Annotated in this window: 58 protein-coding genes, 1 tRNA gene and 1 pseudogene (1 of these 60 only partly in view); 31 read left to right on the top strand and 29 right to left on the bottom strand. The window is 54.2% G+C overall.

Features of this window, described 5'->3' with window-relative positions; genetic code table 11:
* Positions 1-263, top strand: the 3' end of a protein-coding gene (locus Q5Y71_RS04040; RefSeq protein ID WP_306040307.1) for a response regulator transcription factor. The gene continues 391 nt to the left of window position 1, outside the view; the window shows 263 of its 654 coding nt (coding positions 392-654); the start codon falls outside the window, past its left edge; the stop codon is at positions 261-263.
* Positions 264-280: 17 nt separating this feature from the next.
* Here Q5Y71_RS04040 and Q5Y71_RS04035 read toward each other — a convergent pair whose 3' ends face one another.
* From Q5Y71_RS04035 to Q5Y71_RS04025, 3 genes are all read right to left on the bottom strand, one after another.
* Positions 281-1,228: an alpha/beta hydrolase gene (locus Q5Y71_RS04035; protein ID WP_306040305.1), complete on the bottom strand. Its 948-nt coding sequence runs from the start codon at positions 1,226-1,228 to the stop codon at positions 281-283.
* Entirely contained in the window at positions 1,215-2,414 is a 1,200-nt protein-coding gene (locus Q5Y71_RS04030; RefSeq protein ID WP_306040304.1) for an MFS transporter, read from the bottom strand. The genes Q5Y71_RS04035 and Q5Y71_RS04030 overlap by 14 nt, the downstream gene beginning before the upstream one ends.
* Positions 2,415-2,505: 91 nt before the next feature.
* Positions 2,506-5,844, bottom strand: a complete 3,339-nt coding sequence (locus Q5Y71_RS04025) for a PAS-domain containing protein (protein WP_306040302.1) — start codon at positions 5,842-5,844, stop codon at positions 2,506-2,508.
* A 217-nt stretch (positions 5,845-6,061) separates the two neighbouring features.
* Here Q5Y71_RS04025 and Q5Y71_RS04020 point away from each other — a divergent pair, with 217 nt between their 5' ends.
* Positions 6,062-8,239, top strand: coding sequence for a TonB-dependent receptor (locus tag Q5Y71_RS04020; protein ID WP_306040300.1), 2,178 nt, complete (start codon positions 6,062-6,064; stop codon positions 8,237-8,239).
* 209 nt (positions 8,240-8,448) lie between these two features.
* Here the strand turns inward: Q5Y71_RS04020 and Q5Y71_RS04015 are convergent, their stop codons facing one another.
* Both Q5Y71_RS04015 and Q5Y71_RS04010 read right to left on the bottom strand, forming a co-directional pair.
* Positions 8,449-8,667: a hypothetical protein gene (locus Q5Y71_RS04015; RefSeq protein ID WP_306040298.1), complete on the bottom strand. Its 219-nt coding sequence runs from the start codon at positions 8,665-8,667 to the stop codon at positions 8,449-8,451.
* A gap of 18 nt (positions 8,668-8,685) precedes the next feature.
* Positions 8,686-11,595 (bottom strand): insulinase family protein, encoded by a 2,910-nt coding sequence (locus tag Q5Y71_RS04010; RefSeq protein ID WP_306040296.1) that lies wholly within the window; start codon positions 11,593-11,595, stop codon positions 8,686-8,688.
* A gap of 174 nt (positions 11,596-11,769) precedes the next feature.
* Here Q5Y71_RS04010 and Q5Y71_RS04005 point away from each other — a divergent pair, with 174 nt between their 5' ends.
* Complete coding sequence (locus tag Q5Y71_RS04005) at positions 11,770-12,471, top strand: DUF599 domain-containing protein (RefSeq protein WP_306040293.1); 702 nt, start codon at positions 11,770-11,772, stop codon at positions 12,469-12,471.
* Between the two features lie 280 nt (positions 12,472-12,751).
* Here Q5Y71_RS04005 and Q5Y71_RS04000 read toward each other — a convergent pair whose 3' ends face one another.
* Positions 12,752-13,258, bottom strand: coding sequence for a molecular chaperone DnaJ (locus tag Q5Y71_RS04000; RefSeq protein ID WP_306040291.1), 507 nt, complete (start codon positions 13,256-13,258; stop codon positions 12,752-12,754).
* 165 nt (positions 13,259-13,423) lie between these two features.
* Between Q5Y71_RS04000 and msrA the strand changes: the two genes are divergently transcribed.
* Complete coding sequence (gene msrA / locus Q5Y71_RS03995) at positions 13,424-14,047, top strand: peptide-methionine (S)-S-oxide reductase MsrA (RefSeq protein WP_306040289.1); 624 nt, start codon at positions 13,424-13,426, stop codon at positions 14,045-14,047.
* Between the two features lie 98 nt (positions 14,048-14,145).
* On the opposite strand, the gene Q5Y71_RS03990 is transcribed toward msrA, so the two are convergent.
* The 4 genes from Q5Y71_RS03990 to Q5Y71_RS03975 form a co-directional block, all read right to left on the bottom strand.
* Positions 14,146-14,988: a sulfurtransferase gene (locus tag Q5Y71_RS03990; protein WP_306040286.1), complete on the bottom strand. Its 843-nt coding sequence runs from the start codon at positions 14,986-14,988 to the stop codon at positions 14,146-14,148.
* A 45-nt stretch (positions 14,989-15,033) separates the two neighbouring features.
* On the bottom strand, positions 15,034-16,659 hold the full coding sequence (locus Q5Y71_RS03985) for an alpha/beta fold hydrolase (RefSeq protein ID WP_306040285.1): 1,626 nt from the start codon (positions 16,657-16,659) through the stop codon (positions 15,034-15,036).
* Between the two features lie 56 nt (positions 16,660-16,715).
* The gene (locus Q5Y71_RS03980; protein WP_306040283.1) at positions 16,716-17,333 is read right to left on the bottom strand and encodes a trimeric intracellular cation channel family protein; all 618 of its coding nucleotides are present in this window, start codon (positions 17,331-17,333) and stop codon (positions 16,716-16,718) included.
* A 132-nt stretch (positions 17,334-17,465) separates the two neighbouring features.
* Positions 17,466-18,650 carry an acyl-CoA dehydrogenase gene (locus Q5Y71_RS03975; protein WP_306040281.1) on the bottom strand — a complete coding sequence of 395 codons (1,185 nt, stop codon included), beginning with the start codon at positions 18,648-18,650 and terminating at the stop codon, positions 17,466-17,468.
* Between the two features lie 363 nt (positions 18,651-19,013).
* On the opposite strand from Q5Y71_RS03975, the gene Q5Y71_RS03970 reads away from it, so the two are divergent.
* Genes Q5Y71_RS03970 through Q5Y71_RS03960 form a run of 3 tightly spaced genes read left to right on the top strand, consistent with a single transcriptional unit; the run spans position 19,014 to position 24,746 of the window.
* Entirely contained in the window at positions 19,014-20,360 is a 1,347-nt protein-coding gene (locus tag Q5Y71_RS03970; RefSeq protein ID WP_306040280.1) for an efflux transporter outer membrane subunit, read from the top strand.
* A gap of 2 nt (positions 20,361-20,362) precedes the next feature.
* Positions 20,363-21,598, top strand: a complete 1,236-nt coding sequence (locus tag Q5Y71_RS03965; RefSeq protein ID WP_306040278.1) for an efflux RND transporter periplasmic adaptor subunit — start codon at positions 20,363-20,365, stop codon at positions 21,596-21,598.
* Positions 21,591-24,746, top strand: a complete 3,156-nt coding sequence (locus tag Q5Y71_RS03960) for an efflux RND transporter permease subunit (protein ID WP_306040276.1) — start codon at positions 21,591-21,593, stop codon at positions 24,744-24,746. The genes Q5Y71_RS03965 and Q5Y71_RS03960 overlap by 8 nt, the downstream gene beginning before the upstream one ends.
* Positions 24,747-24,762: 16 nt before the next feature.
* On the opposite strand, the gene Q5Y71_RS03955 is transcribed toward Q5Y71_RS03960, so the two are convergent.
* The 3 genes from Q5Y71_RS03955 to phhA form a co-directional block, all read right to left on the bottom strand.
* Positions 24,763-25,932 carry a cation:proton antiporter gene (locus tag Q5Y71_RS03955; protein ID WP_306040275.1) on the bottom strand — a complete coding sequence of 390 codons (1,170 nt, stop codon included), beginning with the start codon at positions 25,930-25,932 and terminating at the stop codon, positions 24,763-24,765.
* An 89-nt stretch (positions 25,933-26,021) separates the two neighbouring features.
* The gene (locus Q5Y71_RS03950) at positions 26,022-26,498 is read right to left on the bottom strand and encodes an Lrp/AsnC family transcriptional regulator (RefSeq protein ID WP_306040273.1); all 477 of its coding nucleotides are present in this window, start codon (positions 26,496-26,498) and stop codon (positions 26,022-26,024) included.
* 328 nt (positions 26,499-26,826) lie between these two features.
* The gene (gene phhA / locus Q5Y71_RS03945) at positions 26,827-27,633 is read right to left on the bottom strand and encodes a phenylalanine 4-monooxygenase (RefSeq protein WP_306040272.1); all 807 of its coding nucleotides are present in this window, start codon (positions 27,631-27,633) and stop codon (positions 26,827-26,829) included.
* A 238-nt stretch (positions 27,634-27,871) separates the two neighbouring features.
* Here phhA and Q5Y71_RS03940 point away from each other — a divergent pair, with 238 nt between their 5' ends.
* Positions 27,872-29,248, top strand: a complete 1,377-nt coding sequence (locus tag Q5Y71_RS03940; protein ID WP_306040271.1) for a TyrR/PhhR family helix-turn-helix DNA-binding protein — start codon at positions 27,872-27,874, stop codon at positions 29,246-29,248.
* A gap of 9 nt (positions 29,249-29,257) precedes the next feature.
* On the opposite strand, the gene Q5Y71_RS03935 is transcribed toward Q5Y71_RS03940, so the two are convergent.
* Positions 29,258-29,575, bottom strand: coding sequence for a DUF962 domain-containing protein (locus tag Q5Y71_RS03935; protein WP_306040270.1), 318 nt, complete (start codon positions 29,573-29,575; stop codon positions 29,258-29,260).
* Between the two features lie 138 nt (positions 29,576-29,713).
* On the opposite strand from Q5Y71_RS03935, the gene Q5Y71_RS03930 reads away from it, so the two are divergent.
* Together Q5Y71_RS03930 and Q5Y71_RS03925 are read left to right on the top strand one after the other, a co-directional pair.
* Positions 29,714-30,937 carry a CaiB/BaiF CoA-transferase family protein gene (locus tag Q5Y71_RS03930; RefSeq protein ID WP_306040268.1) on the top strand — a complete coding sequence of 408 codons (1,224 nt, stop codon included), beginning with the start codon at positions 29,714-29,716 and terminating at the stop codon, positions 30,935-30,937.
* A gap of 123 nt (positions 30,938-31,060) precedes the next feature.
* Positions 31,061-31,426 (top strand): VOC family protein, encoded by a 366-nt coding sequence (locus Q5Y71_RS03925; protein ID WP_306040266.1) that lies wholly within the window; start codon positions 31,061-31,063, stop codon positions 31,424-31,426.
* Between the two features lie 19 nt (positions 31,427-31,445).
* Here the strand turns inward: Q5Y71_RS03925 and Q5Y71_RS03920 are convergent.
* Positions 31,446-31,613 (bottom strand): annotated as a pseudogene (locus Q5Y71_RS03920) (IS3 family transposase); the annotation flags it as partial.
* Between the two features lie 377 nt (positions 31,614-31,990).
* Here Q5Y71_RS03920 and pheS point away from each other — a divergent pair.
* The 5 genes from pheS to Q5Y71_RS03895 all read left to right on the top strand — a co-directional run bounded on the left by pheS (position 31,991) and on the right by Q5Y71_RS03895 (position 36,486).
* Positions 31,991-33,013: a phenylalanine--tRNA ligase subunit alpha gene (gene pheS / locus Q5Y71_RS03915; protein ID WP_306040264.1), complete on the top strand. Its 1,023-nt coding sequence runs from the start codon at positions 31,991-31,993 to the stop codon at positions 33,011-33,013.
* 130 nt (positions 33,014-33,143) lie between these two features.
* A complete protein-coding gene (pheT, locus tag Q5Y71_RS03910) occupies positions 33,144-35,519 on the top strand; it encodes a phenylalanine--tRNA ligase subunit beta (protein WP_306040262.1) in 2,376 nt (791 codons plus the stop codon).
* A gap of 129 nt (positions 35,520-35,648) precedes the next feature.
* Positions 35,649-35,951: an integration host factor subunit alpha gene (ihfA, locus tag Q5Y71_RS03905; protein ID WP_306040261.1), complete on the top strand. Its 303-nt coding sequence runs from the start codon at positions 35,649-35,651 to the stop codon at positions 35,949-35,951.
* The gene (locus Q5Y71_RS03900) at positions 35,935-36,288 is read left to right on the top strand and encodes a MerR family transcriptional regulator (protein ID WP_306040259.1); all 354 of its coding nucleotides are present in this window, start codon (positions 35,935-35,937) and stop codon (positions 36,286-36,288) included. The genes ihfA and Q5Y71_RS03900 overlap by 17 nt, the downstream gene beginning before the upstream one ends.
* Before the next feature lie 121 nt (positions 36,289-36,409).
* A tRNA-Pro gene (locus Q5Y71_RS03895) sits at positions 36,410-36,486 on the top strand.
* Between the two features lie 99 nt (positions 36,487-36,585).
* Here Q5Y71_RS03895 and Q5Y71_RS03890 read toward each other — a convergent pair.
* The 11 genes from Q5Y71_RS03890 to Q5Y71_RS03840 all read right to left on the bottom strand — a co-directional run bounded on the left by Q5Y71_RS03890 (position 36,586) and on the right by Q5Y71_RS03840 (position 44,261).
* Positions 36,586-37,803: a tyrosine-type recombinase/integrase gene (locus Q5Y71_RS03890; RefSeq protein WP_306040257.1), complete on the bottom strand. Its 1,218-nt coding sequence runs from the start codon at positions 37,801-37,803 to the stop codon at positions 36,586-36,588.
* A gap of 308 nt (positions 37,804-38,111) precedes the next feature.
* Positions 38,112-39,134 carry a hypothetical protein gene (locus Q5Y71_RS03885; RefSeq protein WP_306040255.1) on the bottom strand — a complete coding sequence of 341 codons (1,023 nt, stop codon included), beginning with the start codon at positions 39,132-39,134 and terminating at the stop codon, positions 38,112-38,114.
* A 110-nt stretch (positions 39,135-39,244) separates the two neighbouring features.
* Entirely contained in the window at positions 39,245-40,111 is an 867-nt protein-coding gene (locus Q5Y71_RS03880) for a DNA adenine methylase (RefSeq protein ID WP_306040253.1), read from the bottom strand.
* Between the two features lie 50 nt (positions 40,112-40,161).
* Positions 40,162-40,692: a hypothetical protein gene (locus Q5Y71_RS03875; RefSeq protein WP_306040252.1), complete on the bottom strand. Its 531-nt coding sequence runs from the start codon at positions 40,690-40,692 to the stop codon at positions 40,162-40,164.
* 67 nt (positions 40,693-40,759) lie between these two features.
* Positions 40,760-41,587: a DUF2303 family protein gene (locus Q5Y71_RS03870; protein WP_306040251.1), complete on the bottom strand. Its 828-nt coding sequence runs from the start codon at positions 41,585-41,587 to the stop codon at positions 40,760-40,762.
* A 59-nt stretch (positions 41,588-41,646) separates the two neighbouring features.
* Positions 41,647-42,003 carry a hypothetical protein gene (locus tag Q5Y71_RS03865; protein ID WP_306040249.1) on the bottom strand — a complete coding sequence of 119 codons (357 nt, stop codon included), beginning with the start codon at positions 42,001-42,003 and terminating at the stop codon, positions 41,647-41,649.
* 91 nt (positions 42,004-42,094) lie between these two features.
* Complete coding sequence (locus Q5Y71_RS03860) at positions 42,095-42,400, bottom strand: DUF6378 domain-containing protein (protein ID WP_306040247.1); 306 nt, start codon at positions 42,398-42,400, stop codon at positions 42,095-42,097.
* A complete protein-coding gene (locus Q5Y71_RS03855; protein WP_306040245.1) occupies positions 42,397-42,726 on the bottom strand; it encodes a hypothetical protein in 330 nt (109 codons plus the stop codon). The genes Q5Y71_RS03860 and Q5Y71_RS03855 overlap by 4 nt, the downstream gene beginning before the upstream one ends.
* On the bottom strand, positions 42,723-43,082 hold the full coding sequence (locus Q5Y71_RS03850) for a response regulator transcription factor (protein WP_306040243.1): 360 nt from the start codon (positions 43,080-43,082) through the stop codon (positions 42,723-42,725). The genes Q5Y71_RS03855 and Q5Y71_RS03850 overlap by 4 nt, the downstream gene beginning before the upstream one ends.
* Before the next feature lie 69 nt (positions 43,083-43,151).
* Complete coding sequence (locus Q5Y71_RS03845) at positions 43,152-43,457, bottom strand: helix-turn-helix domain-containing protein (protein ID WP_306040241.1); 306 nt, start codon at positions 43,455-43,457, stop codon at positions 43,152-43,154.
* A 372-nt stretch (positions 43,458-43,829) separates the two neighbouring features.
* The gene (locus Q5Y71_RS03840) at positions 43,830-44,261 is read right to left on the bottom strand and encodes a hypothetical protein (RefSeq protein WP_306040239.1); all 432 of its coding nucleotides are present in this window, start codon (positions 44,259-44,261) and stop codon (positions 43,830-43,832) included.
* A gap of 146 nt (positions 44,262-44,407) precedes the next feature.
* On the opposite strand from Q5Y71_RS03840, the gene Q5Y71_RS03835 reads away from it, so the two are divergent.
* Together Q5Y71_RS03835 and Q5Y71_RS03830 are read left to right on the top strand one after the other, a co-directional pair.
* Positions 44,408-44,674 carry a hypothetical protein gene (locus Q5Y71_RS03835; RefSeq protein WP_306040237.1) on the top strand — a complete coding sequence of 89 codons (267 nt, stop codon included), beginning with the start codon at positions 44,408-44,410 and terminating at the stop codon, positions 44,672-44,674.
* A 31-nt stretch (positions 44,675-44,705) separates the two neighbouring features.
* Positions 44,706-44,924: a hypothetical protein gene (locus Q5Y71_RS03830; protein WP_306040236.1), complete on the top strand. Its 219-nt coding sequence runs from the start codon at positions 44,706-44,708 to the stop codon at positions 44,922-44,924.
* On the opposite strand, the gene Q5Y71_RS03825 is transcribed toward Q5Y71_RS03830, so the two are convergent.
* Positions 44,887-45,186 (bottom strand): hypothetical protein, encoded by a 300-nt coding sequence (locus tag Q5Y71_RS03825; protein ID WP_299948878.1) that lies wholly within the window; start codon positions 45,184-45,186, stop codon positions 44,887-44,889. The genes Q5Y71_RS03830 and Q5Y71_RS03825 overlap by 38 nt on opposite strands.
* 153 nt (positions 45,187-45,339) lie before the next feature.
* Here Q5Y71_RS03825 and Q5Y71_RS03820 point away from each other — a divergent pair, with 153 nt between their 5' ends.
* The 3 genes from Q5Y71_RS03820 (at position 45,340) to Q5Y71_RS03810 (ending at position 46,984) form a co-directional block, all read left to right on the top strand.
* Complete coding sequence (locus Q5Y71_RS03820) at positions 45,340-46,122, top strand: helix-turn-helix domain-containing protein (protein ID WP_306040234.1); 783 nt, start codon at positions 45,340-45,342, stop codon at positions 46,120-46,122.
* 12 nt (positions 46,123-46,134) lie between these two features.
* A complete protein-coding gene (locus Q5Y71_RS03815; RefSeq protein WP_306040232.1) occupies positions 46,135-46,533 on the top strand; it encodes a hypothetical protein in 399 nt (132 codons plus the stop codon).
* Positions 46,534-46,594: 61 nt separating this feature from the next.
* Positions 46,595-46,984 carry a hypothetical protein gene (locus Q5Y71_RS03810; protein WP_306040231.1) on the top strand — a complete coding sequence of 130 codons (390 nt, stop codon included), beginning with the start codon at positions 46,595-46,597 and terminating at the stop codon, positions 46,982-46,984.
* A gap of 217 nt (positions 46,985-47,201) precedes the next feature.
* On the opposite strand, the gene Q5Y71_RS03805 is transcribed toward Q5Y71_RS03810, so the two are convergent.
* Together Q5Y71_RS03805 and Q5Y71_RS03800 are read right to left on the bottom strand one after the other, a co-directional pair.
* On the bottom strand, positions 47,202-47,453 hold the full coding sequence (locus Q5Y71_RS03805; RefSeq protein ID WP_299948299.1) for a hexameric tyrosine-coordinated heme protein: 252 nt from the start codon (positions 47,451-47,453) through the stop codon (positions 47,202-47,204).
* Between the two features lie 696 nt (positions 47,454-48,149).
* Positions 48,150-48,539: a DUF6632 domain-containing protein gene (locus tag Q5Y71_RS03800; RefSeq protein WP_306040229.1), complete on the bottom strand. Its 390-nt coding sequence runs from the start codon at positions 48,537-48,539 to the stop codon at positions 48,150-48,152.
* Positions 48,540-48,723: 184 nt separating this feature from the next.
* Here Q5Y71_RS03800 and Q5Y71_RS03795 point away from each other — a divergent pair, with 184 nt between their 5' ends.
* From Q5Y71_RS03795 to Q5Y71_RS17505, 11 genes are all read left to right on the top strand, one after another.
* Positions 48,724-49,101, top strand: coding sequence for a D-Ala-D-Ala carboxypeptidase family metallohydrolase (locus tag Q5Y71_RS03795; protein ID WP_306040228.1), 378 nt, complete (start codon positions 48,724-48,726; stop codon positions 49,099-49,101).
* Positions 49,102-49,214: 113 nt separating this feature from the next.
* Complete coding sequence (locus Q5Y71_RS03790; RefSeq protein ID WP_306040226.1) at positions 49,215-49,640, top strand: hypothetical protein; 426 nt, start codon at positions 49,215-49,217, stop codon at positions 49,638-49,640.
* 367 nt (positions 49,641-50,007) lie between these two features.
* A complete protein-coding gene (locus Q5Y71_RS03785; RefSeq protein WP_306040225.1) occupies positions 50,008-50,157 on the top strand; it encodes a hypothetical protein in 150 nt (49 codons plus the stop codon).
* A gap of 105 nt (positions 50,158-50,262) precedes the next feature.
* Positions 50,263-50,592, top strand: coding sequence for a DUF3601 domain-containing protein (locus tag Q5Y71_RS03780; protein WP_306040223.1), 330 nt, complete (start codon positions 50,263-50,265; stop codon positions 50,590-50,592).
* Between the two features lie 140 nt (positions 50,593-50,732).
* Positions 50,733-51,263, top strand: coding sequence for a hypothetical protein (locus Q5Y71_RS03775; RefSeq protein ID WP_306040221.1), 531 nt, complete (start codon positions 50,733-50,735; stop codon positions 51,261-51,263).
* Between the two features lie 348 nt (positions 51,264-51,611).
* Positions 51,612-52,070, top strand: a complete 459-nt coding sequence (locus tag Q5Y71_RS03770; RefSeq protein WP_306040220.1) for a hypothetical protein — start codon at positions 51,612-51,614, stop codon at positions 52,068-52,070.
* Between the two features lie 100 nt (positions 52,071-52,170).
* Positions 52,171-53,979, top strand: coding sequence for an AAA family ATPase (locus Q5Y71_RS03765; protein WP_306040219.1), 1,809 nt, complete (start codon positions 52,171-52,173; stop codon positions 53,977-53,979).
* A gap of 129 nt (positions 53,980-54,108) precedes the next feature.
* Positions 54,109-54,450, top strand: a complete 342-nt coding sequence (locus Q5Y71_RS03760) for a hypothetical protein (RefSeq protein WP_306040218.1) — start codon at positions 54,109-54,111, stop codon at positions 54,448-54,450.
* 129 nt (positions 54,451-54,579) lie between these two features.
* Positions 54,580-55,089 (top strand): hypothetical protein, encoded by a 510-nt coding sequence (locus Q5Y71_RS03755; protein WP_306040217.1) that lies wholly within the window; start codon positions 54,580-54,582, stop codon positions 55,087-55,089.
* A complete protein-coding gene (locus Q5Y71_RS03750) occupies positions 55,086-55,313 on the top strand; it encodes a holin (protein ID WP_306040216.1) in 228 nt (75 codons plus the stop codon). Before Q5Y71_RS03755 ends, Q5Y71_RS03750 begins: the two co-directional genes overlap by 4 nt.
* On the top strand, positions 55,297-55,671 hold a 375-nt coding region (locus tag Q5Y71_RS17505), incomplete at its 3' end, for an HNH endonuclease (protein WP_371876992.1). The genes Q5Y71_RS03750 and Q5Y71_RS17505, both read left to right, overlap by 17 nt.

Genomic DNA, 55,671 nt, shown 5'->3' with positions numbered 1-55,671 from the left:
TGGCAGCGCAGCTACACAGTACACTGATTGAGCGACTGCAGGGACTAACGCCGCAACAGCTGCGTATCTTTCAGATGATCGCCCGGGGCATGTTGAACAAGCAAATTGCCTTTGAACTGGGGATTACCGAGCCCACGGTGAAGAGCCATGTCACCGCCATCCTGCGCAAGACGGGCCTGCGCGACCGCAAGCAACTTATCCGCGAGGCACAGAGCCTCGGTAAACCTTTACCTGGCAAGCAGACAGACGCCAACAGACAATGAAGGCCTACGGGAATCTGTTACTGGTCTGAGAGCAACTGGGTGATAAAATCGGCAGTACGCTGGTAGAGGGTACTGCACGCGCTGGGTGCCAGTTGCTCCAGATTTAGAAAAGCGTGAATCATGTCATCGAAGTTGTGCAGCCAGGCCTGCGCGCCGGCAGCCCGGAGCTTTTCCACATACGCATGCCCTTCGTCGCGCAGGGGGTCAAACTGTGCAGTGAATACCAGGGTGGGGGGCAGCCCCGTACTCACCGGCATAGACAGCGGTGATGCCTGCACCCGCTCTTCTCCCCGACTGAAATAGTTTTGGAAATACCAGCGGATCTTTTCCACTTCCAGCAGATGGCCACGGCCGTTTTCGGTGTAAGACTGGTGGCCCATGGTGTAGTCCAGGCTGGGATACACCAGGATCTGACCGAGGATCGGTGAGTCGGCGCGGTGCTGGTAGCGAGCACACAGGGTGGCACAGAGCGCACCGCCAGCGGAATCCCCCATTAAAATCACTTGGCTGTTGTGGGCAATGTCCCTGTTTGACAGTGTCGGAGCAAAGTTTTCCAGCACCTGATTCAGATCGGCGAGGCCTGCGGGGTAGGGGTTTTCTGGCGAGCGCCGATATTCAACGGAAACCACGCAGCGCTGGCAGATTTCGGCGATACGGCGGCAGATCGGGTCGTACACAGTCACGCTGCCCGCCATATGACCGCCACCGTGCACATAGACGATGGCAGGACCACCGCTGGCCTGCTGTGGTAAGAAGGTGCGCACCGGCACCTGATAGGCGCCACCGGGAATCACAAAGTCCTTGATTGTCATGTCGGGTCCAGCGTCGACAAACTGGCGCGTGAGGCTGGCGAGACCCTCGCGTGCACTGATTGGGGTCGGCTCTATTCCCGCTGCCTTTGCTTGCTCGGCCAGAGTGTGAATTTTTGGCAACCATTCTGCCAGGGTCGGATCAAGTGTTGGCATTGACGCTTCTCTCGGTGTTGGCGGCGGTTCTTGTCTCCGGCAGTTTGAAGGAGACAGCAAATAACGATGCTGAGCAGACTACGGCGATCCAGGCAGCGCTGGCGGCTATTCCGCTGACATCTGCAATAGTGGTCGCGCCCCACATCAACAAAGTTTCGATACCGTAAGCAATGGACCAGAACATCCCGAAGATGACAGTGATGCGCGCAGGAGTCATGCCCGGTAGCTCCTGGGGCAGGGTGACCAGAGCCGTCATCGGCAGAAACATAAAAAAGCCTGCCATTGCCGCGGCGCTATAGGCAATGGTGGGAGAGCTGGTGACAATCATTGCCGTTGCACTGAGCGTCAGTGCAGCGCCACTGGCGCGAATCACCGGCAGTCGCATCGGCAGACGCTTGGTGGTGACGATACCGGCCACAGTACCCACCATCCCTGTGGCTATCATTACCGCGGACAAGTGGGTGCTCTGTACCGCGAAGGTATCGAGCAGTGGAAAGAGCGCAAACACGGCGATATAGCAGAAAAGTACGCCACAGTAGGCCAGCGGCAGCCACCAGTTGAAAGGATCTGTCAGCCCTTCGCGCAGACGGTAGGGTCGCGTCTGTACGGAATCCGCGCTGTTGCCGGCCAGGGGAATGGACTCGGCGCAGAGCCACCAGAGGAGCGCGAGGCTGGCGACCATGGCACCGTAGAGCAGTATCAGGTTTTCCCAGCTGCCAAGCCATGGCAACAGGATGCTGGTTGTCAGCAACGCGAGCAAATTTCCGGTATTGAACGCAGCGGCGTTTATTCCGTTCACCACCGGGCGTTCGCTGGGCCTGAAGTAGTGCAGGACCACCGGATTAAAATACACAATCGCCAGGGCACCCCCGAGTCCAAGGGCCAATCGGGATAGTAACCAACCGTTGTAACTGTCCGCAAAGGCCCCCAGGCCGCCGGCGGCAATCAGCAAAATGGCGGTGGTGAACGCATAGCGAATGCCGAGTTTGACCAGCACCATGGCAGCGGCCAGGTTGCCGAGAATCTTTGCCAGAGTAATGGCATTGCTGCCCCAACTGGCGTTGGCGAGACCCTCCTGGGCAAACGACTGCTGAATTTCTGGTGTGAGGATGGCCCCGGCCACCCAACTCGCCGCAAACAGCGCGTAGGCGCTGAACATCAAGGCTTCTACAATAATTTTTCTCATAGGCTATTCACAGTGCAAAGCGTGCCGCGCTTGTGGTTATAGTGGTTGTTGTGGCCTCAGACCATACGCTAGCGCACCCGCTGTGCGCCCACTATTCGACCTTGGTAGGAATGCTTTGCTGGGCGATGCTACTCAGCAAAGCGCGCAGCGCGGCGGGCTGGATGGGTTTTTGCAGAAAGTAAAATCCAGCGTGCTGGGCGCGGGTACGCACCTGGTCGGTATTCTCAGCGGAGATCACGACACAAGGGCAGCCGCCTCCCCATTGCACGAACAACTGCCGGGCCAGGGCGATGCCGTTGGTGGCATCGTCGAGATGGTAGTCCATCAGCATAACATCTGGCAGGGTCAAGTCCCGGGTCTGTCGGCCCGTGCTGACCCGGATCGCGCAACCCCACCCCTGCAACAGCGCCTGCATGGCCTGCAGTACCCGCGGTTCGTTGTCGATACACAGCACCTGCAGGTGTATGGGTTGCGCCGCCCCCGGACCGGTCACTGCCAGCGCCGGGGGGCCGGGCAGCGCCCCGGTTCTCGTCAGGCTCAGCCTGAAGACACTGCCGTGGCCCACGCGCGAGCGCAGGGCCAGCGGGGTTTTGAGCAGGTGACACAGGCGCTTGACGGTGGCGAGACCCAGGCCGTAACCGTGCCCTTCACTGGCACCGCCCAGGCGGGTAAACTCTTCGAAGATAGCGTTTTGCTGCTCTGGCGCAATGCCCACGCCGGTATCCCAGATTTCCAGGCACAGGCGATCGCCACGGGTGCGGCAACCGATCAGAATACCGCCGTGGCGGGTATATTTGATTGCATTCTCCAACAGATTCTGCACCACCCGGCGCAACATGTTCGGGTCGCTGGCCACCCAGTACGAGCTGGGGCGATAGCGCAGCTGGAGCGTTGGCCCCGCTTTTTGGCGCAACTGCAAACGGGCCTCGGCCACTGCCACATCGAGAATACTGGAGAGGGCGAGCGGCTGCAGTTGTGGCTTGATATCTCCGGCGTCCATCCGCGCCAGTTGCAGCATGTCGGTAATCAGGCGTTCAGCTGCATGCAGGGCATCGTCGGTTCGGTGCACCAGGGTGCGGCTGTCACTGTCCAGGTCGTGTCCAGCCAGTGCGTCCAAGAACAACCGGCTGGCATTGAGCGGTTGTACCAGGTCGTGGCTCGCCGAAGCCAGGAAGCGGGTTTTACTGGCCATGGCCTCCTGTAAATCGCGGTTGACCCGTTCAATTTCTGCGGTGCGCTGAGACACTTTCTGTTCCAGGGAATTGCGGATGTCTTCCAGTTCCCGAACTGCGTGTGCGTAGTCGGAAATATCCGTGTAAGTGGTGACAAAGCCGCCCTCTGGCAATGGCATACCGCGAATCTCCAGCACCGTGCCATCCCGGCGATAGCGGCGCACCTTGTAGGCGGTGCCGCGGCGCAAATGCGCCACCCGCTTGCGCACGTGCTCTTCGACCGCGCCCGGGCCGCATTCACCGCGTTCGGCGTTGTAGCGCACCAACTCGGCGACGGGTTGGCCGACATAAATCAAAGGCCCCGGGTAGTGAAACAGTGCCAGGTAGCGGCCGTTCCAGGCCACCAGATTCAGGTTGCCGTCGATTACGCTGATACCCTGCTCAATATTGTCGATACTGCTCTGCAGCAGGCTGCGGCCAAATCGATAGACCTCCGACGCCGCATCGATACCCGGCGCTTTCGCGCTGCCCAGTTCCCGCAGCAGGCGCTGTGCACTGGAGGAGCCGACAATACCGGCGAGTACTTTTTCCGTTATGTCCCGGTACGGGGTGAAGGGGGCTTTGTCGCCAGTTTGCCGGTTTTTAACCCCTGCAAAGGTTTTATGCGCGGCATCGGCACCGATAAAGCGCGCCAGCAGGCGAAACAAGGCGTTTTTATCCAACTGGCCCGGTGATTCGTTACGGGCGGCTGTGGTCGTCGAATGGTGGTTGTACCACTGGGATACAAACCACAAAAGTAGGGTGTTCAGGCCCAGGCCCAGTACACAACCGATGGTGAGCGCGCTGAAACCGAGCGCCCTGCCCAAGAGGTCTGGGTATCCCAGGGCATTTGCCAGAGGAGAGACTGTCCACACAGCGGTACCGGCGAGTAGCCCTGCAACAACACCCTCTGCGCGCGCCCGGCGCCAATAGAGGCTCGCAATCATGGCCGGGGCCAATTGCGCTACCAGTGCCAGCGACAACAATCCAAAAGTGCCCAGGCGGACCTCTGCCCCCATGCTGGCATTCACCAACAGGGCACAGCCCATAATGCCGGCGATAATCACGCGGCGCACCCGGCGCAGGTTATGCCCCAAGGCCTGCTGCGGCGCCTGTTGCGGCGTTTGCTGGGCCCGCTGTAGCCACCAGGGGACCACCATGGTGTTGGCAATCATGGTGGACAGGGCGATGGTAGCGACAATAATCATGCTGGCGCCGGCCGACAGGCCACCGATAAACGCCAGGAGTGCCAGGCCTGGATTCCCGCTTTCGAGCGGCAGAGCCAGTACGAAGCGCTCAGGGTTATCGTAGTGAGCGGGCAGCCACAGGTAGCCAGCGTAGCCCACTGGAGCAATAAATAGGGTCAGTATACCTAGGTAGAATGGAATCAATTTGCGCAGCGTGTGGATATCCTTATCGCTGTCGCTTTCGATCATCAGAATATGGAACTGGCGCGGGAGACAGAACATGGCCGCCATACCCAGCACGATGGTGGCAAAAAAGCCAGTATCTGCCGGGCGGCTCGCTGCCAGCAGTTGCAATCGCTCACTGTTGAGTGCACTGCGGGCAAGATCCCAGGGGCCATCGAACAACAGGTGGGTGGCATAGTAGCCGACAGCGACAAAAGCGAGGATTTTTATCAGGGCCTCCAGCGCCACGGTCATCAGCATGCCGTTGCGGTGCGCTCCGCTGTCGATATTGCGGGTACCGAACATCAATGCGAACAGGCCCAGGGTAACTCCGATCACCAGTGTGATAGTGGGTGTGAAAGATACCGAGGCATCGGTCAGCAGCAGGAAACTGTCACTGATCGCACGCAATTGTAGTGCCAGATAGGGCAATACGGCCACCAGTGCGACTGCCGCCACCACCGCCGCCAGTAGTTGCGAGCCGCCGTACTGGGCGCTGATAAAGTCGGCGATAGAGGTGCAGCCCTGTTGCTTGGTCAGTTTGACAAAGCGGCGCAGCAAGGGCGCGCCGAAAGCGATCATTAGGGTAGCGCCAACAAACGTGGGGGGCAGCAACCAGCCGTCTTCAACAGCCTGCGCCGGGGTGCCGAAAAACATCCAGGCACTGGTATAGGTGCCGGCCAGGGCAAGCAGTAGGGGTTTGACGGAACCTATACGACGGACTGGTAGTCGGTCTCCCCAAAAGGCCACCGCGAAAAGCAGCAGCAGGTAAGCCAGACCCAAAACAGCCAGAGTCAACAAGCTAAACACAACGGCATCCGATTTGGTCATTATTTGAGCGCGTTGAGAGCCAATATACTACCTGTCGCCACCAAAGGCACCTGTTCACAGCAGTTTGAACTCATACCTTGGTCTAGCAGGCAGGGACGCTACAAGTCGGTAGAGTCGGAGTTCAGGATCGGTTGTATATTCTGCAGATCACAGCAATACCGAAATAAGAATTATTTAGATCTTTAGGGAGAGGATCATGGGCCCCAACAGCAAATTCAATCCGCTAGCTGCCGGCGTTCTGCTGGCCAGTGGTGTTAGTTTCGCTTCTGCCGAACCGGTACTGGAAGAAATTATCGTGACGGCACAAAAACGCCAACAGTCCCTGCAGGAGGTGCCCGTGGCCGTGAGTGCATTCGATGAGGATGCACTACAGCAAAATGGCGTCACCGATGTTACCGACCTGCAAAAACTTGCGCCCAACACCACTTTGCAGACCAGCCGAGGCACCAATTCTACGCTGACGGCATTTGTGCGCGGTATTGGCCAGCAGGACCCCCTATGGGGCTTCGAGCCGGGTGTTGGTATTTATGTCGACGACATTTATATCGCTCGCCCCCAGGGCGCCGTGATGGATTTGTATGACGTGGCTTCCATTGAAGTGCTGCGTGGTCCCCAGGGCACCCTGTACGGCAAAAATACCATCGGCGGTGCGGTCAAATATGTGACCAAGCGCCTCACCGGTGACAGTGAACTGAGCTTCAGCGCGGCCCTTGGCAGTTACAATCAGCGCGATCTGAAAGTGTCCGGGCAAACCGCGCTATCGGATACTGTCTATGTCAGTGGTGCTGTTGCCACATTTCAGCGCGATGGCTTTGGCGAAAATGTGATTACCGGTGAAGACCAGTACAACAAGGATATTGTGAGCGGTCGCATATCTGTGGAAATCAATCCGAGTGAGAGGCTGTGGGTGCGCCTGGCCGCGGATCACACCAAGGACAAGTCCGCCTCCAAGCACGGCCACCGCTTTGGTCCGGGCCTTGCCGGTGAGCCGGTCCTCGATAGTGTATATGATACCGAGACCAATTTGCCCAGCGATAACCTGGTCGAGACCTCCGGTGTATCCCTGGCCGTCGAGTATGAGGTTTCCAGCGCGATTACTGTGAAGTCCATCACTGCCAGGCGGGAGGGCAATACTGACACTGTGATCGATTTTGATAGCACCCAGGGTGCCTGGTTTGACGTCCCTGCGATCTACGACGACAAGCAGTTTACGCAGGAGTTCCAGTTCTTGTGGCAGGGGGATAACGCAGATCTGGTGGGTGGTATTTACTACTATGACGGTACCGCCTCCGGCGCTTTCGATGCAGTGCTGGGCTATCTTGCGGTGCCGGCCGGGTTTACCCAGAAAGTGGCCGGTAAGGTGGATACCCGGAGTATTTCCGCCTATGCGCACTACAATTGGCAGTTTGCAGACCAGTGGAACTTGAATCTGGGCGGCCGCTACACCAGAGACAAAAAAAAGGCAGCGGTATTTAAGGGTAACTACTTGGGACTCGGCAGTGATTTTTCCCATGCCCTTTACTATGCCGATACCCCCGATCCGGTTTTTCTGGCGGCTTTGACGGATTACACCGGTGAGAACGACTGGGGCCAGTTTTCTCCGCGTATGGGTATCGACTACCAGATCAGTGACAATGCCATGGTGTATCTGTCCTACAGCGCGGGCTTTAAATCCGGTGGTTTTGATATGCGCGGAGATGCGAGCGTAAACCCGGAAACTGTCGACGGCTATGACCCGGAAACGGTTGACAGTGCAGAATTGGGTTGGAAGCTGGATTTGCTGGGCAACCGCCTGCGCCTTAACGGCGCCCTGTTCCGGGCCGATTACACGGATATGCAGGTTACCACCCAGACGCTGGTTCCCGGTGGCGGTTTTGCCAGTGCGGTGCTGAATGCCGGCGAGGCCCGTATCCAGGGCCTCGAGCTGGAAGCTTCTTTGGCGGTGACGGACAACCTGACGGCCAATGCGGTCCTCGGTCTAATTGATGCGAAATTTATCGAGTTCCAGAGCGGCGGTGAAAATATCGCCGATACACTTGATATGCAGAATACGCCAGATACCACAGCGATGGTGCAGTTGAACTGGTCTGTCCCCATGGCCGACGGCGAACTGGTGTTCAATCCATCGGTATCCTACCGTGCGGATACGCAGATTTTTGAAGCGCCGGGTATTCTCGATCAGAAGGCTTATACCCTGGTGGATGCCACTGCAACCTATTACCCGGGATCAGGCAGCTGGAGTGCCAGCCTGATCGGTAAAAATCTCAGCGATAAAACCTACCGCATTGCCGGTTATGATTTTGGCGCGCCTTTCCAAACAGGTTTTTACGGCGCTCCGCGCACCCTGGCATTGGCGTTCAATTACGATTTCTAGCGCTTGACCCGACGCTCAGCTGACCGGGTTGGAGATAGATTCAGTTGAAAACCTGCGCATTTACTGCCGCTCTTCTGTGAGCGGCTTTTTTGTGTCCTAGAAACCAGTAAACTGCAAGTCAATTAGCTTTTAGCTGCTCCAGGTGTTCCCTGGCGCTTGTCCAATGGCGGGGAGGGGGGTGGTTGGTCGCCTCTACAACGTATTTCCTGTCAGGTGGTGGGGGCGAGTCCGGGCAAACCAAAGCTCTGCCCCAAACCACTCAAGGACATATCCCTCAGGGTAACGGACAAGCTGCCGGTTATTCCAGGGACAGGTTGGGCCGGGCAGTTCAACTTCAGAACCGGGGTCACCGGTTCCTGCTGGAGAAAATCCTCCGGGTTGAGCCCAATGCTATCGCAAGTGCGCTGGCCCTCAGCTAACACCAACACCAGTGAGGCAACCCTTTGCTAGAGTTGTTCTTCCAGCAGGCCCAGCTGTAGGCCTCCACTGCGGCCCTGGGGGCCGGTAACAACGGCGACGCTGGCTCTGTTCGGGTCCAGATAAGTGGCGGCTACCCGCTGCAGGTCTGCCAGGGTCACCTCCGTTACCTGCTTGCGAAACGCCTGGCGCACTGCGTGGCTGCGACCGTACAGGGCGGAGTGAAAATTCTTTTTGGCCTCTCCGGCGGGAGAGCCGGGCTTGTCCAGACCGCCGATGACGCCGAGAATCGCTTCTTCCACCTGTTCGGCTTTGTGCTTCCCCGCTGCCAGCCACTTCAGGGACGCATCAAAATCGTCCAGGGTTTCCCCCAGGCGTGGGTCGCGGTAAGAGAAAAAGCGGAATACACCAATATTGCTATCCTGGGCCGCACCACTGCCATAGGCACCCCCCCGTTCGCGGATAGCGCGGTGCAGGAAGCCATTGCGCAAAAAGCCACCCAATACGGAAAGCGGCGCTGCATCTGAATGGGATAGCGGAACAGTGGCATACGCCTTGGCACAGAAATTTACCTGGCTGTTGACGATCCAAAGGGCCTGTATGTGTTTGTATTCAAAAGGTGCCTCGGGATTGGCTGGCGTTTCAGTGGGGGTGGCAGTGAGTGGCGACAAGGCCTGGCTAAAGTCGTCGAGCTTTTCCGCCTCGCCAATCAACAGGAACTGGCGTGGTGCGGCAAGAATTTTCCGGTGGATCGCCTGGAACTGCATGGAGAGCTTCTGCAGCCCTGCTTTGTGCTCGAGATCGCGTACCAGCCCCTTGAGGTTGCGCAAACCGAGCAGACCGCCACTGGCGTGGCTCTCAAAAGCGGCGCGATTGTACCCCGCGCTGGCCGCGGCCATGGCGAGGGCGTGGCCACTGTCGACAACGCTCTGCTCGCGGCGGGCCAGGGTCTGTTGCAGTAATTCCCGGATGCGGGCGGACTCATCGAAACGCACTTGCTCCATGGTGGCCTGCATCAGGTTGGTCAGTGCACCCTGGTTGCGTGCCAGCGCTTTACCGGACAGGATAAAGTGACCGGATAGAGTATCGAGGTTGTCGATGGCCGTACGGCTGCTGGTGAAACCGTGCAGTGCACCGGCCACGCGGGTCTGCCACTGCTGGACTTGCAGGTAGTCTCTGTCCCCCAGGCCAACTTCACTCAGGATTTGACAGTAGTAGGGGAGCAGCTGGTGTTCCTCCTCACTGAGTTCCGGCAGGGCGCACACCATCTGCTGGTAGACAAGGCCGTTGGTACCAGCGCTGTAGCGGGTCAGTTTTTGCGCTCCCAAGGAGGTCTTTTCACCCTCTACGTCCGGCAGTTCCGCGGGAATATCCTCAACGCCAACTTTTGGCAGGATTGAGGCATCGTCCTCGCGGTTTTGCCGGTCTACCAGCGCCCTGGTGGTCTCGATAATATGGCTTCGGTCTCTTTCACTGAGGCGCGATTTGATCTGCGCAAGCTGGTCTTTTTCCGCCCGCGCGCGGCGTGTTGCCAGCTGGTCATCGGGGCTCAGCACCAGGCGCACACGGTGCTGGTTTTCCAGCAGCAGTGCACGGGCTTTGCCGGCAATAAAGGTCGGGTCCTTGATCTGTTCGCGCAGCCTCTCCAGGGTGGTGTCGATATTCAGCAGGCCGATGGCATCGCCGCGATGGGTGGCGCCGGTCAGGGCAGTCAGGATCAGCTGCAAACCATAGGGGTAGCCGTCGCCGCCAATCTCGCGCTGCTGTAATTCCAACTGGTGCAAGCTGGCAGCAACCTGTTCGTAGGGGATGCCGTTTTGCGCAACTTCTGTCAGTATTGCGAGTACCTGTTTCTCGAACTCGTCGGCGTGCTCCCGTTCACTGCCCTCAATACCGCAGACAAATACCAGTTCACGCTGGGAATCATCCAGCCCCACCAGCGGAGAGGGGGCAGTGCCCAGATCGGTGGTCTCCAGCAGTTTCATGAGGGGTGAGGCGCTATTGTCCAGCAGTACGCCGGCGAGCAGGTGCGCCGTCAGGGCCTCTTCCAGGTCGGTGACATCACCTAGCAGCCAGCTCAGGACGATATGGGTTTTGCCACTGGGTTCCTCGCCGTTCAGGGGGTAGTGTTCCTCCACTTTGAGCGGTGCCTGGTAGCGATCCTCGCGGCCGACAGCGATGGCTTTTTCCAGTTGCTCGAACTTGTGCAGGGCTCTTTCCTCGAATGCCGCCTGGTGCTCTGCGGCGGGAATATCGCCGAAGGTCATAAAGATAGCGTTGCTCGGGTGATAGTGGCTGCGATAAAAAGCGACCAGCTGTTCGTAACTGAGTTTGGGGATATCGGTCGGCTCACCACCAGAGTTGTAGTGGTAAGTGGTGGTGGGGAACAGATACTTGCTGAGGGTGTGCCAAAGCTGGGCGCTGACGGAACTCATGGCGCCTTTCATCTCATTAAAGACCACACCCTTGTACACCAGATCGCTGTCGGGGTTACCGGCTTCGGAGAATTCCAGTCGATGCCCTTCCTGGGCAAAATCCAGCGGGTCCAGTCGCGCAAAGAAAACCGCATCCAGATAAACGCTGAGCAGGTTGTCGAAATCCTTGCGATTCTGGCTGGCAAAGGGGTAGGCGGTCCAGTCGGAACTGGTGAAAGCGTTCATAAAGGTATTGAGAGAGCGGCGGATCATCATAAAGAAGGGATCCCGCACCGGATACTTGTCACTGCCACACAGTGCAGTGTGCTCAAGGATATGCGCCACTCCGGTGGAGTCCCCGGGCACTGTGCGCAGTGCCAAGAGGAAAACATTCTCCGGGTTGTCTGCGGCAATATGCAGGTGCTGGGCACCGGTGGTGACATGGCGATATTCCTCGACGCTCACGCCGAGAGAATCGATTTCTGCGTTGGTAACCAGTTCAAATGCGGGATGTGAGTTGCTCAAAGGACAGTTTCCTGGAGTTATTTGAATCTTGCCGCCGGCCTCCGCCGCCGTCGAAAGGGCGCTATTCTACCGCTTGCAGGCATCGGAAAGACAGTGTTGACAGGGGCGCCGGCATGGCGAAGGCTCGGCCCGCCAAGGCCTCGGCATAAATGTAGACGAACAGGGAGATCGCGGTTGTCCTGGTTGGATATTGCCAGTGTCTCAGGCTTTTTTATCACCTGGGTAGGCTACACCTTATTTGCGCGAAAAAAAGCCAGGGAAACCTGGTGCCTCTCCTCCTCTTTGCGATGGTTTCGGGTGGAGTGGATGCTGCGTATGCTGGATCGGGAACTGCGCATGGCGGATACTGCCATACTGGGCAACCTCGAGCGGGTAATCGGCTTTTTCGCCTCCACTAGTATTCTGATTCTGGCGGGTCTGGTCACTGCACTGACGGCCAACAAGGCCGCTATTGCAGTGCTGACCAGTCTGCCTTTCGCTGAGTCCACTACGGTTGAGCAGTTTGAACTCAAGGTGATGTTGCTAATCCTGATTTACATCTTTGCCTTCTTCAATTTCACCTGGTCTTTGCGTCAATACTCCTTTGCTAATGTGCTTATCGGCGCCACACCTGCACAAAATAGCACTCTTTCTGAAAAGGAGCGGCGCTGTTTTGCCATCAATGCCGCCAAAGTGATTGACCATGCGGGCCACAGTTACAACTATGGGCTGCGGTCCTATTACTTCTCCATGTCTGTATTGGGGTGGTTTATTCACCCTGTCCTGTTTATCGCCAGTTACCTTATAGTGGTCTATATACTCTACCGCCGCGAATTTCTGTCCCGCGCATTGAGATCAATCCTGGCGGCTAGGGAGGGCATTCTGAAAGGTAATTGAGTTTAAAAAATTAAGTAAAAACAGTGAGTTTCCGATGATTTTTAAAGTCTTTATCAAAGTGTGCGACCGGGTAGTTGCCCCCGCCCAAAGATCGGGTGAGGGGTGCTGGCGCTGGCGTAATCGCGTCGCTGTTTTGCCGACGGAACAACGGAGTAAATCACACCAGCAGGGAGGATGTGGAGGCGAACACTACAGCGTAACTAGCCTCTGTCCCGGCAGATTCCCAGTGACAGTGGAAGCGCTGCCGGCCCCTTTTATTCGCAAAGCCTGGCAGAGAAACCTAAAGTATACGCAGCAGAAACTCCTTGGCAGCGTTGACGCGCGATGCCAGGTAGTCGTTACCACCGCGATCCGGGTGCAGCTTTTGCATCAGCCTGCGGTGGGCACCTACAATCTCATCCCGTCCGGCATTGGCGCCAACGCCGAGGATACGCCGGGCCTCGCCCTCGGTGAGCGGGGGCCCCGCCTGGCGGTGCTCAGCTTTGCGCTGCTGTTGCCCGGGTGATTGGCGGCTTTGCGTATATTTTTGCAGCAGCGGTGACAGCCATGGTAGCAGGCGGGGGAGCTGGTTGAATAGACGTCCCAGCACCGGCAGTATCAGCAGGGCAGCCGCGCCAACCCAGTGCAGCCGCCCGCTCAAGGCCAGAATGACCACAATTACGGCCGCACCCAGTACAGCGGCAAGGAAGAGCTGTTTGCGCCGGTTCCCCGGTGCGCTGGACTTGATTTTCTGCCAGGCAATCCAGGCGGCGATCAAAATGAGAAACAGAAGAATTAAACGTGCCAATGACGGCTCCTTATATTGTTAATCGGCGAACATTTTAGAGTATGGATCAAATAGCTCTCTTATCTATTTGATAGTTGGGTGGATTTAGCCTAAGTATGGCTCTGGGCAGATAAGCGGCTTATGGCTATCCTGATGAAAGAAAATTTCAGCACTTGAGACAACAGTATGCAATACGACAAGTTCCAGATACCGGATGCGGATCAGATTTTGCCCGGCCGGCCACAACCGATGGAAATCAGTGGTGTCCACTTTGTCAATGGCAATCCCATCAAGGAGCCATTTCCAGAGGATACGGAAGTTGCCTTGTTTGGCATGGGCTGTTTCTGGGGCGCCGAGCGCTTATTCTGGGAAACTGAGGGTGTCTTTGCCACCGCTGTTGGTTATACCGATGGCGCTACCGAGAACCCCAATTACGACGAGGTATGCAGTGGGCGCACCGGACACGCCGAGGTGGTCAAAGTTGTTTACGATCCCACAGTTGTCAGCTATGCGGAGTTGCTGGGTCTTTTCTGGGACCGGCACGACCCCACCCAGGGAATGCGCCAGGGCAATGATATCGGCTCACAGTATCGCTCCTGTATCTTCTGTTATACCGAAACGCAGAAAAAAGCAGCCGAAGCCAGTAAAGCGGCAATCCAGGAAGCGCTGGATACAAAAAATCGCGGCAGGATCACTACCGAAATCAGTATGGCGCCGGAGTTCTACTACGCCGAGGAGTATCACCAGCAGTACATGGCGAAAAACAAAGAGGCGGTTTGTCCACTGCTGCGCAATCCCATGCATGACTGAAGCCAGGAGGGGTACCTCGGCGCCGCCGTCCTGGTGTGCTTTGCGAACTGCCGCCCCCCGGCTCCGCGCTTGCGCATTTTTCCAGTGGGCATTTGGCGTTAATGGCGCCCCCGCTGGTGCGCGCACCAGTCGCTCCAGCTGCCGGGGTAGAGCAGGGAGTCGCGCCGGCCGGCCAGATATTGGGCAAAAAAATTCACACAAGCGGTCACTCCGGAGCCACAGTAGTTGAGCAGTGGCCGACCGTTTGAGAGAGACTCCCACTGTTTGCGCAAGACCTCGGGGGATTTTACCTTACCGCTCGCAGTCTCGGTGATTTCCTGCCAGGGACTGTTAATGGCGGTGGGGATATGGCCAGCGATGGGGTCGATGGGCTCCTTCAGGCCCGCAAAGCGCTCGTGATCGCGCGCATCGACCAATTGCCAGGAAGCAGTGTGCAGTCCGGCCTTTACCTGTGCATAGTGAACCAGCAGGTTTTCCTGTGGCTCGGGTTTGAAATCACCCGCCGGGCGTGGGGTGGGCGCACGGGTTTCCAGGGGTTGGCCCGCATCCTTCCAGGCTTGCAGGCCACCATTCAGAATATGGATGCTTTTATGGCCAAAAAAGAAAAACAGGAACCAGGCCCGCGCGGCAAAACCCAGACGGTTATCGTCATAAACAACCACGGGTGTAGTACGGCACACGCCCAGTTTGCGTGCTAACTGCTGGAACTGTGCGCTGCTTGGCAGGGGATGGCGGCCCCCGTATCGCTGCAGGGACGCGGAGAGATCCCTGTGAAGGCTGGCATAGTGGGCTCCGGGAATATGCCCGTTGGCAAAGGCCCGTGCACCCTTGTCAGGATCTGACAATGCGTAGCGGCAGTCCAGAATCACCGGATTCGTACACGCCTGCAACCGAGTGAGCGCCGCCACTTCGATTAGCGGGTCATCACTGTTCTTTTCCATTGCGTTGTTCCAGGATTTGTGTCGCCCAGAGAAAATATGGGCTGATCAAAGTCCGCTTTCCGGTGTCGATAATTGTGCGGGCAGCGCTTCTGTCTGCTGCGGTTTCGCTGCTTGCTGGTGGTTCAACTCCTGCTGGCGACAGACCAGGGCGGCCTGGGTCTGATCTTCCATCGGGTTGTTGAGAAAGCGCGCGGCGGCCTGTTCGGCGCAGTTGCTTGCCGAAATAATATCGTGGGCCAGTTGTGGGAACAGCAGCCACTGGTGGTTGGGCAATGCCTTGCGCGCAGTATTCACGTCTTCCGGGGACAGCACCGGGTCCAGGCCGCCGTGCAGCACCATGACCGGGGCTGGTGTGGCAATGGCCTGCGATTCCATCAGTGGGGCGGAGGGGATGGCCCAAATGCGGCATTGTAACTGCAACAGGCTCAGGTCCGAACGTGCAGCCCCTCCCAGGATACCGGTTTTGGCGGCATTGGCGCGGGCCTGCTCAAAATCCACAAAGGGAGCTTCCTCGTAACAGAAGTGACTGACGCCGGCGGCATCGCCAAAGTAGGGATCCAGCACGATGTCCATAAAGTCTCCAATGGCTTTCTGAGCGGGTTTGAGTTCTTTATCATCGGGGTTTTCCAGCCCCGCGATCAGTTTTGGCAGTTCGCTGTAGAAATGCTCGTTGTACAGTGCCTGAAACAGGACCCGCAGCAAGCGCTGTCCTGTGAGGACAAAGGGGTAGCGCTGGTCAGAGTAACGGTGCTTGATGGAAATGGTACGAGGTGTTTCGTCCAGGGTCTGCACCAGATTCTCCAGACGGCGGCGCAGGTTCGGATAGCGGCTGTTGCAGGTTTTATGCTCGACACAGTGTTTCAAGCCGCGCTCATAGGCTGCCAGAGAGTCCTGGGCCAGCTGCTGGGCATAGACGATATTGGGGAACACAGCACTGTTGAGTACCAGCGCGCGCACCGATTGAGGGTAATCCCGCGCATAGGTGAGAGCGTAGCGGGCAGCGTAGGATACCCCGTAGAGGGCAAAACTATCGATGCCGAGCAGCTTGCGCAGTGCCTCCACATCCCTGGCGATGGTGGCGCTGTTGTACTGAGCCATATCGCTGCCCTTGCTCAGGCGGCTATAGCAACGCTCCATACTGAAAGTGAATACACGGGCCTCCTCTTCCGGGGAAAGGTTGCGCTGAAAGGCGGTCCGGGCATCCTCGATAAATTCCCTGCAGGTGAGGCGCGGCTGTGCCATACCGGTGCCGCGGGGGTCAATCACTATCAGGTCGCGGCCATCCTCTACTGACATGGCCGCATAGTTAAGCCACAGCCAATCGCTGGCATTTTCCGGCTCCAGGCCCATGCTGGCGCCCGGGCCGCCGGCACCCAGATGCAGCAGGGGCGCCTTGTTGGGGTTTGGTTTCTTGGCGTGAAAGCGTACGGCGGGAAAGTGGATCTTGCGTTTGGATGGATGGGTGTAGTCCTCCGGGACCTCCACCATAAAACACTGGGTCAGGGGCCAGGTGTCACCGGTTTCAAACCAGCAGGGTTTGGGAATCAAGCGGGTATGGGCCTTATCCTGCGCGGCCTGCCCGGGCTGTTGCTGTTGGCCGGCCCGCTCGCAGGCTCCGACCAGCAGGCAGAGCAGAACGGATACGGCGGTGAACGGACGGAAAGTGTGCACTGAACGCACTCCTTTGAGCTGTAATGGGTTTTTAGAGCGATCTTCCCCGGTACCGTTTAACGGTGGCCAACCCGCGCAATGGGTGCCGACAGGTTCCAGCGCAGGGCGGCCAGGCGAATTGACAAGGTGACAAGCATGGCAATAGCAACAATCAGGTCTCCCGCCAATTTGTCGCTGGCACCCAGAAAAACCAGAACGCTGGCGCCGCTGAGCGCCGCGGTGGCGTAGATCTCACGGCGCAGCAACAGGGGAATATCACCGCACAGCAGGTCCCGGATCACACCGCCTACAGTGCCGGTCATCACGCCCATCACGATGGCAATCGTGGCTGAGTAGCCAAGCTCCAATGCTTTCTGCGTACCGATCACGACAAATACGGCGAGTCCGATGGCGTCGGCCAACATCAGCAGGCGCATGGGCACTTGGAGGTAGCGTATCAGATAAAAGCTGAGCACACCGGTAGTTGCGGCAATCCACAAATAGTAAGTGTCCTGCAGCCAGAATACCGGGAGATTCAGGATGATATCCCTGGTCGTGCCGCCACCGGTGGCGGTCACACAGGCGAGCACCACCGCACCGAACAGGTCCATCTGCTTGTGCCCTGCGGCAAGCACGCCGCTGAAGGCAAATACCACTATGCCGATCAGGTCAAACCCATACAGCAACTGATCCATAACGTCGTTAAACCTGCAGACTGGCGAGGCCGGGCAGGATAACATTCATGGTCTGGCAAGGGGAGAGACGGCACAATAGGGCGTCGGGCTTGACGACAGAGGGCCCGCGGTCGGGCCCGGAATGCGACAGGTTCAGACAAAAGCCTGCAGCCCGGTCTGGGCACGACCGAGGATCAAAGCGTGTACGTCGTGGGTGCCTTCGTAGGTGTTGACCGCTTCCAGATTCATCACGTGGCGAATGACGTGGAACTCATCGGCAATCCCGTTGCCACCGTGCATATCGCGGGCCACACGGGCGATATCCAGCGCCTTGCCGCAATTGTTGCGCTTCACCAGGGAGATCATGGTGGGGTCGAACTGCCTGTTTTCATCCATAATCCGCCCTACACGCAAAGAGGCCTGCAGTCCGAGCGCGATTTCAGTTTGCATGTCGGCCAGTTTTTTCTGGAACAGCTGGGTCTGGGCCAGTGGGCGGTTAAACTGCTTGCGATCCAGGCCGTACTGGCGGGCTGCGTGCCAGCAGAATTCACCGGCGCCCATGGTGCCCCAGGAGATGCCGTAACGGGCGCGGTTGAGGCAGCCGAATGGGCCGCGCAGGCCGCCGATGTGCGGAAACTTGTTCTCTTCCGGAACGAATACATTGTCCATGACAATTTCCCCAGTGATGGAGGCGCGCAGGGAGAATTTGCCCTCGATTTTCGGCGCGGACAAGCCCTCCATACCCTGCTCGAGTACAAAGCCGCGAATAATATCCTCATCGTCTTTCGCCCACACTACAAAGACATCGGCGATGGGGCTGTTGGTGATCCACATCTTGGCGCCGCTCAGGCGATAGCCGCCATCCACTTTCCTGGCGCGGGTTTTCATACCGCCGGGGTCGGAGCCCGCATCCGGCTCGGTCAGGCCGAAGCAACCGATCCACTCACCGGTGGCCAGCTTGGACAGGTACTTCTGCTTTTGTTCTTCGCTGCCGTAGGCATAGATGGGGTGCATCACCAGGCTGGACTGCACACTCATAGCGGAGCGGTAACCGGAATCCACGCGTTCCACTTCGCGCGCTACCAGGCCGTAGCAGACGTAGTTGAGGCCGGCGCAACCATAGCCGTCGATAGTGGCGCCGAGCAGACCCAGTGCACCCATTTCCCGCAGGATCTCCCGATCAAAGATTTCGTGGCGGTTGGCCTCCAGAATCCTCGGCATCAGTTTGCTCTGGCAATACTCGCGTGCAGTATCGCGCACCATGCGCTCTTCGTCGGTCAGCTGTTGGTCCAGCAGCAAGATATCGTCCCAGTGGGCGAGGGGCTGATGTTTACTCATGCTTTGTCTCTATCTACTTCTGTTATCGATGTACACCGTTAGAAGCGGTGCTTCAAGCCCGCAGTGGGTCCCGGTGACCCTACAGTTTAGTGTGGCGCATCATACCTAAGTAACTGTGCGGGAGCACTCCCACAGGCCACAAAATTTTCTCGGGCCTTTAAACCCTTGTGTAAACAAGGGTAAATCGCCTTGCGAGGGGTTTTTGTGGCGAGATAATGTCCGCAATAAATCTCTGTTTTTGTGCAATTTACATTCTGTTTTCGGTGACATTCCTTGCGCTTTTATCGCATTTTGGCAATTTGTATTCCACTTCTCGCCAGCTGTTCATCCCAGACGATCCAGACTGACCAGCCCGGGAATCAGTTGCAGTTACCAGCAAGTTTTCGCGCTTCCGGCACCGCCGCCGCCAAATTGCGCTGGTGGCGCAGCTTCGATGACTCGCAGTTGGATCACTTGGTGCTGCTTGCGCTGAAGGACAACCCGGATATCCAGGCCAGTTACTGGCGCCTGCAGCAGGCAGCTGCAGTGGCCCGTGGTGCCCGTTCCGGGCTCTGGCCAAGGGTGACTGCCCAGACTGAAAATACCCAACAGCGTTTCTCTTCAGGAGACTTTACTGATGAGTCCAACGAAGGTAATAGCTGGAGTACACGAATTGCCGCCAGTTATGAAGTGGACCTGTGGGGGCGGGTGCGTGCCGGCGCCAGCGCCGCTGAGGCAGGGTTTTTGGCCCGGGCGCAAAACCTTCAGACTGCTGCCCTGAGCCTTGCCGCAGAAGTATCCGCTACCTGGCTGCAACTGCGTGAAGCTTGGGGCCAGCTGGATCTGCTCGAACAGCAGTTGGAAACCAACCGCAAGTCACTGCAGGTAATGGAGTTGCGTTTTGGGCGCGGTATCGTCGATGCCGCCGATGTGCTGCAGCAGCGCCAGCTGGTGCGGCAGTCCGAGCAGGTGCTGCTGGAGGTGCAAGCCGATATCGAGACACTCAGAGTCCAGTTGGCAGCGCTGCTCGGTACCACTGAGGTGCAACTCGCAGAGGTTATCCACAAAATCGCGGGTCTGCCGGCGTTGCCGGCCCTGCCGGATACCGGCATTCCCTCCCAGTTGCTGTTGCGCCGGCCCGATGTGCGTGAGGCCCAGCGCAACCTGTTGCAGGGGTACCACCTTGCGGACCAGGCCTGGGCGGATCGGCTGCCGGTATTGGGCCTTTCTGCCGTTGCCAGCAATGGCACCAGCCTGATCAGTGATATCACTGAAAACTGGCTGCTGGCGATTGCCGTCTCCCTGGAAGGAGTGCTCTTTGATGGAGGCGCCCTGGCTTCGGCGCGGGATCAGGAACAGGCTGCGCTACAGGAACGTTGGTCCCTGTACAGCAGTACCGTGAAGCAGGCGCTGTCGGAAGTGGAACTGGCCCTGATCCGCGAGCATGCCCTGGCGCAGGAACTGGTGCATTTGCGTGAGCGCAAGGACCTTTCCGATCTGATTGTCCAGCGCCGCAGCCGCGCTTATGCCCGCGGCGCAGTCGATTTTCTCAATCTGCTCACCGCGACCACCGAACAGCAGAGCCTGGCCAGGCAGGTGCTTGCTGCCGAGCGTGAAATGCTTGAAAACCGTGTAACGCTTTACCGCGCGCTTTCCGGAGGATTGCCGCAGGCGGACCTCCCCGCCCCAAGGCTCGTGGATCTGGCGCTGTATCTGGAGGGAAGGAATTGATCTTGAAGAAAACACATTGGCGCTGGATTGTGCCTGTAGTGTTGGTGCTGGCAGCGTTGCAGGTTGCCGGTTGGATGTTGCGGGAAAAACCCAGTATGGCGCGCAGTGAGCGTCGCGTGCCACCGCCCGCTGTAGAGGTGGCAGTGGCCGAGAGCGGTCGCTTCCCGGTGACGTTCAGTGCCCTCGGCAAGGTCTCTGCAAGGGAGCTGGCAGAAGTACAGCCACAGGTGCAGGGAGTAGTGGAATGGCTGAATTATGGCCTGGGGCCGGGGTCTATTTTACCCAAAGGCCAGGTATTGCTGCGCATAGAGGCGGAGCCCTACCAACTGGCATTACAGACTGCACGCAGCAGTCTCGCCGAGCGCCGTGCCGAACTGCAGCAGGAGCTGGGCCAGCAACAGGTGGCACTGGAAGAATATGCCCTGCTGGCTACCTCGCTGCCGGAGTCGGATCGCGCTCTGGTGCTGCGCGAGCCGCAACTGGCGCAAGCACAGGCGCGGGTGCAGGCGGCGGAAGTGAGCGTGGGGCTGGCGGAGCGTGACCTGCGCCTCACCCGTATTCGTGCGCCTTTCGATGCACTGGTGGTGACGCGGACGGTCGATGTCGGTGACCGCGTGGCGCCGGGGAATATCCTCTATAGCCTCGCCAGTGCCGATCGTTTCCAGATTGCGGTGGAAGTGCCGGCGGCACAGCTGCACAGATTAACCACGGCCACTAATGAAGTGCGTATCTATGGCAGTCAGTGGCCCCAGGGCGTCTTCCGGCGCGGTGAATTTGTGCGCACAATTCCGGTTTTGGAAGAGCAGGGCAGGCTTGCCAGTGTGCTGGTGGAATTGGAGGACCCCCTGTCTGTGCGCAATCCGGGCCAGCCACAGCTGCTGCTGAATGATCTTGCCCGAGTGGAGATTGTTTCCCAAAGTGAAGAACAGAGCGTCCGAATCCCCCTTGTTGCCCTGCAGGATGGCAACAGGGTGTGGGTGGTCAAAGACAACCGCACAAGGGTACTGCCGGTAGAGGTGGCCTATACAGATGGGGACTACGCGCTGTTGGAACAGGGCCTGAACGGTGGTGAGACGCTGGTAACCACGCGGCTGGTTAACGTAATCGAGGACATGCCGGTGCGCATTGCTGCTGAGGTCAGGGCGCAGCAGCCCCTTGGGACAGAGGCGGCAGTATCCGCGCGGAAGGTTGCGGAAAAGCGCGTGCGCAGCAGCGGAAGCGGGGGCGCCGATGGCTGAGTTCAAAAAGAGTGGCCGGGAGGTTGATACCCGTTCCGGTGCCATTGCCTGGATGGCGCGCAACTCTGTAACAGCCAACCTGTTGATGTTGGTCTTTCTTGTTGGCGGGCTGATTTTTTCCATTGTGGTGAAAAAAGAGGTCTTCCCGGAGTTCAGCCTGGATATTGTCAGCATTGCCATTTCCTATCCCGGCGCCAGTCCGGGGGAGGTTGAGCGGGGCGTGCTGGTGGCTGCCGAGCAGGCGGTGCAGGGTATCGTGGGTATCAAGCAGATGCGCGGTATGGCCTCCGAGGGTGGGGCTTCGCTGACTCTGGAGCTGCAGGGCGATGCCGACGCCAACCAGGTTTACCAGGATGTCCAGCAGGCGATTGATCGGGTGACGACCTTCCCTGCGGATATTGAGCGGCCCCGGGTGAGCCTGGCAGAGCGAAAACGCGATGTAATGGATCTGGTGGTGCATGGCGACCTCGATGACCGGAGCCTGCGCACTGTTGCCATGCAGGTGTTCGATCGACTGGAGGCACACCCCGAGATTACCCAGGTGGAAACTTCCGGGGTGCGGGATCTGGAGGTGTCGATTGCGGTGCGCCGGGACGACCTGCGCCGCTACGGGCTCACACTGGCGGAGGTGGCGGCGCTGGTGCGCAACGGGGCGGTGGATGTGCCGGCAGGTGGGGTTAAATCCACAGCCGGTGAAATACTGGTCCGGGTCACCGAGCGGCGGGATTGGGCGCGGGAATTTGGCGATATTGTGGTGGCCCAGGGCAGGGAGGGAGGCGCTGTGTATCTTCGCGATATTGCCAGGGTCAGCGATGCACTGGTGGATGAAGCACGCAGCATGGTCTTTAACGGCGAGCCGGCGGTGAGTATCCGGATTTTTCGTGTGGGCGAGCAGACCCCCATGAGCGTGAGCGAGGCGGCGCGGGCGGTGATTGCGGAACTGGAGGACAGGCTGCCACCGGGTGTGTCCTTGAGTATTCGCGACGACGACGCGGAATTGTTCAAGGAGCGACTGTCGCTGCTGCTGAAAAACGGCTTTATCGGGCTTTTACTGGTGTTTGTCGTGCTGGGGGCATTTCTGGAGCTGCGCCTTGCGTTTTGGGTCACACTGGGCATTCCCACCAGCTTTCTCGGTGCCCTGCTGTTCCTGCCGGGGCTCGATATCTCCGTGAATATGGTGAGCATGTTCGCCTTTATTATCGCCCTCGGTATTGTGGTGGACGATGCGATTATCGCGGGGGAAAATATTCATGAGTGGCGCCAGAAGGGTTATAGCAACCTGCAGGCGGCGGTGGCCGGCGCGCGGCAGGTGGCGGTGCCCCTGACCTTCGCCATCCTCACGAATATTGTGGCTTTTATCCCCCTGATGGCACTGCCCGGATTTATGGGCAAGATTTTTGGGGTGATTCCCTTTGTGGTGGGTTCTGTATTTGTGATCTCCTGGGTGGAGGCACTGTTCATCCTCCCGGCACACCTGGCCCACTCCCGCCGCCGGTACAAAAGTCGCAGGGCGCGTCGTTTCGCCGCGCGCCAGAAAGTGCTGGCGCAGGGGCTGGACCGCTTTGTGCGGGTACACTTTCGCCCTTTTCTCGACCTCTGTGTGCGCCATCGTTACACCACCATTGCGGTGGCGCTGTCCACTCTGCTGGTCGTAGCGGGGTATGCTGCCAGCGGTCGTATGGGCTTCACCCTGATGCCGCGGGTGGAACGGGATTCCGGTCGCTTCCAGGTGACCTTTCCCAGCGGCACCGCCGAACAGCAGCTGGAAAAAGCGCGCAGCCAGATTATGGATGCTGCCGACCGGGTGCTGGAGGGTTACGACCGCGACCGGGTATTTCTCGGTATTCGTGGGCTGATCCGCAACGATTCGGTACAGGTGGACGCCTACTTTGTGCCCTCGGACCAACGCACGTTTTCCACCGGCTCGTTCGTGCGCGCATGGCGGCAGGAGGCGGGCCCAATAGCGGGGGCGCTCAGTGCAATCACCGCTGCAGACCGGGGCGGTCCCGGAGCGGGCGCCTCTCTCACCGTGGAGCTGCGGCATACCGATACCGATATGCTGGAGCGCGCGGCCCTGCACCTGGGTAAAGAACTGGAGAAGTTCCCCAATGTCAGCGACATTGATGTCGGTATCTCCCAGGGCAAGTCGCAATTGGATCTGACATTGACAGAGCGTGCCAAGAGCCTGGGTATGTCGGCGGAGGATATTGGCCGCCAGTTGCGCGCGGCCTTGTACGGCGCCGAAGCCCTGCGGCAGCAGCGCGGCCGCGACCAGGTCAAAGTGATGGTGCGCCTGCCGGAAAGCGAACGGGTCAGTATGGAGGATGTATCCAGCATCATGATCCGTGCCGGCAATGGCCTGTGGCTGCCATTGCCGGATCTGGTGGAGGTGTCGCAGGGGCGCGCCTATGCCACCATTAATCGCCGCGAGGGCCGGCGGGTGTTAACGGTTTCCGCCAATGTGGAACCCAGTGACCAGGCGGCGCTGGTGATCAATGCATTGGACCGCAATGTGATTGCGCAGATGCAGATGGAATTTCCCGGCCTCAGTATCTCCTACGAAGGGCGCCAGGCGGACGAGCGAGAGGGGCTCGCCTCCCTGAGTCTGACATTCCTACTGGCGATGGCGGTCCTCTATTTGTTGCTGGCCATTCCCCTGAAGAGCTACCTGCAGCCATTGATTGTCATGGTTGCCATCCCCTTCGGCGTGATTGGAGCCATACTGGGCCATCTTGTTATGGGCTATGGATTGAGCATGGTCAGCCTGCTGGGTATGGTGGCGTTGGCCGGGGTAGTGATCAACGATACCCTGGTGATGATTGAGTACAGCAACCGCCTGCGCAGGGAGGGAGCCGGAATAGACAGTGCCATCAAGCGCGCCGCCGCGCGCCGTTTCCGCCCGATTGTGCTCACTACAGTGACCACTTTCTGCGGACTGATGCCAATGATTTTTGAAACCTCGGTGCAGGCACGTTTTATGATTCCTATGGCGATTTCCCTTGGCTACGGTATTTTGGCGGCCACTGCCATCTCCCTGTTGCTGGTTCCTTGTTTGTACCTGATGTTCGCCAGGGATATTCCCCAGATTTTCGACCGCCTGAAAATTGGTCTGCAGCTGTTGGGGCGGCAACTGGCTGGCATACGATAAACAGTGCTGTGCCACGTCAGTCTCTGCGCAATTCGTCTTTGATGGCGATGGGATTGGGAAAGTTCATTACCACGATATAGGATGACACCAGGAAGGTCAGTATCGCGGTGGCCTGGATCAAATGGGAGGCTGCGCTGCCGATCAGGTTCCGGTCACACGCGAGCAGGGCGATTAACAGGGAAAACTCGCTGATCTGCCCGAGGCGAAAGCCGATATCCCAGGCCAGTACTTTCTGTTCGCTTTGATTGCCCAGCAGGTAGCGGAACACCACTGGTTTGGCCAGTAGAACCACCGCTGTGGTGACCAGCGCCGCAACCAGTATCTCCGGCAGCATTGCCAGGTCAAACTGGGCACCGAGGCTGAAGAAAAACAGGATGAGAAAGAAATCCCGCAGGGGTTTCAGACTCAGGGCAATGTACTGGGAAATACGGCTGGCGGCCAGGGTAATGCCGGCGATAAAAGCCCCGATCTCCCTCGACAGGCCCAGGGTTTCCGCCAGTTCCGCCATGCCCATGCACCAACCGATGGCTAGTAAAAAAACATACTCGTGAAAGCGGTCGAAACGGGTAAATAGGGGCAACAGCAGGTATTTCACCACCCCCCAGGCCAGCATCACTATCAGAGGCAGCGAGCCATAGGACAGGGCCAGTTGTTCCAGGTGCATATTGCCGATATTGTCGCTGAGCAGGATCGTCAGGCAGAGGATGGCCACAAAGTCCTGAAACAGCAGCAAGCCCACCATCAGTTCTCCCAGGTGTTTGTGGTGCAACACAGTAGTGGGCAGCAGTTTGATGCCAATAATGGTGCTGGAGAACATCAGGGCCATACCGATGACCCAGCACTCCAAAGAGGTAAAGCCGAATAGCCAGCCGATGCCAAAACCGAGGGCGAGAAAGATTGCACAACTCACCAGCCCCACAAACGTGGCCTTGCGCAGTACCGATACCAGTGCCTGGGGCTGCATATCCAGTCCGAGCAGAAACAGCAGGAATATAATCCCGACACTGGACATGTCCGAGAGCAGCCGCAGGTTATCGATCACCGCCAGGCTGGATGGTCCCAACAGAATACCTAGGGCAATGTAAGCAACAAGCAGGGGCTGGCGCCCGAACAATGCCAGAGACGCGACAATCGCAGCGCCGCTGAAAATCAGGAAAAAGGACTGAAATAAGGCGCTTTCCGCCACAGGTCATCCCTAATTGGTGGGCGAGAATCCCTCATTACCACAGACAGACGAACCGCCGGCAGACCTTGTCACCGGCCTCTGTGCGGGAATCACTCCTGCTTATCCGAAGGAATGGGCAGCTCTGTCGTGCTCTTGATCTGCTCCAGGGCAAAGTTGGAAATAATATCGCTGATACCCACGCGGCGGATCAACCCTTTGTAAAAACAATCATAAGCGGCAATATCACTGACCACCACCCTGAGCAGGTAATCGTAATTGCCAGCCATGCGGTAACAGTCCACCACCTCCGGCAACTGGGCCACATGCTCGGCGAAGGCGTCCGCCCATTCCGGGGTATGCTGACCGGTTTTCACCTGGGCAAATACCGATACCGGTAGCCCCAGCTTTTCCGCATTGAGCAGGGCCACCTTGCGGCGGATGATCCCGCTTTTTTCCAGCTTCTGCACCCGGCGCCAACAGGGCGTCTTGGTGAGCCCCACACGCTCTGCCAGCTCCTCTATGGAAAGGCTGATGTCAGATTGCAGAATAGCAAGCAGTTGTCTATCAATCGCGTCAAGTGAGGACATAATGCTACGGTGCTCCCAAAAACCACGGGGCACCGAATCCCTGCGCGCATTGTTACACCGTCAATGGCTTGCCGCCCCTGCGGTAGTTGTGTGTTGCGGTAGTAGAGAGGGTGATCGCTGCTTGAAGGGCGTTGGCCTCTTACTACATCACGTTTTGTAACGATAGGCTCCGACCAACTGTGCTGGTAGTGGAATTTTCCCGGATTGCAATGCTTTTGGGAGTATTTGGCAGGACAGTGATGGGTGGAGTACTGCAGGGCCGATTGACCGGCAAGGCAGGAGCTGACCGGTGCCGCGATGCGGTGGGACGCCCGGCACCGGCGGCTGTTTAAGCTGCGCTTTTTGGTGGAAAGCGCGGTTCGAACAGGCCCAGTTCAATGGCTTCGTGCACCTTGGCCATCAGGTCAATTTCAGTGAGATTCTGCAGCTGTTGTAGATTGTTCAGCACATAGTAAATGGGTTGAACAATATCGATGCGATAGGGTGTGCGCAAGGCGCACAGAGGAGAGAAATCAAAGTGCTCCGGCTCACTGCTCAGGGCGTATAGGGTTTCCCTGGGAGAGGACAAAATGCCACCGCCGTAGATACGCAGCCCATTCTCGCTTTTGAGCAGGCCGAATTCAACCGTAAACCAGTAAAGGCGGGCCAGGTAAGCGCGCTCCTTGGGTGAGGCACTGAGGCCCAACTGGCCATATTTTTCAGTGAAATTGGCAAAGGCCGGGTTGGTTAGCATGGCGCAATGGCCAAAGATTTCGTGGAAGATATCCGGTTCCTGCAAGTAGTCAAATTCCTCCGGAGTGCGTATAAAGGTGGCTACCGGGAATTTGCGCTCGGCCAGCAGGCCAAAAAATGTCTCAAAACCAATCAGCGCGGGTACTCTTGCGACTTCCCAGCCGGTTTCCCGGCGCAGCACACGGGATATTTCCTCCAGTTGCGGGATGCGTTCACGGGGCAGGTCCAGAAGTGCCAGTCCGCGCATATATTCATCGCAGGCACGACCGGGAAGAACGCCCAATTGGCGTTCGATCAGACGCTGCCAGGTGTGATGTTCCCGGTCTGTGTAGTCAATAAAGCCCTGAGCGTTGGGCTCGCGTGCTGTGTACTTGCTGCTCTTCGGTGCTGTTGCTTTTTTCATGCCGTTGTCTCCCGCAGGCCATTCTCCAGTAAAAGGGTCTAACAGCCTGTCACTAAAGCGTTGTTGTTATACCTATCCCTATTTTTAGTCAGTTGATCGCCCAGAGGGGAGGGCTGTGAACGCCCTATTGCGCTGCCTGGGGTGATCTATTTACACTTCTTGTAAAGATTTCTTTACGGGAGCTTTGGTGAGAGTCGAGATAACTTGTGCGAACAGAGTAGGTATCCTCCATGAAATCATGGAAATCTTCGGTGAATATCGTATAAATGTCACTTCCGGGGAACTTGGAGGAGACAGTGGTGACAAGGTCTATCTATTGGCGCCGGGCATGCTCTCGACCCAGTATCAGAGCATAGAGCGCTCCCTCTATCGGGTACCGGGTGTCCAGCGGGTGCGGCGCATCACACTTTTGCCCCTGGAGCGGCGCTACTTTGAACTGGATACCTTGTTGCGACACGTGACTGATCCAATCCTCAGTGTGGACCGGGAGGGGAGGGTAGTTGCCGCCAATCTCGCTGCGGCACGGGTTTTTGGTGTCAGTCTGGACCGGGTGCCGGGAATGCAACTGCAGCGCTTTCTACCGTTGATGCAGGTGGCGGAGTTGTTGCGGGATTTTTCCGTACCCCGCTACGGCTTACAGGCAGTGGTGCGCGGACAGAATTTTTACCTCAATTGGTCTCCTATTGCCCTGGGAGAGAATCCCTCTGGGGTGGATTCCATGGCGGGCGCGGTATTGCGGCTGCAGGCCCGAGAAAAGAGCGCATTTATCCCCCAGCCACTCCGCGCAATGGCGCTCTGGGATTTTGACCTGCGCAGACAGCGCTGTTTACAGTTGCGGGATCTGGCGGCATTGACCGCACCGCTGCTGATTGCGGGGGAGCGCGGCACTGGTAAAAGTACTTTTGCCAGTGCGGTGCATTATTTGTCTCCCTCGGCTGCCCGCTCGGGCTGTATCCGTATTGTGCCCTGTGAAGGGCGCTTTGTGCTTCCAACCCACCTGCACTCTACGGGGACCTTGATACTGGAGGATGTGCATCACCTTAGTGAGAAAGCCCAGATCGGGCTGCGGCGGCAGTTACGGGAATTGCCGGCAGGTGTTCGCCTGGTGGCTACATGTGGCGACGTACACACACTGGCGCCAGCACTGGCGCAGGTGTTTTCATCCCTGGCCATAACACTGCCGCCTCTGCGCAAGATGCGCCCGGCACTTGAACGCTTTGCTACAACGCTTTTGCGGCAGGAGTACCCAGATTTAGATGCGCTGGATCTGGATGAATCGGTACAGGATCTGATCAGGCGGCACGACTGGCCAGAGAACTTTCATGGTCTGCGCGATTATCTAATGGCTGCGGCTGCCCACTGTCGAAGGCGCGGTACCTGTCGCATTGACAGACAGGATGTGCCTGAATTGATTCCACAGACTCTGTTGCCCTGGCGGAATTGGGGCCGGGGGCTCACATACAGGGAAATAATGGAGCAGTTGGAGCGGGCGGTGTTTGGCGACCTGGCTGCCAGTCGCCTCTCTACCAGAGAACTGGCAAAGGAACTCGGGATTTCTCATACCACGGTTGCTAACAAGTTGCGCAAGTACGGCTTGTCGATGCAGAAAAAGTAAAGGGACTGCTCAACGGGCGATGTGCCCAAGCAGCATATCCCTGAACATCACAAAATCGCCCAGAAGGCTGTAGAATGGGTATTTGAAGGTGGCAGGCCGGTTGTGTTCAAAGAAAAAGTGTCCGATCCAGGCAAAACCGTATCCCGCAATGGGGGTTGCTGCCAACCACAGCAGATTGAAGGTGGCAGCTGCCAACAATACAGAGGCAATAACCAGGCCAGTGCCCACAAAGTGCAGACGCCGACAGGTCAGATTGCGGTGCTCCTGTAGGTAGAAAGGATAAAAGTCGCGAAAGGATTTGAATTTTTCGGCTTCCTGAGCATTCATGCTACACCTCCTTTTGTTTTCGCCCCAGTGTACGGCGATTGCCGCAGCTTTCCAAGCTGGGCGCTGTCGTGGGTTATCTGCTAGGCTGCCGCATAATTTTTCCTGGGATTGCCCCTGAAACCAGTAAAAGAGGAAGTTATGGCAGGTCCGCTCGCGCATTTAAAAGTCCTTGATCTCAGTCGTATTCTCGCAGGCCCCTGGGCCGGCCAGGTATTCGCCGATTTTGGTGCAGAAGTGATCAAAGTGGAGCGACCGGAGCGCGGCGATGATACCCGCCATTGGGGTCCTCCCTACCTGAAAGATAAGGTGGGTAATGAGACCCCTGATGCGGCTTATTACCTCAGTGCCAACCGCGGCAAGAAATCTGTTACCGTGGATATCACCACTGAGGCGGGCCAGGATTTGATCAGGCAGATGGCAGCGCACTGTGACATAGTGCTGGAAAACTTTAAGGTGGGTGGCCTGCAAAAATATGGCCTGGATTACGCGTCTATCAAGGCGCTCAATCCCGCTGTGATCTATTGCTCTATCACCGGATTTGGCCAGACTGGTCCCTACAAAAACCATGCCGGTTATGATGCCATGATCCAGGGTATGGGGGGCCTTATGAGTATCACCGGCGTGGCGGAGGGCCAGCCCGGCGCCGGACCGCAAAAAGTGGGAGTTGCCGTCGCCGATTTGATGACGGGTATGTACGCCGTATCCGCAGTCCTCGCAGCAGAGGTGTATCGTCAGCGTACCGGGATGGGACAGCATATCGATCTGGCACTGCTAGACACCCAAGTGGCCTGGCTCGCCAACCAGGCACAGAACTACCTGACCTCTGGTAAAAATCCTGAGCGACAGGGCACTGGCCACCCCAATATTGTGCCCTATCAGGCGGTGCCGTCCAGAGATGGCTATTTTATGCTGGCAGTGGGAAATGATGACCAGTTCAAACGCTTCTGCGATATCGCTGGAATAGCAGATATCGCCGATAACCCAGCTTATGCTACTAATGCAGCGCGTGTTATCGCCCGCGCCCAACTGATACCGCAAATCGAAGAGGCGACTCGCCAGCAGGATTCAGCCTGGTGGTTGAAGCAATTAAGCGACGCCCATGTTCCCTGTGGGCCAATTAACACTCTGGATGAGGTGTTTGCCGATCCCCAGGTGCAAGTGCGCGAGATGGTAATTGAGCAGGACCACCCCAGAGCGGGCAAGGTTAAAACGGTACGTAACCCGGTGATTTTTTCCGAAACGGCCCTGGACTATCGACAGGCCCCACCGGTGCTGGGAGAGCATACAGAAGAAGTTTTACGAGAATTACTGGGTAAGAGTGTCGAGCAGATTGCCAAGTTGCGCGAAAACGGGATTCTATAATTGTTTTGTGTGTAGATAGTTTTGGTAACTGGGTTCACAGGCAAGCGCGGGATAGACCGCATTTAGAGTGTAAATTGAGGCGGTGATACTCACTCATTTATCAATGAACAAACTGGGTAGAATATGATGCAGCTGGATCATTTCAATATCGCCGCACCCATGGAAATACTCATTCGCGTGCGGGACTTTTATAAAGCAGTTCTTGGCCTTGCTGAGGGCAACCGCCCTCACTTCGCTCGCAGAGGCTTCTGGCTCTATGGGAATGGCAGGCCCATCGTACATCTGATTGAAGGGGATACCAAGGAGCAGCCAGTAGCCCCTTACCTGGATCATATTGCCTTTCATACCGATGACCTGCAGCCTATAAAGGAACGCTTGGGATCTCTCGGTATTGACTGCGAGCAGATGCTGGTTCCTGGCGGGAGGATTGAACAACTGATCTTTTATGACCCTGTGGGCATTAAAGTTGAAGTGAATGCGAGCCTTTAACCGCCTTATTCTGTAATGGTCAACTATTTCCGGACAGTAAGTTAAGTTTTTCTTCCGCCTTTGCGGGAGGCACACCATCGTTATGCTGATGTGGGCATTCCCAATTGTAGTAAGTCATCAGATAGTAGCTGACATCTCACCTCGCTGCAGCGATTGAAGCGTAGCCGAGAGACGGTACCCACTCGCTTCATTGAACATCTCTATCTCAGGTGGCGACTTTACCATCTAAATTGGTGTCCGGGTTTAGTAGACCACTACAGTCCTGTTGGGCATTTATGGCTGGATGATTCCTCGGTGCTGCTGGATATGATACTTGCTTCTTGAAAGTGGCTCACTTTATTTTGTGCGATGCATTCTTCAACAGGGCTATGGATGCAGGCATACAGACCGGTGAGCGATCTATAGGTTGTAATGCTCCGGGCATTGCCTGCAGTTGGGGTTGCAGGGTGTCAAAGGGTAGGCGCGCAAGAGACTGGCACTGTTATAATGCTCCCCCTGGCAGGTGTATGATCGATAATTATTTTGCATCAAAAATCGTTAACTAATTGATTTTATTGTTATTTTATGGACAGAGTAGAAGAGTTGCAGCCCCTGACTGAACAGGCCTTGGGGCTGGTGGAGAAGGCCGACGATCTGGCCGTATTAGATCAGGTACGTATTGATTATCTGGGCAAGAAGGGTTTACTGACGGCCCTTCTGAAGGGGCTGGGCAAGCTGTCTGTGGGTGAGCGCCCGGCAGCGGGAGCCAAAATCAACGAAGCTAAACGCTTGGTACAGGAAAAAATTAACCTGCGCCGTACTGTGCTGGAGCAAGAGGCAATTGATGCGAAGCTGGCACTGGAGACTATTGATGTCACCTTGCCAGGGCGTGGCGAAGAGCAGGGTCATTGCCATCCAATTACCCGAACCTTACAACGGGTAGAAGCGTTTTTCATGAGTATCGGTTTCTCCGTTGAAACCGGCCCAGAGATAGAGCAGGACTACTATAACTTCGAAGCGCTGAATATTCCGGCGCACCATCCGGCACGGGCGATGCATGATACCTTCTACATAGATCCGGCAACTGTGCTGAGAACTCACACCTCCTCTGTGCAGATTCGTACCATGGAGAAGAAATCTCCACCACTTCGCATTATCTGTCCCGGACGTGTGTATCGTTGCGACTCAGATGTCACGCACTCCCCGATGTTTCATCAAGTGGAAGGTTTGGTTATTGGAGATAATATTAGCTTCGCCCACCTGAAGGGCTGTATCGACCAGTTTCTGCGTGCCTTCTTTGAAGCAGAAGTCCCTGTGCGCTTCCGCCCGTCTTACTTCCCGTTTACTGAACCCTCCGCTGAAGCAGACATTCAGTGTACTGTCTGTGGCGGGGAGGGCTGTCGTGTGTGCTCCGGTAGTGGCTGGCTGGAAATTCTCGGTTGCGGCATGGTGCATCCAAATGTTTTCGCCGCCTGTGATATCGACAGCGAGCGATACTCTGGTTTTGCCTTTGGTATTGGCATTGAACGTCTCGCCATGCTGCGTTATGGAGTCAATGATCTGCGCTTATTTTTTGATAATGACTTGCGCTTCCTAAAACAGTTCTAACTGAACACGTGAGAGCGAGTGGCGCGGGGCTGCTCGTATTGATATGCGAATCCAAATTGCTGCAGATTTTGCGCTTTTAGCCGATTGCGCATAAAGCTGTGCTGATGGAATACAGAAATAGAGATGAACTATGAAATTCAGTAACTCCTGGCTGCGGGAATGGGTAAATCCCGAGCTGACTACTCAGGATCTGGCTGATCAAATCACCATGGCTGGTTTGGAAGTGGAAGGTGTTGAAAAAGTTGCGGGCGATTTCTCTGGCGTGGTTATTGGTGAGATTGTTGCCTGTGAGCAGCACCCGGATGCAGACAAGCTGAGAGTGTGTAAAGTGGCGGGTGATCCCGATGGGGAGATACAGGTGGTGTGCGGTGCTGCAAATGTCCGCATCGGCATCAAGGTACCCTTCGCTCTGGTAGGTGCGAAATTGCCGGGTGGTATTGAGATCAAGAGGGCCAAACTGCGCGGCGTGGAGAGCTTCGGCATGCTCTGTGCGCAGGTGGAACTGGAGCTTGGAGAAGGCAGTGACGGTATTTGGGAGTTGCCGGTAATGGCACCTACCGGTACCGACTTGCGAGAATATCTGCAACTTGACGATGAAACGATAGAGGTAGACCTGACACCCAACCGCTCTGACTGTCTCAGCGTAGCTGGTATTGCTCGCGAAGTTGGGGTGCTAAACCGCAGCGCAGTACAGGGACCGGAAATTCGCCCGGTATCCCAGCAGAATGACGAAAGCCTGCCGGTATCCCTACTGGCTGAGGCCGCCTGCCCGCGCTATGTGGGCCGGGTGATTCGCAATGTTGATATCAAGGCTCAAACTCCAATTTGGATGCAGGAACGCCTGCGCCGCAGCGGCCTGCGGAGTATTGATCCAGTGGTTGATGTCACTAACTATGTCCTGCTGGAGCTTGGCCAACCGATGCACGCCTTTGACCGGGAGAAGCTTTCCGGTGGGATTAAAGTGCGTTTGGCGGAGCCTGGTGAAGTACTTACCTTGCTCGATAGCCAGAAGGTCGAATTGCAAGAAGGCACCCTTCTGATCGCAGATGAGGAAAAGCCCCTGGCAATAGCCGGTATTATGGGTGGTCTGGATTCTTCGGTAACCCGAGACACCCAGCACCTCTTTCTTGAGAGTGCCTTCTTTAATCCGGTTGCTATTGCCGGAAAAGCACGCTCATATGGATTACATACGGATTCCTCTCACCGCTTCGAACGCGGTGTTGACTATCGCTTACAGGAAAAGGCTATCGAGCGGGCTACCCGGTTGCTGGTGGATATTGTTGGTGGTGAGCCAGGTCCGGTACATGTGCGCGAGTTGAGTGAAACCATGCCCTCCGAGCGCCACATTACCCTGCGGCGAACACGGGTTCAGGATGGCCTGGGTTTTACCCTGACTGATAATGAAATAGTCGATATCCTCACCCGCCTGGGCCTGGAAAAAATCGACGAAAATGAAGAGGGATGGACTTTTCTCGCCCCGAGCTTTCGATTTGACCTCGCGATTGAGGCAGATTTGCTCGAAGAACTGGCCCGTGTGTATGGCTACAACCGAATTCCCAGCGAAAGTGTTACTGCCGAGTTGGAAATCGACCCGCGCCCTGAGAGCAAAACTGTTCAGCGTGAATTGGAGCAGATCCTACTGGCTCGTGGCTACTGCGAGGCGATTACCTTCAGTTTTATCGACAGCGACAGTGCCGCATTGTTTGATCCATTAGCAGAGCCGGTTGCGCTGCAAAACCCGATCAGTGCAGAGTTGGCTGTTATGCGTACAACCTTGCTGCCGGGGTTGTGCAAGGTATTGCAGTACAATCTAAACCGCCAGCAGAGTCGTGCGCGTTTGTTTGAGACAGGCTTGCGCTTTGTGCCCGGCCCCCAACTGCGCCAAGAACAAATGCTGGCCGGTTTGACCTATGGGAGCCGTCTCGCGGAAAATTGGACGGGAAACAGAGATGCTGTGGACTTCTACGACGTCAAAGCTGATGTTGAGGCTTTGCTGGCCCATACTGGCGCGGCTGAAGAGTTCCACTTTGAGACCGCTAAGCACCCGGCACTACATCCCGGGCAAACCGCCAAGATTATGCGCGGAAATGGCGAAGTGGGGGTAATTGGTGCCCTGCATCCTCAGGTACAAAAGAAGCTAGCGCTTCGAAAGCCCGCTTTTGTGTTCGAGCTCAGTCTTGAAGCCATGGGTAAAGGGCGAGTGCCTCTTTTCAGCCCCTTGTCCAAGTTCCCGGAAGTGCGCCGAGATCTCGCCCTTCTGATCGATGCGGATGTACCCGCCGACAGCTTGGTGAAAACCACTGTAGCAGCGGCTGACGAAACCTTGATCGACCTCAAAATATTTGATGTCTATCAGGGTAAAGGCATTGATTTAAATAGAAAAAGTGTTGCATTGAGCTTGACCTTTCAGCATTCGTCACGCACCCTTAATGACGAAGAAATCAATGCCTCTATAGAGGCGGTAGTCAGAAAACTGGAAGAAATGTATAACGCTAGCTTGCGCTAATGGAGCATGATGCTCTTTGGTGAAAGCTGAATTGCACCCTGAGAGCGTCTGCTATCGGGTTGAAAGCTGCCGAAGTTTGGTCTGCTTACGATCTGAAGTCGACGCCTCTGAATCAATTGGTGGGATCCAATGACAGAGGCACTGACCAAGGCCGGGCTTGCCGAGAGACTGTACGAAGAGCTGGGCTTTAACAAGCGCGAAGCGAAAGAGGTTGTGGAATACTTCTTCAAAGAAATCCGCAATGCGCTGGAAAGTAACGAACAGGTAAAACTCTCGGGCTTTGGCAACTTTGACTTGCGCGACAAAAGTCAGCGCCCCGGCCGCAATCCAAAGACCGGTGAGGAAATCCCCATCTCCGCCCGTAGAGTTGTTACCTTCAAACCGGGCCAAAAGCTCAAGGCGCGAGTAGAAGAATATGCTGGAAGCGAGTGATGGAGCTGAATTGCCAGCGATTCCCGGTAAGCGCTATTTCACTATCGGCGAAGTCAGTGAACTCTGTGCCGTCAAACCCCATGTCCTGCGTTATTGGGAACAGGAGTTCCCCCACTTGAAACCCGTCAAGCGCCGAGGTAATCGCCGCTACTATCAGCATCAGGACGTCATCTTGATACGTCAGATTCGTGCACTTTTGTATGAAGAGGGCTATACCATCGGTGGGGCTCGCCAGCAGATTGAGGTTGGCAGTGAGAAGGCGGAAGTCGCCCAGCTTCAGCAAGTGATGACTGAAGTCATTGCGGAATTGAAAAGCGTTCTGACCCTTCTGAAATAATTGACAGCAATACACCAATCTAGGCTTGCATTCCTCTGTCACTCCTGTATGATTTGCGCCTTGCTAGGTCACTATCTCTTTTAAAATCAAGTAGTTAGAGAGATAGATCTCTGAAAAGCTCCGGAGCGTAGCGCAGCCTGGTAGCGCACCACACTGGGGGTGTGGTGGTCGTCGGTTCAAATCCGGCCGCTCCGACCATTCAAAGCCTTGTACCATGCGGTTTTCAGCCAGTTTTCGCGATTGAGCGTACAAAAACCAACTTACAAGCGTACAAAAACCCCGTACAAAAACTCCCAATCACTTCCGACTGATCAGTTTCGGATCAATAGTGATGCCCACATCAATGTATTCCCGCTCATGCCCAGACAGGTAGAAGTTCTCGGTGATTTCTGCGTCGGTATGCGCGCAGATTTCTGCAATGGACTCCGGGCTATGGCCTGACTTTTTAAGTAGATGTGAGGCTAAAGCCCGGATCTCATGGAAGGTTGGCTTGGCATTGCTGGGCAGATCTTCACGCACTCCGGCAGCGTCTCTGGCTTCCTTGAACTGATTGGAAATTCTACTTGGCATCAGGCGGCACCAGTGCTCGTCTTGCTTCGCTCTTGGCTGGCGCCGCTTTGGAGGATAAGACACTGCAAAAGGACAGCGGTAGTTATTCAGAGATAAATGATGGGCACGGTTGATAACACGGCGTAGGCCCGGATGTTTGCTATAGGACCAGCGCAGGTAGGTGGCTCGCTCTTCGCCGCGCTGGCTAATTGACTTTTCAACCCCTTTGTCGATCCCTACCTCTGTAACGTGCATGTCCAAGCGTAGGCTGCACACGTCTCCTCGCCGCATAGTAGTCAGTAGGGACAGTTCCATGGCGATCTGCAATCCCTCATAACCCAATTCTCCAGCCTTGTCGTGGATTCGCCAGAAATCGGTAATTGTGAGCCGCTGGCGTACTTTTGGAGGTCTCTGGCGCGGAATCAGCTTCGGTGCTTCATCGCTGGTATTGAATGGATTGAATGGTAGTTTTGGTACTACACCTTCCAGCATCAGGTGGTTGATGAAACTGCGCAGTGCGGCCCGGCTGTTGCGTTGAGGATGGTAGTCTTGAGACTCCCACCATTCGCGGACCATGGCCAGGGTGAGTTCGTTCGGCATGGGGTTTTGCAATTGTTCACACATGCGCTCTACATACCGACGCTTCTGTGCCCAGCGTGAAGCTGTGGCTTGCTTGGGGTGATTGAGTTCTGTCCATGCCACCCAGCTGGTATATCTATCCAGAAGGCTGCCTGCACGAGCTGTCCATAGTGTTTCGTTGGCCGCTGGCTGGTGCTTGAATAAATCTCTCTGGCGGTTGGCTTGTTTAGCTTGGCGGATGGCCTCAACGGTGGTAGCACGAAAAGTGAGGATGGAGCCATCAGGCCGAATATAGCGCCAATAGTTTTTTCTCTTTTTTGGATCGGTGTACAAATTGTCCGGTAGCTCCAAGCCATCCACGAACCTTGGTTTACGTGGTCTTCCCATTGATATTCCCTTTAAATTATCGGTGAGCCAGCAGAGGTGATAATGATTCGGTACACATGCTGTTTGCGGGGTGTTCTTTCGTGCGTATCGTGTTGGGGTCGTGGAATCCGTTTCGATAAATATACAGTCGATCCCCCAGCCATCTTCCGGCTACTTCGCCAGAGGCTACCCATTTAACGACGGTTGCGCGTGCAGGTTGGGTGCCGATGAAGTTCTCCCGCACCCAGTCCTTCCAGTACATGAGTTGGTTACTGGAGTTCATTACCATATACCCCGTTTTATAAACTATGGCGCGATCAGATTCGCGCCTATTGGTTATGTGATTGGCGTCCAGCTAAACAAAACCTCTGGCCGTTCCGGGTGATTTCTCCTGTCTGTTCCAGTGCATCGAAAACGGGTTTGGCGGCTGGGTACCCACCGCGAATGCACTTGATGATGTTGCGTAACACGGGCCGGGTGCCGAACTTACCGGCGCAAATTTGGTTGGCCAGTTCAATCTGTTCCTGGCTGAGGTCGGCGTTTACAAACCGTTTAGGCTCCGTTGAAAACCGTTTAGCTGGCGTTGAGGACCGTTTAGAAACCGTTGAAAACTGTTTAGGAAACGTTGAGGAGCCCTGCCCTTCCCTGGGCAACCGTTTATCTACCGTTGGTAGCTGTTTAGCGTCATTTAGCAGCTGTTTAGGCTCTGTTGGCGACTGTTTAGCGTCCGTTGAGAACCGTTTAGAATCCGTTGAAAACTGTTTATCTGGCGTTGAAAACCGTTTAGACCGTTTAGCTAAACGTTTACAAACCGTTGAGGCAGCGTTAAACGCTAGTAACGCCACCAGCCCTACCACATCAGTGATGATTGCCAGGGTGAGGAATCCGGCGTGCTGTAATCGCACGGGGTCTGTATTGAGCATGCTGGCCAGGCTGTTAAATGCACCGTGTGCGCTGGCGCCTGGTTTGGCTGTGGAAAGGCTTTTGATGAGCTGGCTGCGCTGGGTTTCCAGGGCATGCAATTTGGGGGTGGTATCAAGGGCCCGTTGCCGGTAGCCGTTGGCGGCGTCTGTGGCGATCAGTCCGTTCAGGCTGTTGATCTGCTCTTTAATGCTGTTGAGCTGCTGTTCAAGCGCTTGGTATTCGAGGCTGCCCTGGGTGTTGCGTTGCTGCTGCTCTTCGCTGTGAGTGGCGAGAAATCCAACAGTGGCGACAATACTGATCACCACCAGTAATGGCCAGAGCGCGAGGAGTACATGGCCACTGAGCTGTCCCTGTGCGCGCAACCAGAGGCCCAGCGGCGCAAAACTAAACTTACACAGTTCCAGAGCAACGGCGGTAAGGCCGGCCACTACCTGGCTGCCGGTAGTGCTGGGTATAGCGATCCACAGCTGCACAGTAAAGGCGAGGCTGGTGCCGCAGAAAATGAGTGCGGCGATGCCGGTGAGGGATTGCCAGAGCCTCACACACCACCCCCGACTAAATCGAGCCCCTGTTGTTTCTGCCCTGCCTCGCAGGCTGGGTTGAGCCACAACACTTCCGTGCGTTTTACACTGCCGCGCCCACCACTGGCTGCGACTTGTTTGATGTACATACGCCAATCTGGTAATGCCTCTTGATACAGTTTCGAGTCGTAACCATTCAGCACCACCATGCCCTGCAGGTTCCGTAGAGCTGAGAGCAGTTCCCTGTGGTCATCTCTTGTCATTTCGTGTCGATAGCAGACGCTGCCCATCTTCCTGGTGTCGTGCAGATATGGCGGATCCACAAAGTGGAGGGAATCTTTGCTGTCATGCTGTTCCAGTATTTCGATTGCCGGGCGGTTCTCGATCAACACTCCCTGCAGGCGGTCGAGAACTGCCACCAAATTGTCGGGATACCGTGCCCAAATCTGCATTGCGGTAGAGTAACGACGACGGGTGTCTGTGCGAAATCCGGTATTGTTTTTGGTGGCGCCAGCACTGCCAAATCCGAGATGAGCACGGATTACAGTGCGCCGGGCGCGTTCTACGGGATCTGCTGTCTCTTCCCAGGACAATTTAAACTCGGTTCGGGCATAGGGCGTGAGCACCAGCAGCTCGCGCAGATGGGCATTGCTATCGGGTTGCTGGAGTACACGGAACAGGTTGGTAATGTCTTCATCCAGGTCGTTGTACACCTCGCCGTGGCTGCGTACCTTGCGCATCAGAACCCCTGCAGCTCCCCCGAAAGCCTCGGTATAAAGCTGGTGCGGTGGGAAGAATCCTACAATCCAGGGGGCGAGGCGAAATTTCCCCCCGTGGTAGCGGATCACTGGTGCCCGCACTGTTGATTCACAAATTTCGCTCATGCGCTTTGTTCGCTTTAATTAGGTGCCGGACTTCCACCGGCTCGGGGTTTTCAATCCTTGGATGGTTCTCTAAACGCCTGCATGGTTTGCTGTAACACCCAGTTACTTGATTTGCTAGCGTTGGCAGCGACACCTTTGTATTTACCGTCTGGACAGCGTAGGGCGGCCACCAGTTTGGGTACCATATATGCAAGCAAAGGGTCGCGGGCCATACCTTTTAAAAGATTGATAGTGGCCTTGCAGTGATCCAGTGTTTTCTCTAGTTCCTTGGTGGAGCTTTTTATGAGGACGCTGGCCTTTGAAAATTCCTCTTTTTCTTCGGCAGACAGCAGGCGGTAGGCCACGATGTCTTTTTCATGGTCGGCGTGATCCCAATCTCCCATGGGTAGATCAAACGAGTCACCGGCAAATACAGCCAACTCAGTACCGTCGCGCAGGCGAATGGCGATTGGAGTGCCTTTCTCAACCCCTGCAGGGGGATTCCCTGTCTTGTTTCCTGCGAATTTTGTCCATTCAGGGATTTCGGCTTTTACGGACTGAACAGCCTCGGTGGGTTCGGCACTTATAGTTTGGACATCCATAATTAGATCCTTTTAGAAAGGGGTCCAGTACCTGCGACCCTGCTGCTAAGGCAGAATTAGCTGCTAATTACGCAGCAAAACTGCCGATATAGGTGTTGATCTTGGAGGGCTTGAATGCACCAGCCAGCTTTTCCTGCAACTCTCTGCCCATATCCTCTTGAGTGGCTTCCAGGCGCTTAATGCGGGCGGTGAGTGTGGGTGCGTCACCACCCGTAAGAATGGACAAACGTAGGTCGAAGCTGCGAGCGTCCAGGCCGTTGTAGGGGGTGCATTCAAATCTAAAGCCCGCAGGTAAGCCTTCATCACTGCGAGCTTCGATTTTTTCCAAAGCACTACGGCTTGTATTGAAGTCCTGAGTCTCGTGTTCTTCTTTTCTGGAGGATTCGATAGTAAGGCGGCGTATTGCGGCAACGGCTTTACTGTTCGGAATTGCCTCGCCGTCACTGGAGTAGCAGGTAATATTGTCCGCATAGTCCTCCATAAACTCCGCCATGCGCTTCTGTTTGCAGCGTTCGCCGTTCAGTTGCAGCAAGTCTTTAAGCTCTGCGGTTTGGATAAGGCTGAGTTTTGCGGTGAAGTCAGCATGGCCGGGCTCTAATACGCTGCCCAGGTTGAAAACAGTTCGTGCTGTCATACGTTGTGGGTCGACGAAACAAGCAGATTCATCTCCGCCGAACTCCAGACAATAAGAAGTGAAATCCTCTAGTGCGACAGTTTCCATCAGGCCACGGTAGCGGTTGCGGCCTGGGAGATACTTTTCCAGGCTGTGAATTCTAAAACTGTCTGGAGTGGCAAGTAAGGGCATATCCAGCTTGGCATTGCCGATGATGGCTGCCAGTTCTGCGGTGGTTTGAGATTCCTTGATCTCCTTGATTGCGCTTTGATCCATGGACATTTGCGGTTTTCCTTTAATGGTCGTGGTGGGTGGTTAGTGAAAGCCGATGACTCTTTGAGCTACGAGTTTCGGATCGGGGTTACATCGCCGTTAATTGCTCCTTTTTTGTCAAACATTTGGTCTTGCTTTTCAGGGAATAAAGACAGGGCGCCCTTGGTACCGACGTACATGGGGGTAGAGGTGGCGTTGTCCTCGGAGATAGAGCCGTGGTTGGTTGGCTTTTTGTATTTCAGGGTGTGCTCGATTTGCACTTGGTGGCTGTTCTTTATTTTCCCCACCTTGAGGGTGATCTGGACTTCACCTTTGCGGTCATAATCCGTGACCGCAGAGGCAACATCGCTGAGGATATGGGCGAGTTTTTCCTCAAAGACGCCGCCATCAAGTTCTGAAATAAACCGGTTTACATTAGTAGCCATGGGATGCTCCAAGTATTTAAAAGAGAGCCCCATACAGGCGGCCCATACGGTTACAGCTGACTGAATGCGCCAGGGGCGCGGTGGAAATTCTTTATCTCCTGTTCTTTGCAGCGGCTTCACCGGCCAGGGCAAAGTACGCTGCGCCGTCTTCGTAGTCGTCTGGCACAAACACCCCACAGCTCGCACGGGATTGCTTCAGTAGCACCATAAACAGCCATCCCTGCTCTTCCGTGAGATCAAACCCGTAGAGGGCATTAAAAGCGGCAACGGTTTTGGCCATGGAGCGTTCGCCATTCCCCGCATCACGTTGTTCTGCACGGTCGCGCATATGCTGAGCGGCTTTTTCCAGAAAGGCGTGGGCGCTGTAGTCCGGTGGTGAAACCGCTTCAGAGTTCATGCGAACTCACTCTCATTGATTTGCCGTGCAAGGTGATCGAGGGATGCGAGGTAATCCGTTGCCGCTTCCCGGCTTTTGATGAGGGCGTCTTTAATAGCTTCTGCACGGTTTGCGCCGTGACCCTGTGCCAGGCCTGCCCCCAGAGCACTGGAGAGGTTTACATTCAGGCAGACGTGGTAGTTGAGGCTGCCGTCGAGCCCACGCTGGCAAGTTATCCGCCCAAGGATATTGCCCTGCAGCACAACGTTTTCTTTGCTAAGCACCGGCCTGTTGGGATTTCCCCCTGCGTCGGTGATCGGGATTGATCTAAATTCGATGCCATTCATACGGTGCTCCCTCCCTGGTTACGTATGCGAATAGTTTTAATGGTTGGCTTGCGCTGGAAGCGGGTACGCAGTTGTTCCTGGGCCTCAGGGCCAACGCCGCTAATGATTGAGGCGACGAGAGTGAACTGGATCAGGCCGTGTTTAATGGCTTTAGCGACGGCATCGGTACTGTTACGGGCGTGCAATTTAAAGAAGCATTCGGTGAGGAGGTTGGCGACATTGGCGATAGAGCATTGCATGGCGGCGGCGGTTTCAGCATTGCTAAGTCCGCGGGCTCTGTGTGTCAGCGCTTCTGCCTGGCGGGGGGCCAGTTTCCTGTACTTGCTGCTCGGAGTGGTTGAGCTGGTGCCATGCATGGCCGTTCTCCAAAAGGGTCCAATCAACTCTACACACAGTATTTATATAAGTAAACACTAAATGTTTAGTTAATTTTCAAAACCGGCGGCTATTTCTTTGAGAAACTTAACAAGGTGATGTTTGGCTGGGGAGGGCAACAGCTCTATCTGGTGCTGTAAAGAGCCTGGGCGAGGAGGGAGTGACAGCAAGGTATTGCCGTCTAGTGCGAGGACTAGAGCAATTTTCCTCAATAAAACAGGAGAAATGGTTTTAGCTTTCCCTTGCTCAATTCGTTGCAGCTGGGTCAGCGGAATATAAAGCTTAGTAGACAGCTCTTGTTGAGTCAGCCCGAGAAGTTCACGGTGTTGCTTAATTATCGAGCCAAGCTGGTGCATCGGAGAACTCGGCAAAATATAAGGAGTTTTGGCACTAAATCTTTCAAAAGTGTATAAATTTTACTCTTCCTTAACCTGGATTAAACCCGTATGGTGATGAGGTTCACGACATGAATGTTGTGTACTACACATGATGTGTTTTGGGAGGGCATGATGCTTATCGAGTTGCTGGACGAGGAACAAAAGATAATAAGTGCTGAAGCGAGAGATATTGCGCGAGCGAGTTTGATAGCAGTCATTCCAGAACAATGTCGGCACTGTATCAAACGGCCTTGCTCAGGAATATGGGCTAATGATGACAACTCTTGTTGGTATCAAGTAAATCTGGCTGAGCCTGGAAGGTAGACAATATGTATAGGGATGTACGTGAGTTTAGCGGGCAAGGGTTCGCACTATAAAATCCACTGATACAACCTGGGTTTTACCGCTGGCCATGGTTGCAGAATAGGCAAGCGCAATCGCCTGAGCTTTTCTGGCTGCGGGAATGCCTTCAAGCTTTTGAGCGTCTATTTCCCCTTCGACAGCAACAATACAGTCCTGCAGCACCTCTAAGTTCACACCATCGGATGCAGTGGCTGGGGTTTTTGTCGATTCCTCCAAAAGATCCAGTTTACCGCGGGGTAGGTCGAGCTGGTTCTCAATATCTCGGGCAATGCGGTCGCCTATAGGTTTGCTTGCCGCGCGTCCAATCAGATAGTAAAGCTGTTGCTCAGAGCGCTCTAATACTCTTGCAAACTCTGCTCGACTTTTATAGTTGGAGGCTATCCGGCGCAAATTTGCCCGTCGAATATCGTTAATGTCCATCTTTGTACAAATCTCTGGCTCTCCTCTAACTCTATCAAACCTTTAGCAGGCAAAAATTATCCCTGTATGTTTTGCCGTGCGCCAAGAAATCATTAAAAAATAAATAATATTTGCCACAAACTAAACATTGAATGTATAGTTTTGTCATGAGCATACATCACTACCTTCGTTCTCTGTCCTTGGTCGAGCGTGAAGCTTTAGCGGCTCAAGTGGGGACTACTGGCGCCTACCTAAACCGCATTGCGTATGGGAACGGCAAACAGCCACCTGGTCCCAAGCTGGCCCGTAAGTTGGCTGTAGTCCTCAAGGGAAAGCTAACTCTGGAAGAAATCCGCCCGGACATCTGGGGCGAAGGCCCCTTGCCTGCCACCAATAGCAGTATGGAGGCAAGGCAAGAACTGGTTAATCAATAGCCAACCATGGTCATTCATACAGGAGAGGGAGATGGACAAGCAACGCATACACAGTGAAGTCGCGGAATTCCTCAAATCGGAGCAAGGAGCAGCGCTGGTGGCCGAAAGCCTATCTGGCCACCTGGCTCGCAATGATCAGGTTCAGTTTGTCGCTAGTGCAGAATCAGCATCGGGAGAAAGCACCGAGCAGCTTGTTGCTAATCTGGGCCGCCTTATGGGCTCTCAGGAGCTGGTTCAGGGAAGCCGATGACTTCACCCTCTGTCGCTTTTTGATCTGGAGAAATAAAAGTGCGGATCACTTTAATGTACTTATTAACTTCTTCGCTGTGTTCGAGCTTGCTTGGTTTATTGATAGCCAAGCTCAAGCGTTTGTAGAGGTTTTCTCGATCGACCACTTCGGTCTTACAGAGTTCGAGGATTAAAGAGATCAAAGCGACACAAACACCCTGAAGTTTCGCATCCTGAATGGCGACCACTTTTGTGAGGTCCAGTTTGACGTTGATGTTTTGCATAGTACTTCCTTGTTAGCTGTTGGTTTGGGAGCTTTCAGCATACCGGGGATGGCGACACCTGCCCAGTGGTGTGACAGCCGGAAGAGGCCGGCAGCTTTTTGATGTACCGGAACCATTAAGACCACCAGGCAGCCGCAGAAGCGGAGGTGATATGTGAGTGCAGAAGCAACCTTTTGGGCATGGCAGCAGGATGTGAAGTCAACACACAAGCTGGTGTTGCTGTCGCTTGCCAACTGTCATAACGAGGCGAGTGGCCAGTGTAATCCTTCGATTAAGTATATCGTGGGGGTGACCGGCCTGAATCGAAAGACGGTTATTTCAGCGATGGAGCAGTTGGAACTATCCGGCCTGATACTGCGGGTCAAATTGAATGGTTCTAGTAACAATTTCCGCCTGAGTATTGGACATGCAACCAGTACCGAAAACGGACCAGGCCCAAAAACGGACCAGTACCAAAAACGGACCAGGCCCAAAAACGGACCAGTCCCAAAAACGGTACAAACCAGTCCCAAAAACGGTACCGGACCAGTCCCAAAAACGGACCACGAATCTAAAAGGAATCTAAAAGAACCTAAAAATATTAATACAAGCGATCAAAAAAAATCCAAGCGCACATCCGCCGAGCAACTGGACTATTCCAGCTGGCCCGCACCTCCCTCTCCCCAAGTGCTTGCTGACTGGATCACAACCCGCAAGGCAAAGCGAACGCCACTTACCCAGTCCGCTGTGAATCTGATAGCCCCGGAACTGCACAAGGCGGCTTGCCACGGGTACAGCGTGGACTACTGCCTGCAGCAGGGTTGGGTTGGTTTCAAATTCGACTGGCTGATCAACCGAGAGCAACCGGGAACCTACAGCCCTGGGCAATCCCCTCCAGCCAACCAGCGCACACGCGACACCTCTGTCGGTGACATGCTCCACGATGTCGGCTGGTGAGTGGGGGTGAGTATGCGCACTCTGGAATTCACCTTGCCCCAGGCCACGCCATCCAACAACCAGTTGTTGCGGATGCACTGGAGAAAGCGCCGGGCGGTGAAAAAGCAGTTGGCCACGGAAGTAGCGGCAGCCCTGGTGAGAAGTGGTCAACGCCGACCCAACGAGCCCCTGGCACAGGTGTATATCGAGATTGAACGCGGTTCTGCCGGCGAACTGGACGATGACAACCTGCAGGGTGGCACAAAGCTGCTGGTCGATGTGCTTGAGAAGCCCAGCCGGATCAATCCCCACGGCCTGGGCCTGATCGAGAACGACAACAACCAGTGCGTGGTTAAGCGCCGAGTCACCCAGGCGCCGGCCAAGCGCGGCCAGGGCTACACCCGGGTACTGATTGCAGAGGTGCTGGAGTGAGCCAGGTTGAGCTTCTGAGAAGATTCCGGCAATTCGTTAGTTGATCGTGATAGGGGGAAAGATGGTCAATGAAATCAGCATTCGCGAGCGCTTGTGGGAGTGGTCCAGGGCCTACCCTGAACGTGCGGGAGACTCGGTGAGCTGGCCCCGTATGGCGGCATTTGGGCGAAGGATGATCTCAGGGCATAGGGAGGGCCCGGTACCGATAGATTACGAGAGGGCAGCCCTTACGGATGCCGCAGTATTGGCTTACCTGAATGTGATAGCCAGGCGCCAGGACAAGGAGAAGGCCGCGCTGGAGAGGGAGGTTTTCTGGTTGCGGTATTACTACCGGTGGGAAATGCAGGATGTGGCCAGGGGGGTCAAAAAGTCAAAGCCATGGGTTGAAAAAATGTGTCAAATTGTTGAGGCAACTGTGGAAGCATTCTTTTTGTCGCAGAATGCCGCATAACTGTATTTAAAAACAGGCTGTATGTATTGACACCATACGTCCGTATGGGTTAACTTTGTGTAAGCTGTCGCGAAGTATGCGCAGCGGGACCATACCCCCCCTTTGAAAGCCCCCCTGGTTAACCCGGCGGGGCTTTTTATTCTAGCTACTTTCTTGTTTGGGAGTGAAGCTTCTCTATTAAATGAAGAAACTTTACAGTAAGGGGCAAGCTGAATTATCACTTCCAGTAGTTGTTAGCTGCTGCAATAGTTTGAAATTCAATTGCTACAACTTGGCTTGCAGCTATTAGACTGTCTGGAGCAGTTGCATATTTTTCACGACCAGCCACAAGCTTTTCAAGGTCTGGTTGGATATTATGGATCGTATGGCGAGCGATCATCATCGCTAAGGATCTTCCCTCTTCTGGGGTAGCGGTGATTAAACTCCCGCCAGGTATCATAGTTAACTCTTCTTCTGGCAAATGATTCATTGCACGCTCCTTAACTAGATGTACTTGGGGTTTCGACAAAAGAGTAGCAGGGGAGACAGCATCTCTGTGACTACTATGCTTGGCGACCGAGTTTGACCAATGGGGCGAACCGCACGACAGAACTCGGGTCAGCCAGTTGACATTGTTTTGTATTACCGCGTGTGCGCTTCGAGATGTGAACAGAAGGCCCGTCAACCTAAATCATGCTCGCGAAATCCTGGGCTGCAATAAGACAGAGTGGAACCGGGAATGAGTGAGGATCTGGAAGCGATTTCAACGCCGCCTGGATAGGGGGGGCATTAGGCCCAGTGGCTAAACTCGTAGAAGATTATCAGGAGCGTTTCTTAACAGGGTGTTGACAACTTTGTCCTGAGAGGGTGTACAAACACTAGCATGCCCATTTTGCACATTTCCGGCTAAGAACCCGCTATTTTGCGGATTTTTTTGTGTTCGTAATTCGTCTGGTTGCTCCGAAGTCACTGCCCCCTATGGAAGAAACTCTCAGATGCTTTGCAATAGCCAGGCGCTGGAACAGGTGGGTACTCTATAACGATTTCAGGTTGAACCACGTAGTGGTTCAACCTGATGATTTTGAGCTCATGGGGTTCCCTCAATACTGGCTGGGGATTCCAGTAAGGTCTCTGAGTCGAGAGTGACTTGGCGCAGACTCGTATCGAAAGCAGGACAATTAGTGCGTCAAGAGGAGCACTTTTTGTGCCTGGGTAGCAGATACCAGAGAACTCCCGCAATCAAATACATGACGGGGATATTTCCGAACAGGTTCGCTAGTTCTGTTCGATCGATTAGCACCTGAAACAGCATAATGGTGGCATGCACCAAGTTTGAACAGACGGTAAACCAGATGAGACCGATGTAAGCACCGATGTTTCGGGTGGCGAGAATCAGGAATACGCCCAAAGTTGCATAGAACCCAACAATAATTTGCTCGTATTCCGGCTGTGCTGGTGCCCAGCCCCATCCTGAAGGCCATATCCATACCATCAACGGATATATGGCAAAGATATATATCAGACCCGTTGTAACTAGGGCGATAGAAAGGTATTTGGCGCGAGTAGTGTCATCCATGGTTAACTCCTGAGTGCGAGTCGCCTTTATTTGATTTTGTCATAATCAGGACGTAGAGGAATGATTAACTTTCCTTGTACCACTTCAGTATAAAAATCCCATGTTGCCATAAATGCGCAGATTCATAGCCTAAACCATTTCTGAGCCCCGCCCAGTGCGGGCTTTTTCGTTTCTGGTAAATCCAATGTTCGATAATGACTACTTCACGGAAGAGGAGTTGTCCTGCCGTTGTTGCGGGAAACTCCACTTCTCGGACGACACGCTGCGCCGACTGATCAGGGTCAGAAAGCGCTTTAACAAGCCAATGGTAATCACCTCCGGTTATCGCTGCCCGGCCCACTGCGCCCGGATCGGCTCCACCATGACACACACTACCGGTCAGGCTGTGGATGTATCAGTTTCTGGTGGGCGTGCCTATGAGCTGCTGGGTATCGCGCTGGAGGAGGGATTTACTGGGATTGGCGTAAAGCAGCATGGTCCTCATAGCGGGCGATTCCTGCACCTGGATGATCTCGGATCTATTCCGGGCAAGCGTACCGGCCCCACAATCTGGAGTTATTGAGGGGGAAAGCGCATGAAGGGGGTGGCACAGCATTGCTTCCGACACAGTAATCAGGATAATATTGGTCATGGTGATCAGTATACATTTGTTAAATGAATGTACATGGACAGAGAATGGAAGCTGAAGAAAAATACACAATTACAAATGAATTCTTAGATGAAGTAAGAGAGCAATTTAAGCTCTGGGCCACATTTCTAAATACAGGGGTTGGACTTCTGTCATTTACTTTAGCCATTGCTTGTCTTGGAACAAATATTCCTTGGGTTAATGCCTTGCTATCCATGCTAATCATTATTTGTTTTAGAGTTCAGGGAAAGCATTATTTTCCGTCAAAAGTTAAATATTTAAGGCAAAGAGCAAAAGAAGACGAGAGGGCAAAGATTCTTCTCAAAGGATTAGAAAGTGAGTTTTTAGGATTTAGAACTCTAATTATTGGCTACCCAATTTTCTTTATTGGTTTCTTTTTTTTATTTTTGGTTATATTTAGCCCTTTACTCGTTAACATCATCCCAGCTTTAGGACGCTACTTTGGCATTTAACAAGTGGCGGCAATTTGCAGCCTATGGCTGCCGGACTTAGCACTGCGTGCTTCGCCGTTGCGCCAAGCGTTAAGCGTTAAGCGTCTGAGAAAATTATGTACAAAAAAGTAATGGGAATTTTGAGGGTATAAATCAGCTACCTTGCGATTGTTGTCTCTACCAGACACCCAGCCACCGAAACCGGCCACTGAGCCGGTTTTTTACTCTGGAGAGTGATCGTATTTTGTACGATTGTACCAAATCCGTGTAAGTAGCTGTTTTTAATGCGGATTGTGGGTAAACGGCGCAAAATTGATTCCTGGGCAGTAATCAGGATAATAGTGGTCATGGTGATTAGTATTTAATGTTATAAAGCTATGGAGATAAAATGGATTTAGTCACACAATTCAAAACATGGTGGGCAAGTATCGCTGAGAAAGAAAAGTCCGGCTTAATAGTTCTGGGAATGTTTTTTTGCGGGGCACTTCTTCTAACAGCAGGAGTTAAAATCGGTTCTGCGATCGGCGTTTTAATGTGATGTTCTATAAGTTGTTATCTCTCTTGTTTAACATCGCCTTATAATCGGGTAAAGGCGGGTTTCTAGCCCGCCCTCCCCACACGACCTTACAAGATCGTTATCGTTGTGCCAGGCGATATTAAGCGTGATGATCATTATACAAAGGTTAAATGCCAGAGCATGAATAAAAAAAATCTCAATAAAAAGTATGGCCATTTGAAAGCAGGTTTAAGCTACCGTATCGCCAAGTCATTCCGAGACTATGACCATAACGTCTATGATGAGGGAAAAGTACTCAAGTTTTGCGGTTCTAGCTTCTTACCTTACGATGCCGGTTTGTCTTTATTCTGTCTGCTCAACAACCAAGAAACACAGATAAGGCTTCAGGTTCTCCCTGAAGAACAAGAAGAAATCGCTCACAATCTAGATCAATATTTAGTGCCAGTAGGTGAGTAAAAATTTGACAAATTAGGATATGTTGCGCTTGCTGCAACATTTGACACCTAAATAAACAAACCGGCCACTGAGTCGGTTTTTTTACGCCTGGAGAAAGCTACTTCCCCAGGCCACAATCTGGAGTTGCTGGGGGAGGACGTATGGAGGGTCTCACTATTCAGGCTGGAGATACCCAGGGAGACAAAGTGAACCTGCAGCCCACCCGCCTCCCAAAACTACTGAGGCTGGCCAAAGGCCGTGATTGTATACGCTGTGGTAATAACGAGGGCAGTACCGTGGCGGCCCACTACCAGGGCCAGCGCAGCCACAGCTACGGTAAGGGCCGGGGGATCAAGCCCCACGATGCCATGGCTGCACACCTTTGTTATCGCTGCCACGCTGAGGCGGATAGCAGTGGTCTGGGTAACTGTCCCGAGGACCACAGTAGACGCTTTCTGCTGCTGATCATCACTACTCAAATGAATTTGCTTATAGAGGGACGCATCGCCGCACGAGACTATGCCCAGGCCTTCCTGCTCAAGCTGTGCCGCAATACGGCGGAACTCATGGAGTGTGGCGAGGATGAGCTGCACCGGACTGCCAGCCGCTTGGCCGGGTGTTGGGACTCTGGAGAGATCGCCATCGCCCCTCGCAGCGCTATGGTGAGCAGCTTTGTCGGAGTGGCCCCATGACCTGCAAGGCCAACGAGCAGGGACAGCTCTATTGTCACGGTTGCAAGCAGTGGAAGGCCCCAGAGGTATTCCCTCGCCGTTCTAGCCGCGCCAGCCGATGCAAATGCTACTGCGCCAATTACCAACAAACCTACCGTACCCACCACCGCCGCAATTCACATATCCGTGCGCTGATCCTGTTTAGGGCACACCAGTTTTTTTAATAAAAGCTTGAACTTCTTGGTAAGAATGAGGAGGGGCTGGCTGTCGTGATAATCATCTAAAAATACAGAGGGTTACGCTCGGTAGTGATTTTTGAGATACTAGCCAAGATAATCAATATATAAATGTTAGGTGAAACGAAAGAATATGAGCCCGATAAAGATTTCAGCTTTAGCCTCATTAATTGTGGTTTCAGTAGGTGTCCAACAAATTGATGATGTTTTGGAAAATACAAACTCATTTATATTTCAGAATGAAAGTGACTCTATTATTCACTTGCGCGCTGATTCTTCGCCGGTATGTGTTAATGGTTTTCCTAGGGTGTCTGAAGAGTCAGACGAACTAGGGTTTAAGATTTTTCATGCAAATGTAAGAGCTTACGGTTACAAATTTATTACTTTATTTATTTTGACTTTTGATTATGATCAGGCTCAAAGATTGCTAGCAAAATTTCACTCGATTTACAACTCTCAAGTCATGAAAGAAAAGCCGAAAAGCAGCGGTGCAAACAAACATCTATTTGAAGATGATATTTCTCCAGATAAAGTCGTTGAGATAGCTAATAATTCTGATGTCGTCTACACATTGTTTTTAGGCGATGTATAGATGAGTTCATCTAAACAAGCGCATGCAGTCGGACTTCGGTAAGCGCTACGCGCCTGCCTTAGACGCTGATGCGAGGTGTTACGCGCCATAAGGAATATCCATGAAACTGGAATCTATTACACTAAAGAACTTTCGCGGTTATAAAACTGAAAGGACTATTCCAATATCTAACTTAACCGCATTTATTGGTAAAAATGATGCGGGTAAATCTTCAGTTTTTGAAGCGCTAGAGATATTTTTCAATAATAAATTAGTTAAGTGTGAAAAAGATGATCTTAATATTGAGGCCGATAATAACAGGATAGAAATTTCCTGTATTTTCTCCGAGCTACCAGACGAGTTAATTATTGATACCGATCATCTAACAACACTGGCAGATGAGTATTTATTGAACAGTGATGGAAAGCTAGAAATTAAAAAGGTATTTGCCGCTACCGCGGCAAATCCTTCACCCAAGGTCTACATTATTTGCAATCATCCATCCGTGGCTAACGCAAATGATCTTCTTACGCTTAAGCGACCACAATTAATTACTAGAGCCAATGAAATAAATGTTCCTGAAGAAAATTATAATGGAGCTATTAATTCATCTATTCGTCAGGCTATAAGAAATAATTTCGACGATCTGCAATTAACTAATACCGAGTTACTGGTAGATAAAGAGGATACGAAGAAAGTCTTTGATGCCATTGTAAATTACTTGCCTCTCTTTGCCCTTTTCCAGTCCGACCGGAAAAGTAAGGACGATGACAAAGAAGTAACTGATCCAATGCAGATTGCAGTAAAACAAGCGCTTTCGGCTTTAAAAGCAGAAATTGAACATATAAAGAATGAAGTTAGGCGCAGAGCTATAGATACTGCTGACAGAACTCTACAAAAACTTCATGAAATGTCACCAGAATTAGCGGATCAACTAATCCCCGAGTTTAAATCTGAGCCCAAATTCGACTCACAGTTTAAACTCTCTATTAAGTCTGAAAACAATATCTCCGTTAATAAAAGAGGTAGTGGAGTTAGAAGGCTTATTTTGCTCAATTTTTTTCGCGCAGAAGCTGAAAGAATGCGCGCAGAACGAAATGGAAATAAGATAATATTTGCTTTTGAGGAGCCAGAAACCTCGCAGCACCCTGATCATCAGGAGATGTTAATTCAAGCCTTTATAGAGCTATCGAACACGCCAAATAGCCAAATACTATTGACGACACATACCCCAGCTTTAGCTGGCTTTCTTCCTCTTGAAAGCTTAAGGTTTATTGAGAAAGATGGCCATGACAGAACTGTTGAGATGGGCACAGATCAGGTTTTTGAGAAAATTGCTGATACTTTAGGAGTTTTAGCTGACCCTATTCCAAAAAATGCCACAGCTATGCTGTTAGTCGAGGGTAAAGGAGACATTACTTTTGTTAATCATACTGCCGAAAAATTAAAGGATGGCGGTCATATCCCTGAAACTTTTGAAGATAAAAGAATTGCAATTGTACCCATTGGAGGGTGTGGAAACATCAAACATTGGAGGACGTTACAGCTGGCCGCCCAGTTTAATATTCCATACTGCGTACTTCTCGATTCTGATCTAGGGACAATCGAACACCAACAGAATATTGATAAACTAGATGCGTTGCATCAAGACGGGATAAAAGCCTACTTAACAAATAAGCGAGAACCTGAAAACTATATTCATCCTGATTGTCTTCAGCTACCCGCAGGAAGCACATTCTCTTTTAATGATGCTGATGATGCGAAAAATCTGATCGCAAGAGAAAAAGGCACCCGCAAGTCTAATGTTCTTGAAAACTACTGGACGTTAATGACTACAGAACAAATTAGAGATGTTGAAAAATACACTAAAAATGGCCAAGAAAAATATGAATTCACAGAAATGTTTACTGATTTTCTTGGCTTGGTCTAACGTGACAGTGCGTAACAAATCAAAGCACTCGGACGCAGTAAACTGCGCCGGTGTTTGAGGCGTTAGTGCGACAAGCGAAGCTTGTTGCATCTTAGGGTAACCGGCGGTCCTACCACCACTGAATCTTATATGGAAAAGATACTCATCATATTACTTTCACTTTATTCTTTGGCTGGTCTTGCTTATGACAAGCCAGTCCGAGTAGATATGGAAGGTATTGTTAAAATTTGGGGGAACCAATCTTCTGATTCCGAGATGTCAGGTCTGAGCATATTTATTACCGGTGAGGCTGCGAAGAGACTATACAAAGAAATGAAGGCAGAGGCTGTACACAATGAATGCTTCGATGATGGCACTCTAACTAAGCAGTTAGGTAGCTTCGAATGTAGCTATAGCAAGAAATACAAATATTCATGCTCGGTGGGTATAGGACTTTCTGATCAGAAGTTATTTAACGGTGAGGCCTGCTAATGCATAACAAATAAGGATATGTTGCGCTTGCTGCAACATTTACACCTAAATAAACAAGCCGGCCACTGAGCCGGTTTTTTTACGCCTGGAGAAAGCTACTTCCCCAGGTTCCACAATCTGGAGCTACTAATGGATTGGAAAGCGATAGTTAAAAGCGTAGCCCCGACCCTGGGCGCTGCCCTGGGTGGCCCTGTTGCAGGGACCGCAACCAAATTCCTTGCAGACCATTTCCTGGGGGATACCGATGCTCAGGACCAGGACATTGCCGAACTGGTTCTGAATGCAAGCCCGGAGAAGTTGCTGGAGCTGCGTAGCCTGGACAACCAATTCAAGGTCAAGATGCGCGAGCTGGATATTGACGTTTTCCGGCTCGAAGTGGATGACCGAAAGAGTGCTCGTGAGATGGGGATCAAGGGCGGCCTGACAGCGCAGATGGCGCTGTCGTTTGTCTTTATCGGTGGCTACTTCGCACTGACCTTCGCCCTGTTCTCCGGTGAGATCACCCTGACTCCGGCCATTGAGAAGACCGGCACCCTGATGCTGGGCGTGATTACCGGGGCCATCCCCATGATTCTGCAATTCTGGTTTGGCTCCAGCCAGGGAAGTAAGGAAAAAACACAGGCGATGGTGAAACCATGACCGTTCACGACCTGATGCGAGAGTTGGCTGAGAAGGCCAGCCATGCCACTACGGTAACCGCGGGTGCTATCGGTAGTGTTTACAGCCTGTTTATCCAAAATCCCATTGGCTTTATCTGTGCCCTGGTGGCCATCGCTTCCTTTGTGGTGAATTGGTACTACAGCTACCAGCGCCACAAGATGGCGAGAGAGCAGCAGGGTCAGCGTAATGCCGGTAAGGGCTAAGCGTTACTGCGCACGCTGCAGACAGGCGCATTCAGATCGCTGCCCCCAGGCTCAAAACCGCTGGGGAATATGGCAGAAGCAGAAAGGCACAGATACCCAGCGCGGGTATGGCCCTGCCTGGAGGAGATTGCGCAAGCCAGTGATCAGGCGAGACAAAGGGCTTTGCCAGTATTGCTTGCTCAAGGGGTTGGCTATTGCTGGAACCCATGTGGATCACATCAAACCCAAGTCACAGGGCGGTACGGATGACATGGGCAACCTTCAATTGCTGTGCAAGCCATGTCACCTGACCAAGACCGCACAGGAAGGTGGCGGCGCAAGGGGGAGGGGTGGGTCAAATCCCCACAGCCCTTCACCG

Source organism: Microbulbifer sp. 2205BS26-8 (assembly GCF_030731025.1).
In the GTDB taxonomy this organism is placed as follows: domain Bacteria; phylum Pseudomonadota; class Gammaproteobacteria; order Pseudomonadales; family Cellvibrionaceae; genus Microbulbifer; species Microbulbifer spongiae.
This window is presented reverse-complemented; position numbering and strand designations above follow the sequence as displayed.

Excerpts from the sequence above, each read along its gene's own strand:
- Q5Y71_RS04035 (WP_306040305.1), bottom strand. The coding sequence starts at position 1,228 with ATGCCAACACTTGATCCGACCCTGGCAGAATGGTTGCCAAAAATTCAC.
- Q5Y71_RS04030 (WP_306040304.1), bottom strand. The coding sequence starts at position 2,414 with ATGAGAAAAATTATTGTAGAAGCCTTGATGTTCAGCGCCTACGCGCTG.
- Q5Y71_RS04020 (WP_306040300.1), top strand. The coding sequence starts at position 6,062 with ATGGGCCCCAACAGCAAATTCAATCCGCTAGCTGCCGGCGTTCTGCTG.
- msrA (WP_306040289.1), top strand. The coding sequence starts at position 13,424 with ATGCAATACGACAAGTTCCAGATACCGGATGCGGATCAGATTTTGCCC.
- Q5Y71_RS03990 (WP_306040286.1), bottom strand. The coding sequence starts at position 14,988 with ATGGAAAAGAACAGTGATGACCCGCTAATCGAAGTGGCGGCGCTCACT.
- Q5Y71_RS03980 (WP_306040283.1), bottom strand. The coding sequence starts at position 17,333 with ATGGATCAGTTGCTGTATGGGTTTGACCTGATCGGCATAGTGGTATTT.
- Q5Y71_RS03975 (WP_306040281.1), bottom strand. The coding sequence starts at position 18,650 with ATGAGTAAACATCAGCCCCTCGCCCACTGGGACGATATCTTGCTGCTG.
- Q5Y71_RS03960 (WP_306040276.1), top strand. The coding sequence starts at position 21,591 with ATGGCTGAGTTCAAAAAGAGTGGCCGGGAGGTTGATACCCGTTCCGGT.
- Q5Y71_RS03950 (WP_306040273.1), bottom strand. The coding sequence starts at position 26,498 with ATGTCCTCACTTGACGCGATTGATAGACAACTGCTTGCTATTCTGCAA.
- phhA (WP_306040272.1), bottom strand. The coding sequence starts at position 27,633 with ATGAAAAAAGCAACAGCACCGAAGAGCAGCAAGTACACAGCACGCGAG.
- Q5Y71_RS03940 (WP_306040271.1), top strand. The coding sequence starts at position 27,872 with ATGGAAATCTTCGGTGAATATCGTATAAATGTCACTTCCGGGGAACTT.
- Q5Y71_RS03935 (WP_306040270.1), bottom strand. The coding sequence starts at position 29,575 with ATGAATGCTCAGGAAGCCGAAAAATTCAAATCCTTTCGCGACTTTTAT.
- Q5Y71_RS03930 (WP_306040268.1), top strand. The coding sequence starts at position 29,714 with ATGGCAGGTCCGCTCGCGCATTTAAAAGTCCTTGATCTCAGTCGTATT.
- Q5Y71_RS03925 (WP_306040266.1), top strand. The coding sequence starts at position 31,061 with ATGATGCAGCTGGATCATTTCAATATCGCCGCACCCATGGAAATACTC.
- pheS (WP_306040264.1), top strand. The coding sequence starts at position 31,991 with ATGGACAGAGTAGAAGAGTTGCAGCCCCTGACTGAACAGGCCTTGGGG.
- pheT (WP_306040262.1), top strand. The coding sequence starts at position 33,144 with ATGAAATTCAGTAACTCCTGGCTGCGGGAATGGGTAAATCCCGAGCTG.
- ihfA (WP_306040261.1), top strand. The coding sequence starts at position 35,649 with ATGACAGAGGCACTGACCAAGGCCGGGCTTGCCGAGAGACTGTACGAA.
- Q5Y71_RS03900 (WP_306040259.1), top strand. The coding sequence starts at position 35,935 with ATGCTGGAAGCGAGTGATGGAGCTGAATTGCCAGCGATTCCCGGTAAG.
- Q5Y71_RS03890 (WP_306040257.1), bottom strand. The coding sequence starts at position 37,803 with ATGGGAAGACCACGTAAACCAAGGTTCGTGGATGGCTTGGAGCTACCG.
- Q5Y71_RS03880 (WP_306040253.1), bottom strand. The coding sequence starts at position 40,111 with ATGAGCGAAATTTGTGAATCAACAGTGCGGGCACCAGTGATCCGCTAC.
- Q5Y71_RS03875 (WP_306040252.1), bottom strand. The coding sequence starts at position 40,692 with ATGGATGTCCAAACTATAAGTGCCGAACCCACCGAGGCTGTTCAGTCC.
- Q5Y71_RS03870 (WP_306040251.1), bottom strand. The coding sequence starts at position 41,587 with ATGTCCATGGATCAAAGCGCAATCAAGGAGATCAAGGAATCTCAAACC.
- Q5Y71_RS03865 (WP_306040249.1), bottom strand. The coding sequence starts at position 42,003 with ATGGCTACTAATGTAAACCGGTTTATTTCAGAACTTGATGGCGGCGTC.
- Q5Y71_RS03860 (WP_306040247.1), bottom strand. The coding sequence starts at position 42,400 with ATGAACTCTGAAGCGGTTTCACCACCGGACTACAGCGCCCACGCCTTT.
- Q5Y71_RS03855 (WP_306040245.1), bottom strand. The coding sequence starts at position 42,726 with ATGAATGGCATCGAATTTAGATCAATCCCGATCACCGACGCAGGGGGA.
- Q5Y71_RS03850 (WP_306040243.1), bottom strand. The coding sequence starts at position 43,082 with ATGCATGGCACCAGCTCAACCACTCCGAGCAGCAAGTACAGGAAACTG.
- Q5Y71_RS03845 (WP_306040241.1), bottom strand. The coding sequence starts at position 43,457 with ATGCACCAGCTTGGCTCGATAATTAAGCAACACCGTGAACTTCTCGGG.
- Q5Y71_RS03840 (WP_306040239.1), bottom strand. The coding sequence starts at position 44,261 with ATGGACATTAACGATATTCGACGGGCAAATTTGCGCCGGATAGCCTCC.
- Q5Y71_RS03835 (WP_306040237.1), top strand. The coding sequence starts at position 44,408 with ATGAGCATACATCACTACCTTCGTTCTCTGTCCTTGGTCGAGCGTGAA.
- Q5Y71_RS03830 (WP_306040236.1), top strand. The coding sequence starts at position 44,706 with ATGGACAAGCAACGCATACACAGTGAAGTCGCGGAATTCCTCAAATCG.
- Q5Y71_RS03825 (WP_299948878.1), bottom strand. The coding sequence starts at position 45,186 with ATGCAAAACATCAACGTCAAACTGGACCTCACAAAAGTGGTCGCCATT.
- Q5Y71_RS03815 (WP_306040232.1), top strand. The coding sequence starts at position 46,135 with ATGCGCACTCTGGAATTCACCTTGCCCCAGGCCACGCCATCCAACAAC.
- Q5Y71_RS03810 (WP_306040231.1), top strand. The coding sequence starts at position 46,595 with ATGGTCAATGAAATCAGCATTCGCGAGCGCTTGTGGGAGTGGTCCAGG.
- Q5Y71_RS03805 (WP_299948299.1), bottom strand. The coding sequence starts at position 47,453 with ATGAATCATTTGCCAGAAGAAGAGTTAACTATGATACCTGGCGGGAGT.
- Q5Y71_RS03800 (WP_306040229.1), bottom strand. The coding sequence starts at position 48,539 with ATGGATGACACTACTCGCGCCAAATACCTTTCTATCGCCCTAGTTACA.
- Q5Y71_RS03795 (WP_306040228.1), top strand. The coding sequence starts at position 48,724 with ATGTTCGATAATGACTACTTCACGGAAGAGGAGTTGTCCTGCCGTTGT.
- Q5Y71_RS03790 (WP_306040226.1), top strand. The coding sequence starts at position 49,215 with ATGGAAGCTGAAGAAAAATACACAATTACAAATGAATTCTTAGATGAA.
- Q5Y71_RS03785 (WP_306040225.1), top strand. The coding sequence starts at position 50,008 with ATGGATTTAGTCACACAATTCAAAACATGGTGGGCAAGTATCGCTGAG.
- Q5Y71_RS03775 (WP_306040221.1), top strand. The coding sequence starts at position 50,733 with ATGGAGGGTCTCACTATTCAGGCTGGAGATACCCAGGGAGACAAAGTG.
- Q5Y71_RS03770 (WP_306040220.1), top strand. The coding sequence starts at position 51,612 with ATGAGCCCGATAAAGATTTCAGCTTTAGCCTCATTAATTGTGGTTTCA.
- Q5Y71_RS03765 (WP_306040219.1), top strand. The coding sequence starts at position 52,171 with ATGAAACTGGAATCTATTACACTAAAGAACTTTCGCGGTTATAAAACT.
- Q5Y71_RS03760 (WP_306040218.1), top strand. The coding sequence starts at position 54,109 with ATGGAAAAGATACTCATCATATTACTTTCACTTTATTCTTTGGCTGGT.
- Q5Y71_RS03755 (WP_306040217.1), top strand. The coding sequence starts at position 54,580 with ATGGATTGGAAAGCGATAGTTAAAAGCGTAGCCCCGACCCTGGGCGCT.
- Q5Y71_RS03750 (WP_306040216.1), top strand. The coding sequence starts at position 55,086 with ATGACCGTTCACGACCTGATGCGAGAGTTGGCTGAGAAGGCCAGCCAT.